Below are 46,303 nucleotides of genomic sequence, written 5' to 3'. Positions count from 1 at the left end.
TCCATCTCGACGAGCTCGAGCAGCTCGGCGTCGTCGACCATGTCGCACTTGTTCAGGAAGACGATGATGTACGGCACGCCGACCTGACGGGCCAGCAGGATGTGCTCGCGGGTCTGGGGCATCGGGCCGTCAGCGGCCGAGCACACCAGGATCGCGCCGTCCATCTGGGCGGCACCCGTGATCATGTTCTTCACGTAGTCGGCGTGACCCGGGCAATCCACGTGCGCGTAGTGACGGTTCTCCGTCTCGTACTCGACGTGCGCGGTGTTGATCGTGATGCCGCGAGCCTTCTCTTCCGGCGCCGCGTCGATCTGGTCGTAGGCCTTGGCCTCACCGCCGAACTTCTTGGCCAGGATCGTGGTGATCGCTGCCGTCAGCGTGGTCTTGCCGTGGTCGACGTGACCGATCGTGCCGACGTTGACGTGCGGCTTGGTCCGCTCGAACTTGCCCTTTGCCATGTTGCGCGCTCCTCGCGGTCGAACAGGAAGTGAGTGAAAGGATACGGGTACGGTGTGAGGGTGGTGCCCATGGCGCGGATCGAACGCGCGACCTCTCCCTTACCAAGGGAGTGCTCTACCACTGAGCCACATGGGCATCGACACAGGTCTGGACTCGCGATGAATCCAGACCAGTATCGACCACTGCCTTCAGACAGGCGACACCAAAAGAGCGATCGGCATTGCACCGACGGATGCTGGAGCGGGAAACGGGAATCGAACCCGTGTCATTAGCTTGGAAGGCTAAGGTTCTACCATTGAACTACTCCCGCCTAGCCACCCGTGAGGCCCGCATCAGGACCTCACAGGACTCCGAATTGTTGCGCAACGCTTTCAGGCCGATGCACCGGCTTTTGCTACCAAACGAATACCGCTGATCGCGGCACCCATTCGGACAAAAGCCATTCTTCGCACTGGTGGAGGAGGCTGGATTCGAACCAGCGTAGGCGTAAGCCAACAGATTTACAGTCTGCCCCCTTTAGCCACTCGGGCACCCCTCCGTGGCGAAGAACTTCGAACTATAGCCATGTCACCCTGAGTGCGCAAGCCCTTTCGCACAAAAATCTTCAAAAACCTGGGGTTGCCCCGAATCGGCGGGGCTGTTGCACGGGGCGCAGGCTCAACGCCCCCGCCATCAGCGTCGCCAGTCAGGCTCCGGCAACCCCTGAGCGGCGCACCAGGCGGCCAGGCGGCTGAAGTGGCCACAGCCGATGAACGGCTGCGGCGGACGCCGGGCCGACAAGGGCGAGGGATGGTTGGCCATCAGCACCAGATGCCGCCCACCGCCAGCGGCCTCGATGAGGGCCGCCTTGGACTGCGCATGCGCCCCCCACAGGAGATACGCCCGGACGCCAGGATCGGCCGCCGTGGCCGTGATCAAGGCGTCGGTCAGCGGCGCCCAGCCGATCCGGGCGTGGGAGCCTGCCTGGCCGGCCTCGACCGTCAACGCGGTGTTCAGCAGCAGCACGCCACGCCGTGCCCAGTCGCCCAGATGACCGTGCGACGGCACCGGTACGCCCAGGTCGCGCGCGAGCTCGACGTCGATGTTGCGCAAGCTGGGTGGGCGCGGCACCCCGTGCGGCACCGAAAAGGCCAAGCCCTCGGCCTGGCCAGGGCCGTGGTACGGGTCCTGCCCCAGGATGACGATACGCACCCGGGCCCGAGGCGTCAGGGCCAGCGCCCGCAGCGGCGAGGCCGGATGGATCACCGCCCCCGCATCCAGCCGGCGGCCGAGCGCCTCCGCCACGGCCCGGCCGGCAGGGCCGGCCCGCCAAGCCTGCAGCACATCCGACCAATCGGCAGGCGCATCGGCCAGCAGGACATCCAGGCCGACGGACAGCCGGTCGGCAGGGGCGGCGGACCGGCTCGCCGCCGGGGCCTCGACCGGTGGATCGAATCCTTCGAGGGTGGCCGTGCCCGCCGGAGGGCGCAGGCGGCGGCTCACGCGAACAGCGCGCCCAGCGCGGCACCCGGATCAGCCGCCCGCATGAAGGCCTCGCCGACGAGGAAGGCGTGGATGTCGGCCGCGCGCAGCGTCTGCACGTCCTGCGGCGCGAGCACGCCGGATTCGGTCACCAGCAGACGATCGGCCGGCACCCGGGCCCGCAGGTCCAGCGTGGTCTGCAGCGAGACCTCGAAGGTGCGCAGATTGCGGTTGTTGATGCCCACCAGCGGCGTGCGCAGGCGCAGCGCCCGCTCCAGTTCGTCGCCGTCGTGGACCTCGACCAGCACGTCCAGGCCGAGGCCGCTCGCGCAGTCCTCCAGCTCGCCCATCTGCGCATCGGACAGGCAGGCGGCGATCAGCAGGATGCAGTCGGCGCCGATGGCGCGCGCTTCCAGCACCTGGTAGGGATCGACCATGAAGTCCTTGCGCAGCACCGGCAGCGCGCAGGCCGCGCGGGCCTGCTCCAGGTAGGCATCGGCGCCCTGGAAGAACTGCACGTCGGTCAGCACGCTCAGGCAGGTGGCGCCGGCGGCCTCGTACTGGGTGGCGATCTCGGCCGGACGGAAATCGGCGCGGATCACGCCCTTGCTGGGGCTGGCCTTCTTGATCTCGGCGATCACGGCGCTGCGGCCGTCGGCCACCCGGCGCTGCATCGCGGCGGCGAAGCCGCGTGGCGCGCTCTGCCGGGCGACCAGATCGTGCAGGGCGGCCTCGCTGCGCCGGGCACGCGCGGCGGGCACCTCCTGGCGTTTGACCTCGACGATGCGTTGGAGGATGTCGGACATGGGCAATGGTTCGAAAGGGGAAAACGGAGCACGGACCCTCGGGAGGCCTCAGGCCCCCTGCAGACGCTGCGTGCAGGCGACGAACTGCGCCAGCCGCTCGGCAGCGGCGCCACTGCGCACCACCTCGCGGGCCCGGCGCACGCCGTCGGCGATGGACTCGGCGACACCGGCCGCATACAGCGCGGCACCGCTGTTGAGCAGCACGATGTCGCGGTGCGGACCGTCCTCGTCGGCCAGCACGCGGCGGATGCACTGCACCGATTCCTCGCGGTCGGCCACCCGCAGCACACGCGTGTCGTAGACCGGCAGGCCGAGGTCGGCCGGATGGATGCGGTACTCGCGCACCTCGCCGTCCTTGAGCTCGCCGACCAGGGTCTCGCCGGACAGCGAGATCTCGTCCATGCCGTTCATGCCGTGGACGACCAGCACGTGCTCGCTGCCCAGGCGCTGCAGCACCCGCACCAGGATGCCGACCAGATCGGGATGGAACACGCCCAGCAGCTGGTTGGGTGCGCCGGCCGGGTTGGTCAGCGGACCGAGGATGTTGAAGATCGTGCGCACGCCGAGCTCCTTGCGCACGGGCGCGGCATGCTTCATCGACGCGTGGTGGTTGGGCGCGAACATGAAGCCGATGCCGGTCTCCTCCATGCAGGCGGCGACCTGCTCGGGGGCGAGATCGATGCGCGCGCCGAGGGCCTCCAGCGCATCGGCCGAGCCCGAGGTCGACGACACGCTGCGCCCGCCGTGCTTGGCCACCCGCGCGCCGGCCGCCGCGGCGACGAAGACCGAGGCGGTGGAGATGTTGAAGGTGTGCGAACCATCCCCCCCGGTGCCGACGATGTCGACCAGACGACCGCGGTCACGCACCGGCACCGGCGTGGCGAACTCGCGCATGACCTGGGCCGCGGCGGCGATCTCGCCGATGGTCTCCTTCTTCACGCGCAGGCCGACGGACAGCGCGGCGATCATCACCGGCGACATCTCGCCGGCCATGATGCGGCGCATCAGCGCCAGCATCTCGTCGTGGAAGATCTCGCGGTGCTCGATGACGCGGGTCAGGGCGTCGGTGTTGCTGATCGTCATGTCGTGCTCTTGTCGAAAGAAAGTCCGGCCCGTGCAGGCCACATCGGAGGGGACGCACACGCGGTGCGCCAGTCTAGCCAGTGGACCCACGGCGGCGGCAGGCTCACGGCCTGCGGGCGCCCCGCCGACCAGGACGGATCCGGACACATCCGGAAACCTTTTGCCCCTTGGCTGCGGGGACGCTTGCGGACATCGGATGCCGTCGGCTCCGTCATGATCGCGGCGCGTTCGTGCACCGGTCCGGTGCGACGCGCTCTCCCGTGGCGGCTCGACAGCGTCCGGGCGGTCCCCCTGTCGCCTGTCGACCCGCACACCGGAACCCGAACATGTCCGTTGCCCACCTGCCGCGCGCACTCGCGCTGGCCCTCGCCACCCTCGGTCTGGCCTCCACCGTCCAGGCCACCGTCGTGATGCCGCCCCAGACCGCCGGTCTGGCAGAGCCGGGCACCTACACCTACAGCGGCTGGTGCATGGACTGCGAGAGCGATGCCACGGCCGTCGTGACGGTCACCGGCAGCGACACGTCCAGCTGGACCTTCGACTATGTCTCGGCGCTGGCCGGCCAGGTGTCGTTCCAGGTGCTGGCGTGGACGGGCAGCCTGTCGGCCGCGATGTCCGGCGACGCCGCCGTCAGCTTCCTGCTGCAGACGGCCGAGCCGCTGACCATCGACTCGCCCTGGTACGCCCCCGTGACCAGCACGCGGTGGACCTTCACCACCGGCCTGCCGATGGAGACGGAGCACGGCTTCGACCTGTCGGGCTTCACGCTGCAGGCCTGGATGGCCGAGGACGCCGCCGACGTCGGCCGCAGCGGCAGCTGGAGCGCGGCCAGCGCGCAGCCGGTGCCCGAGCCGTCCAGCTTCGCGCTGGCCGGCCTGGCCCTGGCGGGCCTGGCGCTGGCCACGCACCGCCGACAGCCGCACTGACCGGCCCCGGTCCGGGCTGCGGCCGGCGCAGGCCGGGACCGGCGGCGCCATCGACGGCCTGCGGTTGCGGCCCATGCCAGCGGCTGCGCAGGACCGGCCGCTCAGGCCCGGCCGCGGCGCAGGAAGTTGCGCAGCATCGCGTGGCCGTGCTCGGACAGGATGCTCTCGGGGTGGAACTGCACCCCTTCCAGCGGATGGTCGGTGCCGGCCAGATCGCGGTGGCGCACGCCCATGATCTCGCCGTCCGGGCTGGTGGCCGTCACCACCAGCTCGGCCGGACAGGTCTCGCGCTCGATCACCAGCGAGTGGTAGCGCACGACGTCGAACTGCTCGGGCAGGTCGCGGAACACGCCCTGGCGGTCGGTGGTGATGGTGCTGGTCTTGCCGTGCATCTGGCGCTGGGCGCGCACGATGCGGCCGCCGAGCGCCGCCCCGATGCTCTGGTGGCCCAGGCACACGCCCAGGATCGGCAGCTTGCCGACGTAGGCCTGGATGGCCGGCACGCAGACGCCGGCCTCGGCCGGCGAGCACGGCCCCGGCGAGAACACCAGGTACTCGGGATCCAGCGCGCCGATCTCCTCGACCGAGATCTCGTCGTTGCGCACCACCTTGACCTCCTGGCCCAGTTCACCGAAGTACTGGACGATGTTGAAGGTGAAGGAATCGTAGTTGTCGATCATCAGCAGCATGGTCGTTTTTCCTCTTCGATCCGTCGCCTTCAGAAGCCTTCTTCCACCAGTTCGGCGGCACGCAGCAAGGCGCGCGCCTTGTGCTCGGTCTCCTTCCATTCGAGCTCGGGCACCGAATCGGCGACCACGCCGGCCGCCGCCTGCACGTACAGCGTCTGGTTCTGGACGATGCCGGTGCGGATCGCGATGGCCAGATCCATGTCGCCGGCGAAGCTCAGGTAGCCGCAGGCACCGCCGTAGATGCCGCGCTTGACCGGCTCCAGCTCGTCGATGATCTCCATCGCGCGGATCTTGGGCGCACCGCTGAGCGTGCCGGCCGGGAAGGTGGCGCGGAAGACGTCGAGGCTGGTCGCGCCCTCCTGCAGCAGGCCCTCGACGTTGCTGACGATGTGCATCACGTGCGAGTAGCGCTCGATGGCGAAGGCCTCGGTCACCTTGACCGAACCGGTCTTGGCGATGCGGCCGATGTCGTTGCGGGCGAGGTCGATCAGCATCAGGTGCTCGGCCCGTTCCTTGGGGTCGGCCTGCAGCTCGGTGGCGAGCGCCGCGTCCTGCTCGGGCGTGGCGCCGCGCGGACGGGTGCCGGCCAGCGGGCGGATGGTGACCTTGCGGCCGTCGGCCGTGTCCTCCTGGCGCACCAGGATCTCGGGGCTGGCGCCGACGATCTGGAAGTCGCCCATGTCGTAGTAGTACATGTAGGGCGACGGGTTCAGCGAGCGCAGCGCGCGGTAGAGCGACAGCGGGCTCTCGGTGTAGCGCTTCTTCAGGCGCTGGCCGATGACGACCTGCATGCAGTCACCGGCGGCGATGTAGCCCTTGGTGCGCTCGACGGCGGCCTCGAGCTGCTCGCGGCTGGTCTCGCGCTCGATCGCGTAGCTGGGGCCGCGCTTGACCGTCGGTGCGGTGACGCTGTAGCGCAGCTTGTCGGTCAGATCGGCCAGGCGCTTCTTGCCGCGGAAGTAGGCCTCGGGCTGGGCCGGGTCGACGTAGACGATCAGATACAGGCGGCCGCTCAGGTTGTCGATGACCGCCAGCTCCTCGGTCTGCAGCAGCTGGATGTCGGGCGTGTCCAGGCCGCCGGGCTTCTGCGTCCGGGCCAGCTTGGGCTCGATGTAGCGCACCGCGTCGTAGCCGAAGTAGCCGGCCAGACCGCCGCAGAAGCGCGGCAGCCCCGGACGCAGCGCGACCTTGAAGCGCTGCTGGTAGGCCTCGATGAACTCCAGCGGGTTGCCCTCGTGGCGCTCGACCACCTGACCGTCGGTGACGACCTCGGTGACGAAGCCGGTGGCCCGCACCAGGGTGCGCGCCGGCAGGCCGATGAAGCTGTAGCGGCCGAAACGCTCGCCGCCGACGACGGACTCCAGCAGGAAGCTGTGCTTCTCGCCACCGGCGAGCTTCAGGTAGAGCGACAGCGGCGTCTCGAGGTCGGCGAAGGCCTCGGACAGCAGCGGGATGCGGTTGTAGCCCTGCGAGGCGAGGCTCTTGAATTCCAGTTCGGTGATCACGATGGGGGCCTCCTCAAGCCCTGGAGACGGCCTGTGCGGACCGCGCCCGTCAGGGCACGACCGGCACGCGCGGGCCGTTCGGTGTGTGCGGGAATCCAGGGGCTGCCACGGTGGGCACGGGCCGGAGAGGCCGGGCGGTCGCCAGGGCCGGAAGGCCTGACGCCGGAACACACCCCTGTTCGGGCTGTGCGCCGGGCCGGTTCAGGCGGGGCCGGAACGCGTCGGGGAGACGGTCGCGGGCGCTTGGAGGGCGACGGGCAGGCAGCCGATCAGACGGAAACGGGCCAGCGTCGCCAGGGCCAGGCTCCTCGGCCTGCGGCCCTCGCGGACGACTGTGCAGTCTGATCGCGCCGGGTGGTCATGCGGTCGATCATAGCAGCGCCGTCCGTCAGGGCGTCAAGCGGCGCGAGGCGCGCGACGGCGCGGGTGATCACGGCACCACGGGCGACCGGGAGGCCCTCAGGCGGACACCGTGCCACCGGTCCGGCGCACCCAGCCGGCCCAGTCCAGGCCGTCCAGGCGGTCGAGCACCGCATCCGGCGCCGAGGCCTCGACCGGCTCGCCGTGGTTGTAGCCGTAGCGCACCAGCACCACCGCGCAGCCGGCGGCGCGGCCGGCCTGGGCGTCGTTGCTGGAGTCGCCGATCATCACGGTGTCGGCCGGCTCGACGCCGAGGGCCTTGCAGGTCTCCAGCAGCGGCAGCGGGTCGGGCTTCTTGCGCGGGAAATCGTCGCCGCCGAAGACCTGCTCGAACCAGCCGTCCAGGCCCTTGGCCGCCAGCAGCGGCCGGGCGAAGGCGGCCGGCTTGTTGGTCAGGCAGGCCAGGCGCAGACCGGCGGCGCGCAGCGCGGCCAGGCCCTCGACGACGCCGGGATAGACCTCGGAGGCGCTGCCGTTGATCGCCAGGTAGTGGCGTTGGTAGGCGGCCCAGGCCGCGTCGTAGTGGCGCGCCACATCGGCGCCGACGGCCGCCAGCGTCTGCCGGATCAGGTGTTCGCTGCCCTTGCCGACGGTGCGCTCGATGAAGGCACGGTCGACCGCGCCGAGGCCGAGCTCGGCCAGCATGCGGTTGAGGGCGGCGTCGAAATCACCGACGGTGTCGACCATCGTGCCGTCGAGATCGACGATGGCGGCGCGCAGGGAAAGCTGGGACATGGCCGAGGGACGGAAAGGGCGTTGCGGGCCCGCAGCATAGCCGGCCCGCAGACGGCGCCGAGGCGCCCCGCGGGCCTCAGCGCCGCGTGACGAGGGTCACCCGGCGGTTCTCCGGTGCATCGGGGCGGCGGGTGTTGAGCAGTTCGGTCGAGCCCTTGCCGACCGGCGCCAAGCGATCGGCCGGGATGCCGTGACGGCGGGTCAGGAACTGCGCGACCGAGGCCGCACGGTCCGCCGACAGCTTCTGGTTGACGTCATCGCCGCCGCGCGGATCGGCATGGCCCTCGACGCTGAAGCTGAAACCGGCCAGGCGGTCGGACTGCAGGGCCTTGGCCACCGTCGCCAGCACGGTCTGGCTCTCGGGCGTGAGCTCGGCCGAGCCCGTGGTGAAGGTGATCAGCAGGCTGGCCTTGCCGGGGCCGGCGGGCTTGCGCTGGGCCGCCTGGGTCACGGCCGCTGCGGCGGCGGGCGCCGGACGCAGACCGCGGGCGGTCATGCCGTCGGTGGGGGCAGCGGCGGGGGCGGCCGGCTCGTCCAGCGCCAGCGCGTCCACCAGGACGCTCTCGCTGACCTGGCCCGGCTGGAGCACCGGCGCCTCGCCCGCGGACTGGGCCCGGACGCCGCCGGCCAGCAGCAGCGCACCGCAGCACACGACGGCGCACGCGGCCGTCACGCCGAGGGCACGGCCCGCGGCCGCGGACAGAAGACGGGACGGATGGGGACGGGCAGGCATGGCGCGGGCTCCGGATCCAGCACGGAAGATGGGCGACATCCTAGAGCCCCGGCCCCGTGGCGGCCAGCGGCGCGCCACCCCGCCCCTCGCGGGACGTGATCAGGCCAGGTCGGTCTGGCGCTCGATCACGCGCGAGACGATGCCGTAGGCGATCGCCTCCTGGGCGCTCATCCAGAAGTCGCGTTCCATGTCGGCGGCCACGGTCTCGTAGGGCTTGCCGGTCTGGGTGGCGACGACGCGGGCGATGCGCTCACGGGTGCGCACGATCTCGCGCGCCTGGATCGCGATGTCGGTGGCCTGGCCACCGGCGCCGCCGGCCGGCTGGTGGATCATGAAGCGGGTGTTGGGCAGGCAGACCCGGCGCTCCTTCGGCGCGGCCAGGTAGATGTGGACGCCGGCGCTGGCGACCCAGCCCGTGCCCACCGTCGTCACCGGCGCGTTGATGAAGCGGATCATGTCGTGGATGGCGTCGCCGCTCTCCACGTGGCCGCCCGGCGAGGAGATCAGCATCGTGATCGGCGCGTCGCTGTCGGCGGCCAGCGCCAGCAGGCGACGGCAGGTGGCCTGGGCCAGCTTGTCGTTGATCTCGCCGAACACCAGCACGTAGCGGCTCTTGAACGACAGCTGTTCCTCCAGGCGGTCGGTCTTGTCGGCGGCAGCGGCCTTGTCGTCCTTGTCCTTGGCGGCGAGCAGGGGATGCATGAGGTTCTCCGTGGAATCCGTGGAAGCGGGTGCAGTGTGCATGCTATGTCAGCCCGCATGACCGAGTGCGGCGCAGGCAGGCGGGGAAGCCGGTGCTGTTCGCGGCGCAGGCCGCGTACGGCGGCCGGCAGGAACGAGCGGGAGCGGATCAGGCGCGCCGAAGGGACGCGTCGGGCGCCGGCAGCGCCTCGGCCCAGGTCCAGCCCAGCAACTCGGCCAGGCGGGTCGCGATCCAGGCGGCCTCGTCGGCGCTGAAGCCGCCGCCTTCGGCACCGAGCGCGTCGCGGGTGCGCGCCAGCACCAGGTCCTCGCTGAGCCCCATCGCGTGCAGCCGCTCCGCGCTGGGATCGACCAGCATCTGCGCCATGTCCTCGCACAGCTCGTAGCGCTGGCGGAAGTCGTCACGGGGCAGGCTCAGGCGGCCGCGGGCATCGCGGTAGAGGGCGTCGAAGGACGCCGGAATGAAGGTCTGGTCTTCGTCAGGGTGCATGGCCGGGGTTGTACCGCACGCCGGCCGAGGGCTCGCGACGCGCGCCGGCCCCGTCAACCACCGCCGCGCTGCATCACGACATCGGGGCGGCGGATTCTGGGGGCGTCTGACGCAAGGCGATAGGTTCACTGCGGGACAGCGCGCTGGCTCGCAGACCCTGGCGCAGACCGGATGCGCAGGCCGGCCACAGCCGTTGGGCGGCCAGGATGCGCCCGCGACAATCCGGCCCATGCAAGCCCGCGGCGTCCACCTCCAGTACAGCTTCGAACCCACCGACCAGACCGGGGCCACCCTGCACAACCCGCTGTTCGACCTGCTGTCGGCGCTGCAGTCCCACGGCTCGATCCAGCATGCGGCCAAGGCACTGGGGGCCTCGTACCGCCATGTCTGGGGCTCGCTGCGGCGCTGGGAGGAGACGCTGGGCGAACCACTGGTGACCTGGTCGCAGGGCCAGCCGGCCCGGTTGACCCCCTTCGCCGACCGCATGCTGTGGGCCGAGCGCCGCGCCCGCACCCGGCTGGTGCCGCACATCGAGGCCCTGCGCGCCGAGTTGCAACGGGTGCTGGCCGAAGCCCTGGACGGCAGCCAGCATGTGCTGACGGTCTGGGCCAGCCACGACCTGGGCCTGCCGCTGCTGCGCGATCTGGCCAGCGACCAGGGCCTGCACATCGAGCTGCGCTTCGCCGGCAGCGTGGACGCGCTGCGCGCGCTGGCCGCCGGGCGCTGCCTGGTCGCCGGCTTCCATGTGCCGCCGCTGGGCATCGACGCCCGTGGCGACGTGCTGACGCCGCTGGCGCTCGATGCGTCCGGCGCGCGGCGCCATCCGACGGCCGGTGCGTCGCTGTTCGCGCAGGCGCTCAAGCCGCTGCTCAAGCCGGGTCTGCACAAGCTGATCGGCTGCCTGCGCCGCACCCAGGGCCTGATGCTGCGCCCGCGGCTGCGGCCGGCGGTGCGCGGGCTGGCCGATCTGGTGCCCGGCCACGCGCCGCGCGGCGACCAGCCGCCGCTGCGCTTCGTCAACCGCCAGCCCGGCTCCGGCACCCGGCTGCTGATGGATCAGCTGCTGCTGGAGCACGGGCTGCTGCCGCGCCAGATTCCCGGCTACCTGGACGCGCCCGAGGACAGCCACCTGGCGGTGGCCGCGGCGATCGCCAGCGGCCATGGCGATGCCGGGCCGGGGGTGGAGGCGGCGGCGCGGCAGTTCGGCCTCGATTTCCTGCCGCTGCTCGACGAGGACTACCTGCTGGTGTGCCTGAAGGACGCGCTGGAACATCCGGCGGTGCAGCGCCTGCGGCAGACGCTGGAAAGCCCGGCCTGGGCCCAGGCCCTGGCCACGCTGCCGGGCTACGCGCCGGCGCAGTCGGGCGAGGTGCTGTCGCTGACCCAGGCCCTGCGCTGGTGGCATTTCCGCCCGCCGAAGGCGACGCCCGAGGAGGCCGACGCCGGAACGGCGGACGACGCGCTGCGCCACGCGGCCGGCGAGCACGGCGACGCGATGGACGGTTGAGCATCACCACGGGCGCCCCGCGCCCCGCACGGCCGCCCGGTCACCGGGCCGGCTGCCACGCCTCAGCGCACGCGGATCGGCTGGCGCATCAGGGCCAGGCGCTCGGACGGCGGACCGGCCTTGGGATCGAAGGGGTGGCGCAGCACGCCGACGGCCGGCAGCACCTTGGCCACGTAGGCCAGCGTCTCGGCATAGGGCGGCACGCCCAGATAGCGCTCGACCGCGCCTTCGCCGGCGTTGTAGGCGGCCGCCGCCAGCGCGACATCGCCCTCGAAGCGGGCCAGCAGCCAGCGCAGATAGGCCATGCCGCCGCGGATGTTCTGCGCCGGATCGAGCGGATTGCGCACGCCGAAGCGCGCCGCCGTCTCGGGGATCAGCTGCATCAGACCCTGGGCGTTCTTCGGCGAGATGGCGCCGGCGCGGAAGCCCGACTCGGTGGCCATGATGGCCAGTACCAGCTGCGGCGACAAGCGGTACTCGGGCGCGACCAGCCGCACGAACTCGACGATGGCCGGCGGCGCATGGCCGGGCAGCGGGCCGTCGGGCATCGGCAGCTGGCCCGGTGCGCCCTGGGCCAGGGCCGCCGGCCGCGCCCGGTTCGTGGCGGCCGCCACGGCGGTCGGCACCTGCATCGGCTTGCCGTTGACCATCACCCAGGTGCCGGGTGCCAGGCCGCGCATCTGCGGCGGCAGCTGCGGCGCGGCCGGCCGCACCGGCGGCGGCAGTTCGGGCAGCGCCGGCTTCAGGCAGGGCGGCGTGTCGCCGCGGGGCGCGCCCATGCGATCGGCCATGCCGCGCGCCTGCTCCAGCCCCTGCTCGGCGGCGGCGGCGAACAGATGGGCGGCCTGCACCTCGTCACGCTCGACGCCGTGGCCGTTGACCAGCATCCAGCCGAGGGCGAACTGGGCCTGGGCGTCGCCATGACGGGCCGCCTGGCAGTACAGCGTCGCGGCGCGGGCCGGATCGCGCGGCAGCTCGCCATCGCCCCGCTCCAGCGCGCGCGCCTCATCGCGCCAGAGCGCGATGCGCTCGGGCAGCACCAGGCCACGGGTGGCGCCGGGCACGACCAGCGGCGCCAGGCCGGCGGCGTCGCGACCGCCGCCGAGTGCGGCGCTCAGCTGCGCGTCGGCCGCGCTGTGCGACGCCTGGGCGCGCGAGGCGCAGGGCCAGACGGCGGCCGCGGCCAGCAGCAGCGCCAGGACGGCCCGGGCGGGGGCCGCGGAGACGGGCCCGCGGGCCGGAGGACACACGGAGATCAGGAAACGGGACATGCCGGAGAAGACGGGCGGACCGGAAGCGGCGGGCGGGTACACCGCCGCCCGCGACGGACAGCGGCGGGGACATCCCGCAGGTCCGTCAGTCTAGGCCGACGGTCGCCCTGCCTCCATCCCGAGGCCCTTCAGCCGGTCGCGGGCGTGGCAGCGTGCACGCGCGCCCACCCGCTCGAACAGGGGGGCTGGCCGGACCGGCCCACCGGCGCGGCGCCCGGACGCCCAGAACACCGCCGACACGTGCGGACGGCAGGCCGGGCGGCCGTGGACGCTTGCCTGGCGGCGGTTCAGACCTCGGCGCGGCGCGGCAGATCGGCGCCGCGGCGGCTGCAGGTGATGGCCGCCGCGCGCATCGCGAAGCCGAGCGCGGCGCGCTGCGCGTCGAGGTCCAGCGCGGCCACGCCGGCGCGGTCCAGCCGGCCCTGCTCGGCCAACCAGGTCAGCAGCGCGGCCTGGAAGGTGTCGCCAGCGCCCACCGTGTCGATGACCGTGACCCGCTCGCCCGGCAGGTCGATGCGGCCGGCGGCCGTCCAGCCGCTGGCGCCCTCGCCACCGCGGGTCACCACCACCCAGGGCACGCCGGCGGCACGCGCCTCGGCGGCGAAGTCCTCGACCGGACGGCCGGGCCACAGCAGGCCCAGGTCCTCGTCGCTGACCTTCAGCAGCGTGGTGCGCGGCAGCATCCAGGCCAGGGTGTCGCGCCAGACCTGCAGGTCGGGCTCGACGTTGGCGCGGATGTTGGGGTCGTAGCTGATCAGGCTGCGCGCGTGCTCGCGCTCGACCAGCGCGCGCTGGGCCTCGGCCGTCGGCGCCACCACCATCGCGTAGCTGCCGAAGTGGAAGGCACGGGCGGCCGCCGGGATGCGGTCCAGGTGCGCGGGGCGCACCAGACGGTCGGCGCAGCCCTCGCCGTAGAAGCTGTAGGACGGCACGCCGCGGGCGTCCAGCCCGATCAGGCTCAGCGTGGTCGGGGCGTCGAGCTGCACCACGGCCTCGGTGGCGATGCGCTCGTCGACCAGCGCCTTCATCAGCCGCTCGCCGGCGAAGCCGGTGCCGATGCCGCCGAAGAAGCCCACCGGCTGGCCCAGCCGCGACAGCCCCATGGCGACGTTGAACGGCGAGCCGCCGATGCGCCCGTCGAAGGCCAGACCGGTGGCGGTCTCGGCGGTGGCAAAGACGTCGAACAGGGCTTCGCCGCAGACGATGAACATGGGGGTCTCCTGATGTCGTGAAGAGGGGCGTCGCGGCGTCGGGCGCCGGCACCGCGGGCGGCCGCCGCGCGGTGAAGGCGCGCATTCTGTCGCCGCACGCCGCCTTGCGGGGTACGAGCGGGGACCGGGTTTTCCATTAATCAATCAACTTGATTTATTAAACCACGCTCCCCACAATCCGCCCATCCGTCGGGCCCCTCACCGACCACGACCGGATGACGGCGACGGCCCGGCGCGGGCCAGCCGCCGCGGAAGACAACCCTCCACCTTGAAGCAGGAGACTCCATGCGCACCACCCTGATCGCCTCGGCCCTGACCCTCGCCCTGGGCAGCGCGTTCGCTGCGGACGCCCCCGTCATCGGCCTGATCACCAAGACCGACACCAACCCCTTCTTCGTCAAGATGAAGGAAGGCGCGACCGAGGAGGCCAAGGCCAAGGGCGCCAAGCTGATGACCGCGGCCGGCAAGAAGGACGGCGACAACGCCACGCAGGTCGCCGCCATCGAGAACATGGTCGCCAAGGGCGCCAAGACCATCCTGATCACGCCGAGCGACGCCAAGGCCATCATCCCGGCGATCAAGAAGGCGCAGGACAAGGGCGTGCAGGTCATCGCGCTGGACAGCCCGACCGATCCGGTCTCGGCGGTGGACGCGCTGTTCGCGACCAACAACTACAAGGCCGGCGAGCTGATCGGCCAGTACGCCAAGGTGGCGATGGGCGGCAAGCCGGTGAAGATCGCCACGCTGGACCTGTTCCCCGGCCACCCGGTGGGCGCCCAGCGCCACAACGGTTTCCTGAAGGGCTACGGCCTGCAGTCGCTGGACGCCGCCAGCAACGAGCTGGCCAAGCCGGCCGAGGTGGTCTGCATGGCCGACACCGACGGCAACCAGGCCAAGGGCCAGACCGCGATGGAGAACTGCCTCCAGAAGAACCCGGACATCAACGTCGTCTACACGATCAACGAGCCGGCCGCCGCGGGCGCCTACAACGCGCTGAAGAAGGCCGGCAAGGAGAAGGACGTCATCATCGTCTCCGTCGACGGGGGTTGCCAGGGCGTGAAGGACGTGGCCGCCGGCAAGATCGCCGCCACCAGCCAGCAGTACCCACTGAAGATGGCCTCGATGGGCGTGGCGGCCGGCGTCGAGTACGCCAAGGGCGGCAAGAAGGCCAGCGGCTACGTCGACACCGGCGTGACGCTGATCGCCGGCAAGTCGGTCGCGGGCGTCGACAGCAAGGACACCAAGACCGGTCTGGACCTGTGCTGGGGCAACAAGTGATGTCGCACTGAGCGCCCGGCCCGGCCGGTCGAGCCCACGCTCCTCCGGCCGCACGGACGCTCCCGGCGGGACCCGGCGCTCTCCGATCCCGCCCGCGGCCCGCCCGCACGCCCCGCGTGCACGGGCCGTCACTCCTCCCGCGGACCGCTGCCGATGGTGGTCCGCCCGGTCCGCCGCCCTCGCGCGGACCCTGCATTCCCCGACCATGCCGCGCCCTCCCCCGGCGCGCCGCAGGCCCCGACGTGCCCTGCGGATGACGCTGCCGCATGGTCCGTTCCCGCACGTCGTGTTGTGAGGTCCACCGTGGACAACTGGAAACAGAACCTCCCGCCCATCGGCCAGCTCGGGCCCTTCATCGCCCTGTTGCTGGCCTGCTCGTTCTTCGGTGCGACCGCCGACAACTTCTTCAGCGCCGAGAACTTCTCGCTGATCCTGCAGCAGGTGATGGTCGTCGGCGTGATCGCCATCGGCCAGACGCTGATCATCCTGACCGCCGGCATCGACCTGTCCTGCGGCGTGGTGATGGCGCTGGGCAACATCGTGATGACCAAGTTCGCGGTCGAGCTCGGCCTGCCCGCCCCGCTGGCGATCGCCTGCGGCATCGGCGTGACGGCGCTGTTCGGCCTGATCAACGGCCTGCTGGTCACGCGCATCAAGCTGCCGCCGTTCATCGTCACGCTCGGCACCTTCAACATCGCCTTCGCCATCACCCAGCTCTACTCGAAGAGCCAGACGGTGACCGACGTGCCGCCGCTGATGACGGCCCTCGGCGAGACCTTCCAGATCGGTGGCACCAGCATCGCCTGGGGCACCCTGCTGATGATCGCGATGTACGTGGGCATGTGGTGGTGGCTGCGCGACACCGCCGCCGGCCGCCACGTCTACGCGGTCGGCAACAGCCCCGAGGCCACGCGCCTGGTGGGCATCCCGACCGAACGCGTGCTGCTGGGCGTCTACGTGCTGGCGGGCGTGTTCTACGGCATCGCCTCGCTGCTGACCGTCGCCCGCACCGGCGTGGGCGACCCGAACGCCGGCCAGACCGAGAACCTGGACGCCATCACCGCCGTGGTGCTGGGCGGCACCAGCCTGTTCGGCGGCCGCGGCGTGATCCTCGGCACCCTGATCGGCGCCATCGTCGTCGGCGTGCTGCGCAATGGCCTGACGCTGATGGGCGTCGACTCGGTGTACCAGGTGCTGGTCACCGGCATCCTGGTGATCCTGGCGGTCACCGTCGACCAGCTGTCGCGCAAGGGCGGCCGCTGAGCCCACGCCCGGATCCGACCCGCAAGGAGTACTAGACGTGAGCACCCCCCAACTCGTGATGCAGGCCAAGGGCCTGGTCAAGCGCTACGGCCAGGTCACCGCCCTCGATGGCGCCGACTTCGAACTGCGCGCCGGCGAGATCCTGGCCGTCATCGGCGACAACGGCGCCGGCAAGTCCAGCCTGATCAAGTGCCTGTCCGGCGCCACCGTGCCCGACGAGGGCGAGATCCTGCTGGACGGCCGCCCGGTGCGCTTCCAGACGCCGATCGACGCCCGCCGCGCCGGCATCGAATGCTGCTACCAGGACCTGGCCGTGGCCCCGGCCATGACCATCGCCGAGAACCTGTTCCTCGGCCGTGAGCTCAAGCGCGAGGGCTTCGCCGGCAACGTGCTGCGCATGCTCGACAAGAAGAAGATGCTGGAGGTCGCCATGCAGCGCATGGCCGACCTGAAGGTCGGCATCCGCTCGATGACCCAGGCGGTGGAGACGCTGTCGGGCGGCCAGCGCCAGTGCGTGGCCGTGGCCCGTGCCGCCGCCTTCGCCAAGCACGTGGTGATCCTGGACGAGCCGACCGCGGCGCTCGGCGTCAAGGAGGGCAACATGGTGCTGGAGCTGATCCGCCGCGTGCGCGACAAGGGCCTGCCGGTGATCCTGATCAGCCACAACATGCCCCACGTCTTCGAGATCGCCGACCGCATCCACGTCGCGCGACTGGGCCGCCGCGCCGCCGTGCTGGACCCGAAGAAGATCAGCATGAGCGACACCGTGGCCGTGATGACCGGGGCGATGCGCCCCGAGGACATCCCGGCCGACTGCCTGGCCCACTGACCGTTCCCCCACCCCTCGACCGCGGAGACCCCCGACCATGCTCAAGGGCATCGATCCCCTGCTGACGCCGAACCTGCTGAAGGTGCTGGCCGAAATGGGCCACGGCGACGAGATCGTCATCGCCGACGCCAACTTCACCGCCGCCAGCCTGGGCCGCGGCAAGCCCGTCATCTCCCTGGCCGGCGTGGGCACGCTGCGCGCCGCCGAGGCCGTGCTGTCGCTGCTGCCGCTGGACGCGGCGGTGACGCAGCCGGTGGCCTACATGCAGGTCTGCGACACCCCCGAGGGCTACCGCAGCGTGCTGCAGCGCCAGGTGGTCGAGCGCCTGGGCGAGGCCGGCTGGGCCAGCGCGGCACAATGCGCGGCGATGGAGCGCTTCGCGTTCTACGAGCGCGTGCGTGGCGCCTACGCCATCGTGCACACCGGCGAGCTGCAGCCCTACGCGAACTTCCTGTTCAAGAAGGGCGTGCTCGGCGAGGCCCTGGCCCGCTGAGCGGCGCGGCCGGCGTGGCGCGCACGACCCCTCCGACCCGACCCGTGCGCCGCCCCGGCCCGCTGTCCGCTGCTGTCCTGCGACCGTGATCCGATGAATGCCGACGCCACATCGCGTCTGCGCCCCCGCGGCTCCAGCCAGGGGGGCCTGCGCCAGTACAACGAGCGGGTGGTGCTGCAGGCCGTGCGCCTGCACGGCGCGCTGCCGGGCGCGGCCATCGCCCGCCTGACCCACCTGACGCCGCAGACCGTCTCGCTGATCACCAAGCGCCTGGAAGCCGACGAGCTGCTGGTGCGCGGCGATCCTCAGCGCGGCAAGGTCGGCCAGCCCTCGGTGCCGCTGTCGCTGAATCCCGACGGCGCCTTCGCCATCGGCATCAAGGTCGGCCGGCGCAACATGGACGTGCTGCTGCTGGACTTCACCGGCGCGGTGCGCCGCCGCTACACGCGCGACTACCGCTACCCCGATCCCGACCTGCTGCTGCAGGAGATCACCGCCCGCGTGGCCGACCTGCGCGCCGATCTGCCCGCGGCCTGGCAGGACCGGCTGCAGGGCATCGGCATCGCCGCACCGCTGTCGCTGGGCGGCTGGCAGACCCTGCTGGACATGCCGCCCGAGGTGGCCGCCCGCTGGCCCGGCATCGATCTGGCCTCCGCCGTCGAGACCGCCTGCGGCCTGCCCACCGAGCTGATGAAGGACACCGCGGCCGCCTGCGTGGCCGAGCTGGTGGCCGGCCGCGGCCGCAGCGTGCGCAGCTTCCTCTACCTGTTCGTCGACACCTTCATCGGCGGCGGGCTGGTGCTCGACAGCCAGCTGCGCGCCGGCCTGCACGGCAACGCCGGTGCGGTGGGCTCGATGCCGCTGGGCGTGGCCCGGGCCAGCGGCCGCCGCGCCGCGCCGCGCCCGCCGGCCCAGTTGCTGAGCGTGGCCTCGCTGGTGGCGCTCGAACAGCGCTACCGCGAACACGGTCTGGACGAAGGCGCGGCCGCCGACCACCGCGCGCTGCAGGCCCCGTGGCTGCCCCACACCGAAGCCTGGGCCGACGAGGCCGCCCACGCGATGGCGCTGGCGGTCAACGGCGCGGCCTGCCTGCTGGACCTGGAGTGCGTGATCCTCGACGGCTCGTTCAGCCGCACCCTGCAGCACAGCCTGCAGCAGGCGCTGGACCGGGCGCTCGACGACTACGACTGGCAGGGCGTGACCCGGCCGCAGCTGCTGGCCGGCATGATCGGCTCGGACGCCCGGGCCATCGGCGGCGCCCTGCTGCCGCTGCACGCCAACTTCACGCCCGATCGCGAGCTGTTCCTGAAGATGGCGGCCGAGTGAGCCGCCGCCGGGGCCCCCGCCCGGGATACCCGAGTGCCGTACTGCGGTCGATGCCGGACAGCCCGGCCTCCCGAGACGCCGGTCAGCACCTGCCGTGACGCGGGCCGGCCGCCCCGGCCGCTGACCCGCTCCGTCAGGCGTGCGGCCACGGTCGGCCCCTACACTTGCGGGTTGACCCGGAGGCCCGCCATCCCCTTCGACGGGCGTGCCGTGCCGGCGCCCGCGAGCTGAGCGGCGCTGCCGGAGCTGCCGCGCGGTGCATCCGGCATCCGCGGTCCCGGATTTCCCGTCGGCACGCACACATCCAGCAGGAGCGCCCCCATGTCCAACAGCCAGGACGACAAGGACAACAACGAACGCATCGGTCTGTGGATCGCCCTCGGCGCGGCCGCCCTGGTGGTCGGCAGCGTCGTCGGTGGCGCGGTCTGGCACCGCCTGTCGGCCAAGGCCGACGGGGCTGCCGGCGCCCCGGCCGCGGTCGAGGCCAGCGCGCCGGCCGCCGCGGTGGCCACGGCGGCCGCCGTCGCGGTCGAGATGATCGACGTGCCGCTGGCCGGCGAGGTCACCGGCACCGTGTTCTACGAGGTCGGCGGTGCCACGCTGCCGGCCGAAGGCCCGGCCGAGATCGCCGCCGCGCTGCGCGCGCTGCAGGCCGCCGCCGGCAAGAAGCTGGTGATCTCCGGCTTCCACGACGCCTCGGGCGACCCGGCCAAGAATGCCGAGCTGGCCAAGCAGCGCGCCATCGGCGTGCGCGACGCGCTGCTGGCCGCCGGTGCACCGGCCGAGGCCGTCGCGCTGCGCAAGCCCGAATCGACCACCGGTGGCGCCGACCCGCGCGCCGCCCGCCGCGTCGAGATCCGCCTGGTCGACTGAGGACCGCGCCGGCCTCGGCCGGTGGTCCTGCAGCGCGCGCCCACACGGCGCGCCCCCACGACGGCCGCCCGGCCTGTGCCCGGCGGCCGTCGCGTCTTTCAGCGCCGGCCGAACATCATCTGCCGCGCCAGCGCCGCCTTCAGCGGCGGCAGCGCCTGCAGCGCGCCCAGGCCCAGGCCGCGCAGCGTGGCCAGGCCCGGCAGGCCCCAGGTGAAGCTGCGGGCCAGGAAGTCGGTGGCGGCGATCATCGACCAGCGGTCCGGCGCGCGCGCCCATTCCAGGCGCCGCAGCGCGCCGTCCAGCGTCTGCGGCGTGGCCTCGCGCAGCGCCTGCACCAGCACCGCCGCATCGCGCAGGCCCAGGTTCAGGCCCTGGCCGGCCACCGGGTGCAGCGTCTGTGCCGCGTTGCCGATGCGCACGGTGCGGCCCTGCACCAGCGTGGTCTCGGCATTCAGGCCGAGCGCGAAGCGCTTGAGCGGTCCGAGCGCCACCAGCTCGCCGGCGACCTCCGGCAGCCGCGTGGCCAGCACATGGCGGCGCTGGGCCTCGTCGAGCGCCAGCAGCGGATCGTCGGCCGCCGGCACGCACCACACCAGCGCCATCGGCCGCACATCGTCCGGTGTGCCGGCCGGCAGACGCTGGCGCGCGGCCGCCGGCAGCGGCAGCAGCGCGACCGGGCCGTCGCGCGTGAAGCGCTCGACCGCCAGCCCGCGCGTGGCGCCGCGCAGCCCCACCGTGCCGACCCAGGCCATCTGGCCGTAGTCGTGGCGCAGCGCCTTGCGCGCCTGCTCGGCGAAGACGCCGCCCTCGGCGACGATGGCCAGATCATGGGCCTCGACCACGCCGGCATCGACCTCGACCGCGCCATCCAGCCCCTTGAGCGCGCTGACCGCGACGCCGAAGCGGCTGTGCAGCCGCTGTGGCTCGGCCGCGGCGCGCGCCAGCCAGGCCTGCTGCAGCGCCTGCGTCAGCACCCCGTAGCCGAGCACCGCGCCGAGCTGCTCGACGCCCAGCTCGGCCGCGCGCAGCCAGACCTCGGCCTCGCGGCCGCCGGGCATCAGCGTCGGCGGCGCCTGGCTGACCTGCACGTCGACGATGGGCTCGGCCTGCGCCGCCGGCCAGGCGCCCAGCTGCCGCAGCCACTGCACGCTGCCTTGCGACAGCGCCAGCGTGCGGCCATCGGCCAGCAGATCACGCTCGAGCGGCCGGGCGTCGTGCACGGTGATGGTGGCCTGCGGCAGCCGGCGCGCGGCCTGCAGCGCCAGCGCCAGACCGGCCGGACCGGCCCCGATGACGGCCAGCCGCCAGGGATGGTCAGACGGACCGCGCATCGCCGGCCTCCTGCGTGGCGGTGAGGTCCGGCCGCGCGGCTGCGGCGAAAAGCGCACCGAACACCGCACCGTCAGCCAGCGCCGCCAGCTGGGCCGGCGAGCCGACGTTGAACCAGGGGCCGTCCAGCACCTGGCCGCCGATGCGCCCGGCATCGGCCGCCGCATGCAGGCGCGGGCCCAGCGGCGCCGGGCGGTCCGGCGCCAGGCCGTCGAACAGGCGGCGGTGCATCAGCGCCAGGTTGGCATAGGTCCAGGGCCGCGGCGGGGCCGCGCTGCCGGCGGCCGCATGGCGGCGCACGCGGCCGTCGGTATCCAGCGCGAAGTCACCGGCCGGGTGGAAGTCGGGGTTGGGCACCAGCCACAGATGGGCGTCGTCGTCGCGCGCGGCGAAGGCCCGGGCGGCGGCGGCCTCGAAGCGGAAGCCGGGCGCCACGATGTCGCCGGAGACGACCCAGAAGCGCTCGCCCAGCCAGGGCAGGGCCTTGGCGATGCCGCCGGCGGTCTCCAGCGCGCCGCCGTGGTCACGGCCCTCCATCGAGTAATGGATGCGCAGCCCCCAGCGGCGGCCGTCGCCGAGGGCCGCCGGAAACTGCGTTTCCAGCCAGGCGGTGTTGATGACGACCTCGCGCACGCCGGCGGCGGCCAGCGCGCGCAGGTGCCACTCGATCATCGGCCGGCCGCCGACGGGCAGCAGCGGCTTGGGACAGGTGTCGGACAGCGGACGCATGCGCTCACCCCGGCCGGCGGCCAGGATGATCGCCGCCAGGGGTGCGTCGCTCGCAGGGGGCAGGGTTTGATCGGGCTCCACGGTTGCGCAGTGTAGGCAAGCACGGGGGGAGCGTCGCGGTGCCGGCAGTCCTAGAATGCCGGACTGCTTTCGTCGGGCGCCCTGCCCCTGCCGCCGGCTGTGCTCGCGCACACCGGCCGTGGCCGGAGTGCCCCGCCGTCAGCCCCCTGCGCGCCCCGCCGGCCCCGCGGCCGACCCGGCGCATGTCCCGACGTCCCACCTCCGCAGTCGCGCCCCGCATGGCCCAGAACGACACCTCCACGCCCATGGCGGCCGATCAGCCGCACGCCTCCAACCCGGCCCCGGTCAGCACCCCGGCGCTGATGGCCAACGCGATCCGCGCACTGGCGATGGACGGCGTGCAACAGGCCAACTCCGGTCACCCGGGCGCGCCGATGGGCATGGCCGAGATCGCCGTCGCGCTGTGGGGCCGTCACCTCAAGCACAACCCCGCCCATCCGCAGTGGGCTGACCGCGACCGCTTCGTGCTGTCCAACGGCCACGGCTCGATGCTGATCTACGCGCTGCTGCACCTGACCGGCTACGACCTGCCGATGAGCGAGCTGCGCAACTTCCGCCAGCTGCACAGCAAGACCCCGGGCCACCCCGAGGTCCACGTCACCCCCGGCGTCGAGACCACCACCGGCCCGCTGGGCCAGGGCATCACCAACGCGGTCGGCTTCGCGCTGGCCGAGAAGCTGCTGGCCACCGAGTTCAACCGGCCCGGCCACACCGTCGTCGACCACCACACCTACGCCTTCCTGGGCGACGGCTGCCTGATGGAAGGCATCAGCCACGAGGCCTGCGCGCTGGCCGGCGCCTGGAAGCTGGGCAAGCTGATCGCGCTGTACGACGACAACGGCATCTCGATCGACGGCCAGGTCCAGCCCTGGTACGTGGACGACGCCCGCGGCCGCTTCGAGGCCTACGGCTGGAACGTGATCGGCCCGGTCGACGGCCATGACGTCAATGCCGTGGACGCCGCCATCACCGCCGCCAAGGCCCAGTCGGCCAAGCCGACGCTGGTGATCTGCCGCACCACCATCGGCAAGGGCTCGCCCAACCGCGCCGGCACCTCCAAGGCCCACGGCGAGCCGCTGGGTGCCGACGAGATCGCGCTGACCCGCGCCGGCATGGGCTGGACGCACGAGCCCTTCGTCATCCCCGAGGCCGCCTACGCCGCCTGGGACGCCAAGTCCTCCGGCGAGGCCGCCGAGGACGAGTGGCAGGAGCGCTTCGCCGCCTACAAGGCCGCCTTCCCCGAGCTGGCCGCCGAGTTCGTGCGCCGCATGTCGGGCCAGCTGCCGGCGCACTTCGCGCAGAGCGCGGTCGACGCCGTGGTCGCCGCCCACAAGGCCGGCCAGACCGTGGCCAGCCGCAAGGCCAGCCAGATCGCGCTGGAGGCCTTCACCGAGGCGCTGCCCGAGCTGCTGGGCGGCTCGGCCGACCTGACCGGCTCGAACCTGACCAACACCCGCCACACGCCGGCGCTGCGCTTTTCCGACACCGGCGCGGTCGTCACCGGCGAGGACGGCAAGCCCGGCCGCCACGTCAACTACGGCGTGCGCGAGTTCGGCATGGCCGCCATCATGAACGGCGTGGCGCTGCACGGCGGCTACATCCCCTACGGCGGCACCTTCCTGACCTTCAGCGACTACAGCCGCAACGCCATCCGCATGGCCGCGCTGATGAAGCTGCGCGTGGTCCACGTCTTCACCCACGACTCCATCGGTCTGGGCGAGGACGGCCCGACCCACCAGTCGGTCGAGCATGCCGCCAGCCTGCGCCTGATCCCGGGCCTGGACGTCTGGCGCCCGGCCGACACGGCCGAGACCGCCGTGGCCTGGGCCAAGGCGATCGAGACCACGAACCGCCCGAGCGCGCTGCTGCTGAGCCGCCAGAACCTGCCCTACGCGCCCAAGCCGGTGTCCGACGTGGCGCCCGATGCCTCGGGCGTGGACGCCATCGCCCGCGGCGCCTACGTGCTGGCCGAGCCCTGCGAGGTCGGCCTCGACAAGAAGGCCAAGGCCGTCATCATCGCCACCGGCTCCGAGGTGCAGATCGCGATGAACGCGCAGGCCCTGCTGGCCCAGCGCAAGATCCCGGTGCGTGTGGTCTCGATGCCCAGCACCACGGTCTTCGACCGCCAGGACGTCAAGTACAAGAAGGCCGTGCTGCCGGCCAAGCTGCCGCGCGTGGCCATCGAGGCCGGCGTCACCGACTTCTGGTGGAAGTACGGCTGCGACGCCGTCGTCGGCATCGACACCTTCGGCGAGAGCGCGCCGGCCGGCGTGCTGTTCAAGCACTTCCACCTGACGGCCGAGAACCTCGCCGCCACGGTGCAGAAAGTACTCGGCAAGTAACCCGATTCCCGCACGTCAGGTCGCACACTGGGCGCCGCGGACGAGGCGCCCGGGGTGATGACCGGGCGTCGCGTCCCCCGCTTTTCATCACCCCTCCCAGGAGATTGCTCATGACGATCAAGATCGGCATCAACGGCTTCGGCCGCATCGGCCGCATGGTGTTCCGCGCCGCCATCGCCAACTTCAACGACGTGGAAGTCGTCGGCATCAACGACCTGCTGGAGCCCGACTACCTGGCCTACATGCTGAAGTACGACAGCGTGCACGGCCGCTTCAAGGGCGAGGTCGCGGTCGACGGCAACACGCTGATCGTCAACGGCAAGAAGATCCGCCTGACCGCGGTGAAGAACCCGGCCGAGCTGAAGTGGGACGAGGTCGGCGCCGACGTCGTCGTCGAGTCCACCGGCCTGTTCCTGACCAAGGAAACCGCCGAGGCCCACCTGAAGGCCGGTGCGAAGAAGGTCATCATGTCGGCGCCGTCGAAGGACGACACCCCGATGTTCGTCTACGGCGTCAACGACAAGACGTACAAGGGCGAGGCCATCATCAGCAACGCCAGCTGCACGACCAACTGCCTGGCCCCGGTGGCCAAGGTGCTGAACGACACCTTCGGCATCAAGCGCGGCCTGATGACCACGGTGCATGCCGCCACCGCCACCCAGAAGACCGTCGACGGCCCGTCGAACAAGGACTGGCGCGGTGGCCGCGGCATCCTGGAAAACATCATCCCCAGCAGCACCGGTGCCGCCAAGGCCGTGGGCGTGGTGATCCCCGAGCTGAACAAGAAGCTGACCGGCATGGCCTTCCGCGTGCCGACCTCCGACGTGTCGGTGGTCGACCTGACGGTCGAGCTGGACAAGGAAGCCTCGTACGCCGACATCTGCGCCGCCATGAAGGCCGCCTCCGAAGGCGCGATGAAGGGCGTGCTGGGCTACACGGAAGACAAGGTCGTGGCGACCGACTTCCGTGGCGAGAGCTGCACCTCCTTCTTCGACGCCGAAGCCGGCATCGCGCTGGACAAGACCTTCGTCAAGGTCGTGTCCTGGTACGACAACGAGTGGGGCTACTCGAACAAGGTGCTGGAGATGGTGCGCGTCGTCGCCGCCTGATTCCGCTGACCTGAAAGCCCGTGCCACCGGCGCGGGGCCCGTTGCCACGGACCCCGCGACCGGCGCACCAGCCACCCACGGCCTCGTGCCCTGGGTGGCTTTTTTTTTCATGGCGCGCCCCCCGGACGCTGCCGGCCCGAAGAAACCGACCGGAAGAAGCCGGCCGCCCGCCGCCTCTTCCGACAACTCGCCTTGACAGTCCGGACCTAGCATCACCCCGAACCGGGGTGCCGCCGCGCCCGGCCTTCCCTGCCTCCCCGCCGATCGAGCCCCGACGTGAAGCCTGCCCTGCATCCCGGCCGCCTGCGCCCCGCCCTCGCCCTCCTGCTGTGCGCCCCGGCGCTGCTGAGCCCGGCCCAGGCCGGCGGCGGCACGGACGCGTCCCTGACGGGGCGGCTGAGCGTGCGCCGCGGCACGTCGGCCGACACCGCACCGGCGCGCGTGATCGTCCAGTACCGCGCCGACAGCGCGCTGATGGGCGGCGGCGGCGATGCCACCACCAAGCGGGTGCTGGCCGCCACCGGCCGCGTGCAGCCGCTGCACGCGACGACGCTGGCCGGTCGCCTGGGCGTGGGCCTGGCCGACCGCCACGTGCTGGGCGCCCGCATGCAGTCGCTGGAGGTGAGCGACGGCTCGGTCGACGCCGACACGCTGGCCCGGCGTCTGGCGGCCCAGCCCGATGTGGAATGGGCGGTACCGGTGCGCCGGCGCCAGATCGCCTCGGCCACGGCACCGAACGATCCGCGCTACGGCAGCGGCCTGAGCGGCCTCACGCCGGCCTCCGGCCAGTGGTATCTGCGCGCCCCCGCCTGGCCGGTCGTCTCGGGCATGGATGCACCGACGGCCTGGGCCCGCACCACCGGCAGCGCCAGCGTGGTCGTCGCGGTGCTCGACACCGGCGTGCTGACCGACCATCCGGACCTCGCCGGCAAGCTGGTGCCCGGCCATGATTTCGTCCGCGCCTCGGTCTCCAACGATGGCGACGGTGCCGACAGCGACCCGACCGACCCCGGCGACTGGTGCACATCCGACAGCAGCGCCAGCAGCTGGCACGGCACGCAGACGGCCAGCCTGGTCGGTGCGCGCACCGACGACGGCGTGGGCATGGCCGGCACCGCGCCGGCCGTCCTGGTGCAGCCGGTGCGCGTGCTGGGCCAGTGCGGTGGCTATGACGACGACATCATCGCCGGCATGCGCTACGCGGGCGGGCTGTCGACGACGGTGAGCAACGCCACGCCGGCCAAGGTCATCAACATGAGCCTGGGCGGCACGCCGGGCGAGGTCTGCAACAGCGCCTACCAGAGCGCGATCACGGCGCTGAATGCCGCCGGCGTCAGCGTGGTGGTGGCCGCCGGCAACGAGGCGCTGGCCGTGGGCTCACCGGCCAACTGCAGCGGCGTGATCGCCGTGGCCGCGCTGCGCCACGTCGGTACCAAGGTCGGCTTCTCCAGTCTGGGCAGCGAGGTCACGCTGTCGGCGCCGGGCGGCAACTGCGTCAACGAGACCGGCTCCTGCCTCTACCCGATCATCACCGCGACCAACAGCGGCACGCGCACGGCGGTGACCCACACCTGGACCGACGGCTACGACTACGCGATCGGCACCAGCTTCTCGGCGCCGATGGTCGCCGGCACGGCCGCGCTGATGCTGTCGGCCAACCCGGCGCTGACGCCGGCCCAGATCACGTCGCTGCTGCAGAGCACGGCGCGCGCCTTCCCCACGATCGGCGCGCAGGACAGCACGGCCGGCACCTGCCAGGCCCCGGGCAGCACCGCGCAGAGCGAGTGCTACTGCACGACCAGCACCTGCGGCGCCGGCATGCTCGACACCGGCGCGGCCGTGGCCGCCGCCGTGGGCGCGACGCCGACGGTGCGCGCGGTGATCGCCGCCAGCAGCCCGAACCCGACGGCCGGCAGCACGCTGACGCTCAGTGGCGCCAGCTCCAGCCGCGGCGTCAGCGGCTGGAGCTGGCAGCTGCTGGCCGGTGGCACGGGCAGCGCCAGCTTCACCAGCGCGACCAGCGCGGCCCAGACCACGCTGCAGATCACCCAGCCCGGCAGCTTCATCGTGGCGCTGACCACCACCGATGGCCACGGCGGCACCGACACCGCACAGGCCACGCTGGTCTCGCCGCCGACCGTCAGCATCAGCGGCGCCAGCAGCGTGACGGTGGGCAGCAGCGTGACGCTGAGCGCGACCAGCACCGCCTACGGTGGCCGCAGCATCGCCAGCCGCAGCTGGCGCATCGCCAGCGGCAGCAGCCGGGCGACGATCAGCGGCACCAGCAGCAACGCCGCGACGGTGAGCGCGACGGCCAGCGGCGCGATCAGCATCGAGCTGACCGTCACCGACAGCGAAGGCAGCAGCAGCACCCAGACCTTCGCGCTGACCGCCGGCAGCAGCTCAGGCAGCGCATCGGGGGGCGGCGCCCAGGGCGCCGCGGGCGGGCTGGCCCTCGGCCTGCTGGCGGCCTGGCTGCGGCGTCAGCGGCACCCGCGACGCCCGTCGGCAGACCGCTGAGGGCGTGGCGGCGGCGGGCGGCGGACGCCCCGCCACCGCACGAGCCGAGGGGCGACTCAGCCCGCGGCCGACGCGCGGCGACGCGCACGCGAAGCGGCCGCCGCCGGACGCGACGCCGCGAGGGCCGCCGGCGCGGCCGATGCCGGCGCGCTGGCCGCCTCCGCGGCACCGGCCTCATCCTCACCCTCCTCGACGCAGGCGACGAAGGCCGCACCGTTGGGCAGCTTGGACCCGGCCAGCAGGCGCAGCTGCGCGGCATCGGCGCGCGGCACCTGCAGCAGGGTGACGAACTGGGCCGGCCGCAGCACCTCGACACGGGCCGACCGCACGCCGCGGCCGTTCAGGCGCAGCAGGTCGGCCTCGGCCTCGGCCTGCAGCGTGTAGCGGCCCAGATCCAGCCCCGGGCCCATCGGGTCGTTGCCCGGGATGCGCTGGGCACCGACCCGTCGGCGCTGCAACTCGGCCTCCTTGCGTTCGAGCAGGCCGGGCTCGCCGTAGGGCCCCATGTAGATCATGTAGCTGCCGCTGTCTTCCTGCGTCACGCGGTGCCATTGGGCCTCGACGAAGCCGGCCGCACGCAGCGAGGCCTCGGCCAGCAGCAGCTCGGGCTCGGTGAAGGGGCCCGCCTGGGTGCAATGCAGGGCCGGATTGCGCGCGGCGGCCGAGGCCGCCTCAGCCTGCAGCGCGGCGCTGGCCTGCTGCGGCGGCACGACCTGGACCAGGTTGGGGTTGACCTGCCGCGCGACACGGGCCGGCTCGCGTTCGGCTTCGCCGGTCCCCGGCACATCGCCGAACTGGCCTTGGCGCAGCAGCAGCAGGCCGACGTTGACCAGGACCAGCAGGAGGATGAAAGCGCGCAGCATGGAAACGGATCCGGTCAGGCGGGCGGCAGCCCCGCGGAAACAGCGGCCGGACGGACGCTGACCTCGCCACTGGCCAGCGCATGGCGCGCGGCACCGCGACGCAGCCACAGGCAGCCCTGGGCATCGACCCCGTCAGCCACCCCGTCGGGCCAGGCCGGCAGCGTGGTCACCAGCGGCAGGCCGTGCAGCAGATCGCGTGCGGACCAGGCCGGGTGCAGGGCCGCGAAGCCCGGGTCGACGAAATCAAGCAGCACCTGGGCCAGACGCGGCAGCACCCGGGCGAGGACGGCCGGGGCGTCGGTGGCCAGGGCCGGGTCGAGCGCCTGAAGGGCCGCACGGGGCCACGGCGGCAGGGGCGCGGCGGGATCGGCGACGGCAGCCGCGTCGACCGCCTGCAGGTTCAGGCCGATGCCGATCACGGTCCAGCGCGGCTGGTCGCCCCAGGGCAGGGTCTCGATCAGCACGCCACCGAGCTTGCCGGCGGCCGCGGCCGGTGCGCCGGCCGGCCGCAGCATCAGGTCGTTGGGCCACTTCAGCCACAGGCGCGGCACATCGGTGGGCGTGGCCAGGGGATCCAGCGCCGTGGCCACCGCCAGACCGACGGCCAGCGACAGCCCCGACCAGTCGCGCGGCGCATACGGCAGGCCGAGACTGAAGGTCAGCGAGCGGCCGGCCGCCGCATCCCAGGAGCGGCCCAAACGGCCCCGGCCCGCGGTCTGGACCTCGGCCACGCGCAGACACGGCGCCAGCACCGAGCCGGGCGCCCCCAGGGTCCGCGGCCAGGCCAGCAGATCCGCATTGGTCGATCCGGTCTCGGCCACGGCCTGCGCCTGCAGACCGGGCAGCAGGGGCTGCAGCCGGGCCTGCAGCGCGGGCAGCATCCAGTCGAGGCGGAGGGGCAGGGTCATCGTACGGCTTGGAACGGCGCACCGGCCTGCGGTACAGCGGCGCACCCAACGCGCGATCGACGCGTCCTGCGATGCAGGGCCCGCGAGGGCCGCACCGCCCCGCTCATCGTCAACGCTTGGGCGCCAGCATGGTACCCCGGCAGTGCGTGCTGCCGCAGTGGCAGGCAAAGCGCTTCTTCAGTGCCGGTGTGTAACGTTCGTCAATGATCAGCCCGTAATCGAACGACAACTCCTCGCCCGAGGCGATGTCGCGCAGGGCCTTGATGAAGACGCGGTCGCCGTCTTCCTCGGCCTCGCAGTTCGGCTCGCAGCTGTGGTTGATCCAGCGCGAGGCGTTGCCGCCGATGTTGCCGTCGATGACGCGGGCATCGTCGATGTGGAAATAGAAGGTGTGGTCGGGCTGCGACGGGTCGTGCGGGTGGCGGCGCAGCGCCTCCTCCCAGCTGATGGTCTCGCCTTCGTACTCGATCAGCTCGGTGCCGGCGGGAATCGCCTGCACCGCGAACACGCCACGGCCGTGCACGCTGCTGCGCCGCACCTGGATGCGGCGGCCGGCCAGCGACTTGGCGCTGGGCGTCGCGGCGCGCAGGCCGGTGGAGGCCACGTCGGCCCGCGCCGGACGGGCCGCCTTCTTGCCACCGGCCGGAGCGGGTGCGGCATCGGCCCGCGGCTGGCGGAGCGGCTGGCTCCCGGCGGAGGGACCGGCGCCCCCGGACTTCCTGGCTTTGGCTTGCACGCGGCGACCCATTGGTTAAAGTGGTTTCATGGGCGCGCACACGTGTACGAGCGGGTGCGCGCGAGACCGGCGGGATTGTAGGCACGGCCATCCGCCCCCGAGAGCACCGACCCACAGACATGAGCAAGACCCTGATCATTGCCGAGAAGCCCAGCGTCGCGCAGGACATCGTGCGCGCGTTGACGCCCGTGGCCGGCAAGTTCGACAAGGACGCCGATCACTTCGAGAATGAGCGGTACGTCGTCACCAGCGCGGTCGGCCATCTGGTCGAGATCAAGGCGCCCGAGGAATACGACGTCAAGCGCGGCAAGTGGAGCTTCGCCCACCTGCCGGTGGTGCCGCCGCACTTCGATCTGGCGCCCATCGACAAGAACAAGTCGCGGCTGCAGGCCGTGGTCCGTCTGGTCAAGCGCAAGGACGTCACCGCGCTGATCAACGCCTGTGACGCGGGGCGCGAGGGAGAACTGATCTTCCGCCTGATCGTGCAGTACGCCGATGGCGGCAAGGGCAAGCTCGACAAGCCGGTCCAGCGCCTGTGGCTGCAGAGCATGACGCCGCAGGCCATCCGCGACGGCTTCGACCGCCTGCGCAGCGACGCGCAGATGGCCGGCCTGGCCGATGCGGCGCGCAGCCGCTCCGAGGCCGACTGGCTGGTCGGCATCAACGGCACGCGGGCCATGACGGCCTTCAACTCGCGCGACGGCGGCTTCTTCCTGACCACCGTCGGACGCGTGCAGACGCCCACGCTGTCGGTGGTCGTCGAACGTGAGGAGAAGATCCGCAAGCACGTCGCCCGCGCCTACTGGGAGATCAAGGCCGGCTTCGAGGCCGAGGCCGGCGGCTACGAGGGCAAGTGGTTCGACCCCGCCTACAAGAAGGACAAGGCGATCGGACCGGACGCCGCCAACCCGGTGCCCGAAGGCGACCGGCGCGGCGACCGCATCTGGACCGAGGCCCAGGCCCACGCGATCCGCGACGCGGTGCTGGGCCAGCCGGCCGTCGTCACCGAGGAGTCCAAGCCCTCGACCAGCGCCTGCCCGGGCCTCTATGACCTGACCACGCTGCAGCGCGAGGCCAACAGCCGCTTCGGCTTCTCGGCCAAGACCACGCTGTCGCTGGCCCAGGCGCTCTACGAGAAGCACAAGGTGCTGACCTACCCGCGGACGGACTCGCGCCACCTGCCCGAGGACTACCTGGCCACGGTGAAGAACACCTTCACCATGCTGGCCGACGAGGACCTACCCGGCCCCCTGAGGGTCCTCGGCCAGCATGCACGCAAGGCGCTGAATGACGGTTATGTGAAGCCGAGCAAGCGGGTCTTCGACAACGCCAAGGTGTCGGACCACTTCGCCATCATCCCGACGCTGCAGGCGCCCAAGAGCCTGAGCGAGGCCGAGGCCAAGCTCTACGACCTGGTGGTCAAGCGCTTCATCGCGATCTTCTACCCGTCGGCCGAGTTCCAGGTCACGACCCGCATCACGCGCGTCAAGGGCAAGGCCGACGGCGCCGAGCACTGCTTCCAGACCAACGGCAAGGTGCTGGTCAACGCCGGCTGGCTGGCCGTCTACGGCAAGGAAGCCCAGAACGAGGACGACGGCGACGGCACGCTGGTGCCGGTCAAGCCCGGCGAGATCGTGGCCAACGAATACGCCGACGTGGCCGCGCTCAAGACCAAGCCGCCCGCGCGCTACACCGAAGCCACGCTGCTGTCGGCGATGGAAGGCGCCGGCAAGATGATCGACGACGACGAACTGCGCGAGGCCATGGCCGAGAAGGGCCTGGGCACGCCAGCCACCCGCGCGCAGACCATCGAAGGCCTGATCACCGAGAAGTACATGCTGCGCGAAGGGCGCGAGCTGATCCCCACCGCCAAGGCCTTCCAGCTGATGACGCTGCTGCGCGGCCTCGGCGTCGAGGACCTGACCAAGCCCGAGCTGACCGGCAACTGGGAGCACCAGCTCGCCGAGATGGAGCAGGGCCGGCTGTCGCGCGATGCCTTCATGGCCGGCATCGCCGACATGGCCCAGCGCATCGTCAAGAAGGCCAAGGAATACGACCGCGACACCATCCCCGGCGACTACGCGACGCTGGCCGAGCCCTGCCCGAACTGCGGCGGCGTGGTCAAGGAGAACTACCGCCGCTTCACCTGCACCGGTGCCGACGGCGCCAGCGCGGGCTGCGGCTTCTCGATCGGCAAGATCCCCGGCGGCCGCAGCTTCGAGCTGCACGAGGCCGAGACCCTGCTGCGCGACAAGAAGATCGGCCCGCTGGAAGGCTTCCGCTCCAAGGCCGGCTGGCCGTTCACGGCCGAGCTCAAGCTGGTGCCCGATGCCGAGTCGAACAACTGGAAGCTGGAGTTCGACTTCGGTGACGACGACAAGGCCGGCGGCGAAGGCGGCGAGGCCGAGGCCGTCGACTTCAGCGGTCAGCCGAGTGCCGGCCCTTGCCCGAAGTGCAAGGGCCATGTCCACGAGCACGGCAGCAACTACGTCTGCGAGCACAGCGTCGGCCCCAAGACCACCTGTGACTTCAAGACCGGCAAGATCATCCTCACCCAGCCGGTCAGCCTGGAGCAGATGACCAAGCTGCTGGCCACCGGCAAGACCGATCTGCTCGACGGCTTCGTCTCCAACCGCACCAAGCGCAAGTTCAAGGCCTTCCTGGTCTGGGATGGCAAGGAGGGCAAGGTCGGCTTCGAGTTCGAGCCGCGCGCCGCCCGCGCGCCGGCCGCCAAGGGCGCGGCGCGCAAGACGGCCGCCCGCAAGACCGCGGCCGAAGGCTGATCACCGCAGCGGCGGCGGCGGCACGGCACCGCCGCTGCCGTCAGCGGTCGGCCCTCCCTGACGCCTGACCTCAGGGGCCGACCGATGCGCCGCGGGCCCGGCCGGCGCCCGCGCCTGCAGAGCCCGCCTGCGGGAACCCACATCGGCGCGGCCCCTCGTCCGGGCATCATCCGGCCCACGATGTCCTGGGCCGTTGTCTCGAAGCTGCTGGCGATCTTCTGTACCGTGGTGCTGGGCTGGGCCGGTGGCCGTCTGCGCTGGCTGGGCGAGCCGGTGGGCGGCACCGATCCGGCGCGCATCCTCAGCCAGGCCGCGTTCTACCTGTTCGCCCCGGCGCTGCTGTTCCGCACCACGGCGCGGCTGGATCCGTCCACCCTGCCCTGGTCCACGCTGCTGGCCTTCTTCGGCCCGGTGCTGGCGCTGACGGCCGGGCTCTACCTGTGGCAGCACCGCCGTGGGGCGCCGGCGCAGGCGCTCGACGGCACGGCGCTGTCGCCCGCCCAGCAGGCCGCCTGGCCCGCCTGCGTGGCGGTGACGGTGTTCGGCAACTCGCTGCAGGTGGGCGTGCCGATGGCCGGCGCCGTCTTCGGCGAGGCCGGACTCGGCATCCACATCGCGCTGGTCAGCGTGCACGCGCTGGTGCTGCTGACCACGCTGACCGTGATGGCCGAGGTCGACCTGGCGCGGGCCCAGGCCCGTCAGCAGGGGCGCGCCAGCATCTGGGCCGCGGCCCGCACCACCGCCCGCAACGCCATCATCCATCCGGTGGTGCTGCCGGTGGTCGCCGGCATGGTCTGGCAGGCCACCGGCTGGCCGCTGCCCGGCCCCATCGACGAAACGCTGCAACTGCTGGGCACGGCGGTGGCCCCGCTGTGCCTGGTGCTGATCGGCATGACGCTGGCCTACACACCGGGCCGGGCGGTGCGCGCCGCCCTCGGCGCCGCGCTGCGCCTGAGCGCCTTCAAGCTGCTGCTGATGCCGGCGCTGGTGCTGGCCGCGGCCTGGGGCGTGTTCGGCCTGCGCGGGCTGGCGCTGCAGGTGGTGGTGCTGATGGCGGCCCTGCCCACCGGCAGCAACACGCTGATCTTCGCCCAGCGCTACCGCTGCCACGAGGGCGAGGCCAGCGCCACCATCGTGCTGTCGACGCTGCTGTTCGCGCTCACCGCGCCCGCCTGGCTGCTGCTGCTGGACGCCCTCGGCCGGACCGGCTGAGCCCGCGCGGACCACGGCGATCCGGGACATCTGGGACAATCGACCCCCTTCCCGTCGCCGGCCGCCCACGGCCCGCGACCGCGTCACCGCTGCCCCTGATCCGCCATGAGCGCCGCCACCGACATCTCCGCCTACATGGACCGCCTGGGCCGCCAGGCCCGCGACAGCGCCGCCACGATGGCCGCCGCGTCCACCGCCGCCAAGAACCGCGCGCTGCTGGCGCTGGCCAGCCGCCTGCGCGCCCACACCGCGGCGCTGGCCGATGCCAACGGGCTGGACCTGGCGGCCGCACGCGCCAGCGGCCTGGCCGAGCCGATGGTCGACCGCCTGAAGCTCAGCGCCCAGGTCATCGAGACGGTGGCCGAGGGCTGCGAGCAGCTGGCCGCGATGCCCGACCCGGTCGGCGAGATCACGCAGGTCAAGCGCCGGCCGACCGGCATCAGCGTCGGCCAGATGCGCGTGCCCCTCGGCGTCTTCGGCATGATCTACGAGAGCCGGCCCAACGTCACGATCGAGGCGGCCAGCCTGGCCATCAAGAGCGGCAACGCCTGCATCCTGCGCGGCGGCTCCGAGGCCATCCATTCCAACCTCGCGCTGTGGCAGCAGGTGCAGGGCGCGCTGGCCGACGCCGGCCTGCCGCCGACCGCCGTGCAGCTGGTCGAGACCACCGACCGCGCCGCCGTCGGCCGCCTGATCGCGATGCCCGCCCACGTGGACGTGATCATCCCGCGTGGCGGCAAGGGCCTGATCGAGCGCATCGCCGCCGAGGCCCGGGTGCCGGTGATCAAGCACCTGGACGGCAACTGCCACACCTACGTCGACGCGCAGGTCGACCTCGATCTGGCCGTCACCGTCACCGACAACGCCAAGACGCAGAAGTACAGCCCCTGCAACGCCACCGAAGGCCTGCTGGTGCATGCCGACCAGGCCGCGGCCTTCCTGCCGCGCATCGGCGCGGTGTTCGCCGCCAAGGGCGTGGAGATGCGCTGCGACGCCCGTGCCAAGGCCCTGCTGGCCGCCGTGCCCGGCGCGACCGTGGTCGACGCGACCGACGCCGACTGGGACACCGAATACCTGGCGCCCATCATCAGCGTCAAGGTGGTCGACGCTCTGGACGAGGCCATCGCCCACATCAACCGCCACGGCTCGCACCACACCGACGCGATCCTGACGACCAACCACCCGAACGCGATGCGCTTCCTGCGCGAGGTCGACTCGGCCAGCGTGATGGTCAACGCCAGCACCCGCTTCGCCGACGGCTTCGAGTACGGGCTGGGCGCCGAGATCGGCATCTCGACCGACAAGTTCCACGCCCGCGGGCCGGTGGGCATGGACGGCCTGACGTCGATGAAGTGGGTCGTGCTGGGCCAGGGCGAGACCCGGTCATGAGCGTCGCGTCGCCGGCGGCCGCCGCGGCCCGTGGTGCGCTGGTGCTGTTCTCGGGCGGCCAGGACTCGACCGCCTGCCTGGCCTGGGCGCTCGACCGCTACGCCCGCGTCGAGACCATCGGCTTCGACTACGGCCAGCGCCACCGCATCGAGCTGGACTGCCGGCGCACGGTGCGCAGCCATCTGGCCGCACGCTTCCCGCACTGGGGCGCGAAGCTGGGCGAGGACCATCTGCTGGACCTGGCCCTGCTGGGCCAGCTCAGCGACACGGCGCTGACCAGCGAGCGCGCGATCGAGGTCGCCGCCAACGGCCTGCCCAACACCTTCGTGCCCGGGCGCAACCTGCTGTTCCTGGCCTTCGGTGCCGTCGTCGCCTGGCGGCGCGGGCTGGACGTGCTGGTGGGCGGCATGTGCGAGACCGACTTCTCCGGTTATCCCGACTGCCGCGACAACACGATGAAGGCGATGCAGCTGGCGCTGTCGCTGGGCCTGGACGCGCCGATGACGGTCGAGACGCCGCTGATGTGGCTGACCAAGGCCCGGACCTGGGCGCTGACGCAGTCGCTGGGCGGCGACGCCCTCAACGACCTGATCGTCGAGGACACCCACACCTGCTACCTCGGCGAGCGCGGCCAGCGCCAGGCCTGGGGCCACGGCTGCGGCCAGTGCCCGGCGTGTGCGCTGCGTGCCGCCGGCCATGCGCAATGGCAGGCCGGGCGAGAGGCACCGGCCTCGGCCTGAGACCACCCGTCCCTCCTGCACCGACACCTTCGGTCATCCCCATGAGCGCACCCGTCACCTCCACGCTCGGCCTGCTGGTCATCCTGGTGCTGTGGATGCTGGGCGCGCACAACCGCGTGACCGGGCTCAAGCGCCAGGTGCTGACGGCCTGGCAGGGCGTGGAACAGGCCTTCGGCCAGCGCGCCGAGGCCCTGCAGTCGCTGCTGCGCACGGTCAGCCCGGTGCTGTCGGGCGGTGAGCAGGCCGCCATCGAGGCGGTCGAGAGCGCATTGGCCCAGGTCGTCGAGCAGTCCGCCCAGGTCAAGCGCAAGCCGCTGGACCGCGACGCGGTGGCCGAGCTGAGCAAGGCCGACGCGGTGCTGGGCGCCACGCTGCCCCGCCTGCTGGCCCTGGTCGAGTACCACCCCGAGCTGGCGCACGAGGCCACCGTGCGCGAGGCACTGGCCCGGCTGGGCGAGCTCAAGCCGCAGCTGGCCTATGCCCGGCGGGCATTCAACGAGGCAGGCACGGCCTACAACGCCGCCATCCACCAGCTGCCGACCCGGCTGCTGGCGCCGGTGCTGCGCTTCGGCGAGGCCGGCCAGCTCTGAGCCCTGCGGCTCAGCCCCGGTCGCCCATGATCGAGGCCGTCGCCACCAGCTCCTCCAGCAGGGCCAGCGAGACCCGGCCGGACACCGCGTAGGGGTCCAGCGTCGTCGTCGGCAGGTACTTCAGCAGCAGCGCCGGATTCAGCCGCGTGGTGTCGACCTGGCCCATCGACCAGGCGCCGAAGCGGCGTTCGACGATCTCCTCGTAGCTCAACAGGCACAGGTCGCGGTGGCGCGGATCGGCGGCGACCTTCAGGTAGAGCCGGTTGACGGCGTCTCGCCCCCCTTCGAGCACCTGCAGGAACATCGTGCCCGAGCAGCACAGCAGCCCGGTGATGCCGGCGGCGGGGTTGTGGGCCTTGCTCGCGCGCAGGATGGCCTGCAGCGCCTCCGCGTCACCGGGCGTGGTGGCGCGGCTGGCGTACATCAGACGGACCAGCATGGGATATGTCCTCGACAGTTGACGGATGCGGTCGACCGTTCAGGTCGCGTGTTTCTTGGGCATCAGGGCGAGGAACTCGCGGCGCAGGTTGGCGTCCTTCAGGAACGCGCCGCGCATCACGCTGTTGACCATCGCCGACTCGTCGTCCTTGACGCCGCGCCAGTGCATGCAGAAGTGGTCGGCCTCCATCACGATGGCCAGGCCGTCGGGCTTGACCCGGTCCTGCAGCGCGTCGGCCAGCATGATCACGGCTTCTTCCTGGATCTGCGGGCGGCTCATCACCCAGTCGCAGACGCGGGCGTACTTGCTCAGGCCGATCAGGTTGGAGTGCTCGTTGGGCAGGATGCCGATCCACACCCGGCCGATGATCGGGCACAGGTGGTGGCTGCAGGCCGAGCGCACGGTGATCGGGCCGACGATCATCAGCTCGTTCAGGCGCGAGGCGTTCGGGAACTCGGTGACGGAGGGCATCGGCACGTAGCGGCCGCGGAACACCTCCTCCAGATACATCTTGGCCACGCGCTCGGCCGTCTCGTGGGTGTTGTGGTCGCTGTCGGTGTCGATGACGAGCGCGTGCAGCACCTCGCGCATCTTGCTCGCCACCTCGGCCTTGAGCTCGGCCAGCTCACCCTCGCGGATGTGCTCGGCGATGTTGTCGTTGGCATGGTGGCGCTGGCCGCAGCGCAGCAGACGATAGCGGATGCGCTCCGACGCCGGCAGCGCGGCCAGCTCGTCCTCGCTGCGGAACAGGGGTTCAGGATGCGTCATGGTCTGGTCAGGAGGCCGCGCGGACGGCGTTCTCCACCGTCGCCCGCGCGACGGCGTGGCGGAAGCCGGCGGCACGGGCCGGCGTGCTCCGAGAACGGACCCGCGGCGCCGCGACCGCCGCAGGCCGCCGGATTGTGCGGGCAGCGCCAGGAACCGCACCAGCCGGGGGGGATAGACTGGTCGAGATGAGTTCTTCCGTCTCCCCGCCCACCGGTCCCGCCCTGCACCAGTTGTTGACCGGCTGCGCCGAAGCGGTGGCGGCCGTGCGCGATGGCCGCTCGCTGACCGATGCCCTGGCCCGCGTGGCGCCCGACCGCCGCGCCGGCGTGCAGGCCCTGGCCTTCACGGTCCTGCGGCGCTGGGGCGCCGCCCGTGCGGTGCGGTCCTGCATGGCCCCGAAGCCCCCCGCCCCGCCGGTCGACGCCTTGCTGTGCTGCGCGCTGGCCCTGCTGTGGCCGCCCGAGGACGGCGAGCGCGCCCCCTATCCCGACCACACCCTGGTCGATCAGGCCGTGCAGGCGGTACGCCGCCACCATGCGGCGGCGGGTGGCTTCGTCAATGCCGTGCTGCGCCGCTTCATCCGCGAGCGGGCGCACTGGGTCGAACAGGCCCGCGCCACGCCCGAGGGCGCCTGGAACCACCCGGTCTGGTGGATCGACCAGCTGCGGCGCGACTGGCCGCAGGACTGGCAGGCGCTGCTGCAGGCGGCCGACCGCCATCCGCCGATGACGCTGCGCGTCAACACCCGGCGCGTCAGCCTGGCCGACTATCGCCAGCATCTGGCCACGGCCGGTCTGGCCCATGCGCCGCTGCCCGAAGGCGACCAGGGTCTCGCGCTGGAGCGCCCCTGCCCCGTGCAGCAGCTGCCGGGCTGGGACGCCGGCTGGGTGTCGGTGCAGGACCGCTCCGCCCAGCGCGCGGCCGCGCTGCTGATCGACGCCGAGGGCCAGTTGCCGCCGCTGCCGCCCGGCGCGCGGGTGCTGGACGCCTGCTCGGCGCCCGGCGGCAAGACGGCCCACCTGCTCGAACGCGCCGACCTCGAGGTGCTGGCGCTCGATGCCGATGCCCAGCGCCTGCAGCGCGTCGGGCAGACGCTGGAGCGTCTCGGCCTGCAGGCCGGCCTGCAGGCCACCGACGCCGCCCGGACCGACGCCTGGTGGGACGGCCGCCCCTTCGACGCCATCCTGCTGGACGCGCCGTGCAGCGCATCGGGCATCGTGCGACGCCATCCGGACGTGCGCTGGCTGCGGCGCGCCAGCGACATCCCCGCGCTGGCACGCCTCCAGGCCGGGCTGCTGGACGCGCTGTGGCCGCTGCTCAAGCCGGGCGGCCGGCTGCTGTACGCCACCTGCTCGCTGTTCCGCGACGAAGGCGCGCACCAGATCGACGCTTTTTTGCAACGCCAGACGGCCATCCCCCCCTTGCTGCATGCGGCCAGCCCGGGCCATCTGCTGCCACTGCCGGACAATGCCGGTCAGACCGTGGCCACCGGCGACGGCTTCTACTACGCCCTGCTCGTCCGGCGCTGATCGCGCGCCGGCGCCGACGCCCGTCCGCAGCCGACCGCCACCTGCCCGCCCATGCCCTGTCCGCCGTCGCTCCCGCCCGCGCCCGCAGTGGCGGCCCCGGCGCGCCGGCACTGGCTGCGACGGGCGGTCGGGCTCTGGCTGGGCGGACCGGGCCTGGCCGCCCTGCGGCCGGTGCAGGCCGAACGCATCGATCTGCTCGAACTGGCCGTGCGCCGGACCGACAGCGCGCTGGTGCTGGACTACCAGGCCCGGCTGCAGCTCAGCGGCGCCGTCGAGGAGGCGCTGCGCCGCGGCGTGCCGGTGTACTTCGCGGCCGAGGCCCGGCTGCTGCGCCGGCGCTGGTACTGGCGTGACGAGCGGGTGGCCCGCATCAGCCGCCAGTGGCGCATGAGCTACCAGCCGCTGACGGCCAACTGGCGGCTGACGCTGGGCGGCCTGTCCCAGGTCCACGCCTCGATGGCGGAGGCGCTGGCCGTGATCTCGCGCGTGGCCGGCTGGCGGCTGGCCGAGCTGTCCCAGCTCGACGCGGATGTCGACCACTACCTCGAGTTCAGCCTGCAGCTCGACACCACCCAGTTGCCGCGCCCGATGCAGATCGACCTGGGCGGCGACTGGAAGCTCGGCGTCGAGCGCACGATGGAGCTGCGCTGAGGCCGTGACCGCGGCCCCGACGCCCGTCACCGCACGCGAGCCGACGATCCGCCGATGACCCGCGCCTCCGTCCGCTGGACACTGCTGGTCACCGCCGTGGCGATGCTGGGCATCGCGCTGGTCGGGGCCTTCGCGCTGTCGCTCGTCAGCACCGGGCTGCTGGAGGAGCGCCACTTCGTCTGGCTGTTCTGGGTCAACGTGGCGGTGGCCGCGCTGCTGCTGCTGGTGCTGGGCCTGGCCGCCACCCGGCTGACCCAGCGCCTGCGCCGCGGCAAGTTCGGCAGCAAGCTGCTGGCCAAGCTGGCCGGCATCTTCGTGCTGGTGGGGGTGCTGCCGGGGCTGCTGATCTACGGCGTGTCCTACCAGTTCGTCACCCGCAGCGTGGACGACAGCCGCGACCAGAGCCTGGGCCAGGCCCTGGACGCCGGCCTGGCCCTCGGCCGCAGCACGCTGGAAGGCTCGGCCGAGATCCTCGAGACCCGCGCCCGCCAGGCGGCCCAGCGCCTGGGCGGCGCCCAGGCCCTGCCCGACATCCGCCAGCTGGAGCAGATCCGGCTGCAGCTGGGCGCCCACGACCTGGTGCTGCTCGACGGCCTGGGCCAGGTGCTGGCCAGCACCGGCGGCAGCAACAGCGCCCTGCAGCCCGAGCGTCCGGCGGCCTCGCTCATCCGTCAGGCGCGCCAGGACGGCCATGCCCACGTGCTCGAAGGCCTGGACGACGAAACCCTGCGGGGCGGCTCGATCGGCAGCACCGCCCCGCCCACGACACCCGCCGCCCCCAACGCCCGCGTGCGTGTGCTGGCCCGCCTGCCCGACACCCTGACACCGGATCCGCGCACGGCGGCGACCCAACAGGCCGCCGCCGAGGTTGCCGCCGCGGCACCGGCCACACCGGCCGACAGCGCACCGCTGCCGGCCGGCGCCAACCCGGGCGGCATGCCGGCGTCCACCAGCGCGGCCGCCCTGCTCGCCAGCGACGATCCGCGCGGCGGCGAGTTCTACCTGATGGCGGTGCAGCCCTTGCCCGCCGCCCAGGTCGCCCAGGCCCTGCACGTGCAGACCGCCTACCGTGACTTCCAGCAGCGGCTGCTGGCGCGCGACGGCCTGCGCCGCATGTACCTGGGCACGCTGACGCTGGCGCTGGTGCTGTCGGTGTTCGCCGCCGTGCTGCTGGCGGTGATGCTGGGCAACCAGATCGTGCGCCCGCTGCTGCTGCTGGCCGACGGCATGCGCCAGGTGGCCGACGGCGACCTGACCGCCAAGCCCGTCTTCGGCTCGCGCGACGAGCTCGGCGGCCTGACCCGCAGCTTCGCCCAGATGACCGAGCAGCTGGCCGAGGCCCGCGCCCAGGTGCAGCGCGGCGTGGCCCAGCTGGAGGCCGCCCGCGGCCGCCTGCAGACCATCCTCGACAGCCTGAGCGCCGGCGTCATCGTGTTCGACCGCGACGGCCACATCGACACCGTCAACCCCGGCGCCACCCGCATCCTGCGCCAGCCGCTGCGCGCCTACCGCGGCCGGCCGCTGGGCGAGGTGCCGGGTCTGGCCGACTTCGCCGCCACCGTGCAGGCCCGCGCCGAGCTGCACCGCGACAACCCCGAGGCCGGCGAGCGCGACCACTGGCAGGACGCCTACGAACTGCCGCTGAACCCGCAGACCACGCTGAACCTGCTGCTGCGCGGTGCCGTGCTGGCCGGCGGCGCCCGCCTGCTGGTGTTCGACGACATCAGCGACGTGGTCTCGGCCCAGCGCAGCGTGGCCTGGGCCGAGGTCGCCCGGCGCGTCGCCCACGAGATCAAGAACCCGCTGACCCCGATCCAGCTCTCGGCCGAGCGCCTGACCCACCGCCTGGGCGCCAAGCTGGAGGACAACGACCGCGCGATGCTCGAGCGCTCGGTGGGCACCATCGTCACCCAGGTGCAGGCGATGAAGAAGCTGGTCGACGAGTTCCGCGACTACGCCCGCCTGCCCGCGGCCCGGCTGGCCCCGCTGGAGCTCAACGCCCTGGTGCAGGAGGTGCTGGGCCTGTACGGCGCGGCCATCGAGCAGGGCCGGCTCCAGGTGCGCCTGGGCGGCGGCCTGCCCTGGATCGAGGGGGACGCCAGCCAGCTGCGCCAGGTCGTGCACAACCTGGTCCAGAACGGCCTGGACGCGGTCACCGAGCGCGCCGACGGCCGCGTCGATCTGCTGACCGAGACCCTGCCCGGCGACGACGGCCAGGTGCGCGCCGTGCGGCTGAAGGTGATGGACAACGGCCCGGGCTTCAGCCAGGCGGTGCTGCAGCGCGCGTTCGAGCCCTACGTGACGACCAAGACCAAGGGCACCGGCCTGGGCCTGGCGGTGGTCAAGAAGATCGCCGACGAACACGGTGCGCGGCTGCGCATCGCCAACCGCCAGACCGAGGCCGGCGAGGACAGCGGGCTGCCCCAGGTGCTGGGGGCGCAAGTTTCGCTATCATTTTCGCGCTTGACCGTCCGCCCGGCGGTCATGACCCCCCCAGGCGCGCCACCGGCCGCCTGAGGCCGGACCTGCCACACCCGGCGCGGCGCCTGACCAGTGCAAGCCCGCCCGGCGGCCAACGCCGCAGACCTGCATGGCATCCATACTTGTAGTTGACGACGAACTCGGCATCCGTGGCCTGCTCTCGGACATCCTGTCCGACGAAGGGCACACCGTGGAGCTGGCCGAGAACGCGGCCCAAGCCCGCCAAGCCCGCCTGAACCGACGGCCCGATCTGGTGCTGCTGGACATCTGGATGCCGGATGTCGATGGCATCACCCTGCTCAAGGAATGGGGCAGCACCGGCCAGCTGACGATGCCGGTCATCATGATGAGCGGCCACGGCACCATCGACACCGCCGTCGAGGCCACCCGCTACGGCGCCTGCGCCTTCCTCGAAAAGCCGATCACGCTGCAGAAGCTGCTGAAGGCCGTCGAACAGTCGCTGGTGCGACCCGGCGCCACCGCGCCGGCCACCGCGGCCCCCCACACGGCGCCGGCAGCGCACGGCGGCCTGACCGCAACCCCGCTGCGCCGGGACGACACCCGCCCCGCCCTGGCCAGTGCACCGACCGGTCTGGGGGCGCGCAGCCTGGCCCCGGGCACCGCCACCCCGCTGGCCGGGCTCAGCGGACTGACGGCCCCGATCACGCCGATGCCACCGGTCGACGCCGAACCGGCCGACACCGGCGGCGCACACCAGCGCTTCGACCTTGACCGCCCGCTGCGCGAGGCACGCGACGCCTTCGAGAAGAGTTATTTCGAGTTCCACCTGGCCAAGGAGCACGGCTCGATGACCCGCGTGGCCGAGAAGACCGGGCTGGAGCGCACCCACCTCTACCGCAAGCTCAAGCAACTGGGCGTGGACCTGAGCCGCGGCAAGCTGCGTGGCAGCGTCTGAAGGGCTGTCCAAGATTTTTTCCGACAGGGCTTGCGCAGGCCGACAACATCGGCTTATACTAGCGAGCTCGCGGCCTGGTAGCTCAGTTGGTAGAGCAGCGGATTGAAAATCCGCGTGTCGGTGGTTCGATTCCGCCCCAGGCCACCAAACATGTGTCCGACGAGGTTCGTCGGAATCCGAAAAGCCCTTTGTCATCAACGACTTAGGGCTTTTTTCATTCCGGTTTGGTCCGAGTTGGTCCGATCCGATCCACGCGCCGTTGCAGAAGATTTTGCGGAAGGTCGAAAAACCTTCGCAGGATCTTCGCAGCGCTCTCAACCGAGTGCAGCGCAGGAGGCCACAAGATGGCTGTGGAGCAGATCAAGGGTGACCGGACGATCCGGGCCCTCCAGCCCGGAGCAGGGCGACTCAACGACGGGGGCGGGCTGTACCTGGTGCCGTTCGCCTGGGGCGACACCCACGCGTGGCGCCTGGATTACACGCTGGAAGGCAAGCGCAGGACGCTGAGCCTGGGCACCTACCCCAAGGTTGGGCTCGAGGAGGCTCGAAAGAAGGCCCGTGAGGCCTGGTCGAGCCTGGCCCAAGGGGTCGACCCCATGCTGCAGCGGCAAGCTCTCAAACGTGACCGCAAGGTGCAGCAGGAGGGTGCCCGTCGCGCCCGGGCTGGTGAGCCTGCTCTCGGCAGCTTCGAGGAGATCGCCCGCCGCTGGTTCGAAGTCAAGAAGCAGCAGTGGATGGAGTCCTACAGCTCCAAGATCATTCGCCGCCTCGAGCTGCACGCGTTCCCGCGCTTCGGCCATCTGCCCATCGGCGAGCTCACGCCGAAGATCGTGCTGGAGGCCTGCCGTGCCGTGGAGCGCAACGACACCCTGGAAACCGCTCATCGGCTCCGCGAGCACTGCGGTCGGGTGTTTCGATTCGCGATCGCCGAAGGCATGGACCTGCGGGACCCTTGCCAGGACATCCGAGATGCCTTGCGGCAGCCGGTTGTGAAGCACCACGCCGCCATCGTGAAGCCCGAGCCGCTGGCCACCCTGCTGCGGGCCATCGACGGTTACAGCGGCACTTTCGTCGTGAAGTCGGCCTTGCGCTTGGCCCCCATGCTGATGCTGCGGCCCGGTGAACTGCGGCAGGCACTGTGGGATGAGTTCGACTTGGACAACGGGTTGTTCTACGTTCCGTCCGCGCGCCTGAAGCGCACCAAGCGGGAAAAAGCTGATGGGCAGTCGCACTTCGTGCCACTGCCCAAGCAGGCAGTGACGATCCTGGAGGCTCTGTACAAGCACACGGGGCACACCGGCGTGGTGTTTCCGGCCGAGGGGCGTCCAGGGCGCTTCCTGTCCGAGAACACGTTGAACGCCGCGCTGCGTGCCCTTGGCTTCGATGCAGATACCGCGACAGCCCACGGCTTCCGGGCCACGGCTCGGACTCTGATCGTGGAGGTGCTGGAGATCCCAGAGTCGGTGGTCGAGATGCAGCTCGACCATGCGGTCAAGGACGCCAACGGTCGAGCCTACAACCGCACAGAGCTCATCCTGAGCCGCGTGCAAATGATGCAAGCCTGGGCTGACTACCTCGACGATCTGAAGTCGGGGAGTTCACGGCACCGTCATCCGACCTTGCCGGAGTTCCGTCCTGTCACGCAGAGGGCTGTGACGGCCGAGGGCTGACAGCCAGTCCACGGCATGCCCGCGCTGTGGGTTGGGACACCGTGCGGGCGTGCAGCCCACAAGCATCACCGGCCGCACCGTGGCTCTTGATGCTGGCAGTCCCGCCCGAGGCTTACTGGTCGTCCATGGCAACTGGCAGGCGTCTGTCGGGACGGTCGTGTTGATTCGCCATGCCCCTTGTGCGGTACGGCAGAGATGCCGACCGACTGGCGGTATCTACTGAGTTGGTCCGATTTGTCTTTTGGGGGCTTCTAGGAATTCCGGGGCCAAACTGTTCATCGGTTTCGGCTGCACAAGCAAGCGATCAAGACCGTGGTCACTGCTCCACTTGGTACATGTCCCAGGGCGATTGCATTAGCCCGCAGCCGGATCCTGTGGTTGAAGCGCTGAGCACGGCGTCAGGCCGAACAAGCCCTGCAGGTAGTCGTCGCTCCAGCCCATCCGCTTGCGCTTGGTCT

Annotated in this window: 39 protein-coding genes, 4 tRNA genes and 1 pseudogene; 22 read left to right on the top strand and 22 right to left on the bottom strand. The window is 72.0% G+C overall.

The features are described 5' to 3' along the window. The 7 genes from AACH11_RS23405 to trpD all read right to left on the bottom strand — a co-directional run. On the bottom strand, positions 1 to 458 hold a 458-nt coding region (locus AACH11_RS23405), incomplete at its 3' end, for a GTP-binding protein (protein ID WP_341376700.1). 61 nt (positions 459 to 519) lie between these two features. Then, positions 520 to 594, bottom strand: a tRNA-Thr gene (locus AACH11_RS23400). A gap of 101 nt (positions 595 to 695) precedes the next feature. Next, positions 696 to 769 (bottom strand) — tRNA-Gly (locus tag AACH11_RS23395). Positions 770 to 911: 142 nt separating this feature from the next. Continuing rightward, positions 912 to 997 (bottom strand) — tRNA-Tyr (locus tag AACH11_RS23390). 134 nt (positions 998 to 1,131) lie between these two features. Then, a complete protein-coding gene (locus tag AACH11_RS23385; RefSeq protein ID WP_423228808.1) occupies positions 1,132 to 1,836 on the bottom strand; it encodes a uracil-DNA glycosylase in 705 nt (234 codons plus the stop codon). Positions 1,837 to 1,937: 101 nt separating this feature from the next. Then, positions 1,938 to 2,726, bottom strand: coding sequence for an indole-3-glycerol phosphate synthase TrpC (gene trpC / locus AACH11_RS23380; protein WP_341376699.1), 789 nt, complete (start codon positions 2,724 to 2,726; stop codon positions 1,938 to 1,940). 48 nt (positions 2,727 to 2,774) lie between these two features. Continuing rightward, positions 2,775 to 3,809: an anthranilate phosphoribosyltransferase gene (trpD, locus tag AACH11_RS23375; protein WP_341376698.1), complete on the bottom strand. Its 1,035-nt coding sequence runs from the start codon at positions 3,807 to 3,809 to the stop codon at positions 2,775 to 2,777. A gap of 326 nt (positions 3,810 to 4,135) precedes the next feature. Here trpD and AACH11_RS23370 point away from each other — a divergent pair, with 326 nt between their 5' ends. Next, the gene (locus tag AACH11_RS23370) at positions 4,136 to 4,735 is read left to right on the top strand and encodes a PEP-CTERM sorting domain-containing protein (RefSeq protein WP_341376697.1); all 600 of its coding nucleotides are present in this window, start codon (positions 4,136 to 4,138) and stop codon (positions 4,733 to 4,735) included. Between the two features lie 101 nt (positions 4,736 to 4,836). On the opposite strand, the gene AACH11_RS23365 is transcribed toward AACH11_RS23370, so the two are convergent. The 6 genes from AACH11_RS23365 to AACH11_RS23340 form a co-directional block, all read right to left on the bottom strand. Next, the gene (locus AACH11_RS23365; RefSeq protein WP_341376696.1) at positions 4,837 to 5,424 is read right to left on the bottom strand and encodes an anthranilate synthase component II; all 588 of its coding nucleotides are present in this window, start codon (positions 5,422 to 5,424) and stop codon (positions 4,837 to 4,839) included. A gap of 29 nt (positions 5,425 to 5,453) precedes the next feature. Then, complete coding sequence (trpE, locus tag AACH11_RS23360) at positions 5,454 to 6,929, bottom strand: anthranilate synthase component I (protein ID WP_341376695.1); 1,476 nt, start codon at positions 6,927 to 6,929, stop codon at positions 5,454 to 5,456. A gap of 459 nt (positions 6,930 to 7,388) precedes the next feature. Further along, positions 7,389 to 8,084, bottom strand: coding sequence for a phosphoglycolate phosphatase (locus AACH11_RS23355; RefSeq protein ID WP_341376694.1), 696 nt, complete (start codon positions 8,082 to 8,084; stop codon positions 7,389 to 7,391). A 76-nt stretch (positions 8,085 to 8,160) separates the two neighbouring features. Then, positions 8,161 to 8,817, bottom strand: a complete 657-nt coding sequence (locus AACH11_RS23350; protein ID WP_341376693.1) for an OmpA family protein — start codon at positions 8,815 to 8,817, stop codon at positions 8,161 to 8,163. Positions 8,818 to 8,916: 99 nt separating this feature from the next. Then, a complete protein-coding gene (locus tag AACH11_RS23345) occupies positions 8,917 to 9,519 on the bottom strand; it encodes an ATP-dependent Clp protease proteolytic subunit (RefSeq protein WP_341376692.1) in 603 nt (200 codons plus the stop codon). 148 nt (positions 9,520 to 9,667) lie between these two features. Further along, on the bottom strand, positions 9,668 to 10,009 hold the full coding sequence (locus AACH11_RS23340; RefSeq protein ID WP_341376691.1) for a hypothetical protein: 342 nt from the start codon (positions 10,007 to 10,009) through the stop codon (positions 9,668 to 9,670). A gap of 229 nt (positions 10,010 to 10,238) precedes the next feature. Between AACH11_RS23340 and AACH11_RS23335 the strand changes: the two genes are divergently transcribed. Beyond that, the gene (locus AACH11_RS23335) at positions 10,239 to 11,516 is read left to right on the top strand and encodes a substrate-binding domain-containing protein (RefSeq protein ID WP_341376690.1); all 1,278 of its coding nucleotides are present in this window, start codon (positions 10,239 to 10,241) and stop codon (positions 11,514 to 11,516) included. A 62-nt stretch (positions 11,517 to 11,578) separates the two neighbouring features. On the opposite strand, the gene AACH11_RS23330 is transcribed toward AACH11_RS23335, so the two are convergent. Together AACH11_RS23330 and AACH11_RS23325 are read right to left on the bottom strand one after the other, a co-directional pair. Then, on the bottom strand, positions 11,579 to 12,559 hold the full coding sequence (locus tag AACH11_RS23330) for a transglycosylase SLT domain-containing protein (protein WP_423228807.1): 981 nt from the start codon (positions 12,557 to 12,559) through the stop codon (positions 11,579 to 11,581). Positions 12,560 to 13,074: 515 nt separating this feature from the next. Further along, a complete protein-coding gene (locus AACH11_RS23325; protein ID WP_341376688.1) occupies positions 13,075 to 13,998 on the bottom strand; it encodes a carbohydrate kinase family protein in 924 nt (307 codons plus the stop codon). 285 nt (positions 13,999 to 14,283) lie between these two features. Here AACH11_RS23325 and AACH11_RS23320 point away from each other — a divergent pair, with 285 nt between their 5' ends. The 6 genes from AACH11_RS23320 to AACH11_RS23295 all read left to right on the top strand — a co-directional run bounded on the left by AACH11_RS23320 (position 14,284) and on the right by AACH11_RS23295 (position 20,060). Then, positions 14,284 to 15,276, top strand: coding sequence for a sugar ABC transporter substrate-binding protein (locus AACH11_RS23320; protein WP_341376687.1), 993 nt, complete (start codon positions 14,284 to 14,286; stop codon positions 15,274 to 15,276). A 303-nt stretch (positions 15,277 to 15,579) separates the two neighbouring features. Then, a complete protein-coding gene (locus AACH11_RS23315; protein WP_341376686.1) occupies positions 15,580 to 16,539 on the top strand; it encodes an ABC transporter permease in 960 nt (319 codons plus the stop codon). A gap of 58 nt (positions 16,540 to 16,597) precedes the next feature. Next, positions 16,598 to 17,368, top strand: a complete 771-nt coding sequence (locus AACH11_RS23310; RefSeq protein ID WP_423228806.1) for an ATP-binding cassette domain-containing protein — start codon at positions 16,598 to 16,600, stop codon at positions 17,366 to 17,368. Between the two features lie 37 nt (positions 17,369 to 17,405). Next, positions 17,406 to 17,861 carry an RbsD/FucU family protein gene (locus tag AACH11_RS23305; protein WP_341376684.1) on the top strand — a complete coding sequence of 152 codons (456 nt, stop codon included), beginning with the start codon at positions 17,406 to 17,408 and terminating at the stop codon, positions 17,859 to 17,861. A 93-nt stretch (positions 17,862 to 17,954) separates the two neighbouring features. Further along, the gene (locus AACH11_RS23300) at positions 17,955 to 19,187 is read left to right on the top strand and encodes an ROK family transcriptional regulator (RefSeq protein ID WP_341376683.1); all 1,233 of its coding nucleotides are present in this window, start codon (positions 17,955 to 17,957) and stop codon (positions 19,185 to 19,187) included. A 321-nt stretch (positions 19,188 to 19,508) separates the two neighbouring features. Beyond that, positions 19,509 to 20,060 (top strand): OmpA family protein, encoded by a 552-nt coding sequence (locus tag AACH11_RS23295; RefSeq protein WP_341376682.1) that lies wholly within the window; start codon positions 19,509 to 19,511, stop codon positions 20,058 to 20,060. A 98-nt stretch (positions 20,061 to 20,158) separates the two neighbouring features. On the opposite strand, the gene AACH11_RS23290 is transcribed toward AACH11_RS23295, so the two are convergent. Together AACH11_RS23290 and murU are read right to left on the bottom strand one after the other, a co-directional pair. Continuing rightward, the gene (locus AACH11_RS23290; RefSeq protein WP_341376681.1) at positions 20,159 to 21,391 is read right to left on the bottom strand and encodes an FAD-dependent monooxygenase; all 1,233 of its coding nucleotides are present in this window, start codon (positions 21,389 to 21,391) and stop codon (positions 20,159 to 20,161) included. Further along, entirely contained in the window at positions 21,375 to 22,199 is an 825-nt protein-coding gene (gene murU, locus AACH11_RS23285) for an N-acetylmuramate alpha-1-phosphate uridylyltransferase MurU (RefSeq protein WP_341376680.1), read from the bottom strand. Before murU ends, AACH11_RS23290 begins: the two co-directional genes overlap by 17 nt. A 302-nt stretch (positions 22,200 to 22,501) precedes the next feature. Between murU and tkt the strand changes: the two genes are divergently transcribed. From tkt to AACH11_RS23270, 3 genes are all read left to right on the top strand, one after another. Next, positions 22,502 to 24,541, top strand: a complete 2,040-nt coding sequence (gene tkt, locus AACH11_RS23280; RefSeq protein WP_341376701.1) for a transketolase — start codon at positions 22,502 to 22,504, stop codon at positions 24,539 to 24,541. A gap of 110 nt (positions 24,542 to 24,651) precedes the next feature. After that, entirely contained in the window at positions 24,652 to 25,650 is a 999-nt protein-coding gene (gap, locus tag AACH11_RS23275; RefSeq protein WP_341376679.1) for a type I glyceraldehyde-3-phosphate dehydrogenase, read from the top strand. Between the two features lie 276 nt (positions 25,651 to 25,926). After that, positions 25,927 to 28,170, top strand: coding sequence for a S8 family serine peptidase (locus AACH11_RS23270; RefSeq protein WP_341376678.1), 2,244 nt, complete (start codon positions 25,927 to 25,929; stop codon positions 28,168 to 28,170). Between the two features lie 56 nt (positions 28,171 to 28,226). Here AACH11_RS23270 and AACH11_RS23265 read toward each other — a convergent pair whose 3' ends face one another. The 3 genes and pseudogenes from AACH11_RS23265 to AACH11_RS23255 form a co-directional block, all read right to left on the bottom strand. Then, positions 28,227 to 29,033 (bottom strand): hypothetical protein, encoded by an 807-nt coding sequence (locus tag AACH11_RS23265; protein WP_341376677.1) that lies wholly within the window; start codon positions 29,031 to 29,033, stop codon positions 28,227 to 28,229. Between the two features lie 14 nt (positions 29,034 to 29,047). Next, complete coding sequence (locus AACH11_RS23260; protein WP_341376676.1) at positions 29,048 to 29,941, bottom strand: biotin--[acetyl-CoA-carboxylase] ligase; 894 nt, start codon at positions 29,939 to 29,941, stop codon at positions 29,048 to 29,050. A 112-nt stretch (positions 29,942 to 30,053) separates the two neighbouring features. Next, positions 30,054 to 30,530: pseudogene (locus tag AACH11_RS23255) on the bottom strand (SET domain-containing protein); the annotation flags it as partial. A 266-nt stretch (positions 30,531 to 30,796) separates the two neighbouring features. Here AACH11_RS23255 and AACH11_RS23250 point away from each other — a divergent pair. From AACH11_RS23250 to AACH11_RS23230, 5 genes are all read left to right on the top strand, one after another. Further along, entirely contained in the window at positions 30,797 to 33,460 is a 2,664-nt protein-coding gene (locus tag AACH11_RS23250; protein WP_341376674.1) for a DNA topoisomerase III, read from the top strand. Positions 33,461 to 33,640: 180 nt separating this feature from the next. Beyond that, positions 33,641 to 34,672 (top strand): AEC family transporter, encoded by a 1,032-nt coding sequence (locus tag AACH11_RS23245; protein ID WP_341376673.1) that lies wholly within the window; start codon positions 33,641 to 33,643, stop codon positions 34,670 to 34,672. A gap of 105 nt (positions 34,673 to 34,777) precedes the next feature. Then, positions 34,778 to 36,061, top strand: a complete 1,284-nt coding sequence (locus tag AACH11_RS23240) for a glutamate-5-semialdehyde dehydrogenase (RefSeq protein WP_341376672.1) — start codon at positions 34,778 to 34,780, stop codon at positions 36,059 to 36,061. Next, entirely contained in the window at positions 36,058 to 36,801 is a 744-nt protein-coding gene (queC, locus tag AACH11_RS23235; protein WP_341376671.1) for a 7-cyano-7-deazaguanine synthase QueC, read from the top strand. Before AACH11_RS23240 ends, queC begins: the two co-directional genes overlap by 4 nt. Positions 36,802 to 36,842: 41 nt before the next feature. Further along, positions 36,843 to 37,391 (top strand): LemA family protein, encoded by a 549-nt coding sequence (locus AACH11_RS23230; RefSeq protein ID WP_341376670.1) that lies wholly within the window; start codon positions 36,843 to 36,845, stop codon positions 37,389 to 37,391. A 10-nt stretch (positions 37,392 to 37,401) separates the two neighbouring features. Here the strand turns inward: AACH11_RS23230 and AACH11_RS23225 are convergent, their stop codons facing one another. Together AACH11_RS23225 and folE are read right to left on the bottom strand one after the other, a co-directional pair. Continuing rightward, positions 37,402 to 37,830, bottom strand: a complete 429-nt coding sequence (locus AACH11_RS23225) for a BLUF domain-containing protein (protein ID WP_341376669.1) — start codon at positions 37,828 to 37,830, stop codon at positions 37,402 to 37,404. A 39-nt stretch (positions 37,831 to 37,869) separates the two neighbouring features. Continuing rightward, positions 37,870 to 38,598 carry a GTP cyclohydrolase I gene (gene folE / locus AACH11_RS23220; RefSeq protein WP_341376668.1) on the bottom strand — a complete coding sequence of 243 codons (729 nt, stop codon included), beginning with the start codon at positions 38,596 to 38,598 and terminating at the stop codon, positions 37,870 to 37,872. A gap of 185 nt (positions 38,599 to 38,783) precedes the next feature. Here folE and rsmB point away from each other — a divergent pair, with 185 nt between their 5' ends. The 6 genes from rsmB to AACH11_RS23190 all read left to right on the top strand — a co-directional run bounded on the left by rsmB (position 38,784) and on the right by AACH11_RS23190 (position 45,845). Continuing rightward, the gene (gene rsmB / locus AACH11_RS23215; protein ID WP_341376667.1) at positions 38,784 to 40,127 is read left to right on the top strand and encodes a 16S rRNA (cytosine(967)-C(5))-methyltransferase RsmB; all 1,344 of its coding nucleotides are present in this window, start codon (positions 38,784 to 38,786) and stop codon (positions 40,125 to 40,127) included. Between the two features lie 51 nt (positions 40,128 to 40,178). Continuing rightward, on the top strand, positions 40,179 to 40,778 hold the full coding sequence (locus AACH11_RS23210) for a DUF4390 domain-containing protein (RefSeq protein WP_341376666.1): 600 nt from the start codon (positions 40,179 to 40,181) through the stop codon (positions 40,776 to 40,778). 54 nt (positions 40,779 to 40,832) lie between these two features. Beyond that, a complete protein-coding gene (locus AACH11_RS23205) occupies positions 40,833 to 43,295 on the top strand; it encodes a sensor histidine kinase (RefSeq protein WP_341376665.1) in 2,463 nt (820 codons plus the stop codon). Positions 43,296 to 43,368: 73 nt separating this feature from the next. Next, a complete protein-coding gene (locus AACH11_RS23200) occupies positions 43,369 to 44,175 on the top strand; it encodes a response regulator (protein WP_341376664.1) in 807 nt (268 codons plus the stop codon). Between the two features lie 71 nt (positions 44,176 to 44,246). After that, positions 44,247 to 44,322: transfer RNA gene (locus AACH11_RS23195), tRNA-Phe, on the top strand. Between the two features lie 197 nt (positions 44,323 to 44,519). Continuing rightward, entirely contained in the window at positions 44,520 to 45,845 is a 1,326-nt protein-coding gene (locus tag AACH11_RS23190) for a tyrosine-type recombinase/integrase (protein ID WP_341376663.1), read from the top strand. The last annotated feature ends 458 nt before the right edge of the window (positions 45,846 to 46,303 follow it).

Origin of the sequence: Pseudaquabacterium rugosum (genome assembly GCF_038066575.1) — a bacterium.
In the GTDB taxonomy this organism is placed as follows: Bacteria; Pseudomonadota; Gammaproteobacteria; order Burkholderiales; family Burkholderiaceae_C; genus Pseudaquabacterium; species Pseudaquabacterium rugosum.
Note: the sequence above shows the minus strand (reverse complement) of the source record. Positions and strands in the feature narration are given on the sequence as shown.

Bases quoted from the DNA above. Each gene is read 5' to 3' on its own strand.
- trpC (WP_341376699.1), bottom strand. From the start codon at position 2,726: ATGTCCGACATCCTCCAACGCATCGTCGAGGTCAAACGCCAGGAGGTG.
- trpD (WP_341376698.1), bottom strand. From the start codon at position 3,809: ATGACGATCAGCAACACCGACGCCCTGACCCGCGTCATCGAGCACCGC.
- AACH11_RS23370 (WP_341376697.1), top strand. From the start codon at position 4,136: ATGTCCGTTGCCCACCTGCCGCGCGCACTCGCGCTGGCCCTCGCCACC.
- AACH11_RS23365 (WP_341376696.1), bottom strand. From the start codon at position 5,424: ATGCTGCTGATGATCGACAACTACGATTCCTTCACCTTCAACATCGTC.
- AACH11_RS23355 (WP_341376694.1), bottom strand. From the start codon at position 8,084: ATGTCCCAGCTTTCCCTGCGCGCCGCCATCGTCGATCTCGACGGCACG.
- AACH11_RS23350 (WP_341376693.1), bottom strand. From the start codon at position 8,817: ATGCCTGCCCGTCCCCATCCGTCCCGTCTTCTGTCCGCGGCCGCGGGC.
- AACH11_RS23345 (WP_341376692.1), bottom strand. From the start codon at position 9,519: ATGCATCCCCTGCTCGCCGCCAAGGACAAGGACGACAAGGCCGCTGCC.
- AACH11_RS23340 (WP_341376691.1), bottom strand. From the start codon at position 10,009: ATGCACCCTGACGAAGACCAGACCTTCATTCCGGCGTCCTTCGACGCC.
- AACH11_RS23335 (WP_341376690.1), top strand. From the start codon at position 10,239: ATGCAAGCCCGCGGCGTCCACCTCCAGTACAGCTTCGAACCCACCGAC.
- AACH11_RS23325 (WP_341376688.1), bottom strand. From the start codon at position 13,998: ATGTTCATCGTCTGCGGCGAAGCCCTGTTCGACGTCTTTGCCACCGCC.
- AACH11_RS23320 (WP_341376687.1), top strand. From the start codon at position 14,284: ATGCGCACCACCCTGATCGCCTCGGCCCTGACCCTCGCCCTGGGCAGC.
- AACH11_RS23310 (WP_423228806.1), top strand. From the start codon at position 16,598: ATGCAGGCCAAGGGCCTGGTCAAGCGCTACGGCCAGGTCACCGCCCTC.
- AACH11_RS23305 (WP_341376684.1), top strand. From the start codon at position 17,406: ATGCTCAAGGGCATCGATCCCCTGCTGACGCCGAACCTGCTGAAGGTG.
- AACH11_RS23300 (WP_341376683.1), top strand. From the start codon at position 17,955: ATGAATGCCGACGCCACATCGCGTCTGCGCCCCCGCGGCTCCAGCCAG.
- AACH11_RS23295 (WP_341376682.1), top strand. From the start codon at position 19,509: ATGTCCAACAGCCAGGACGACAAGGACAACAACGAACGCATCGGTCTG.
- AACH11_RS23290 (WP_341376681.1), bottom strand. From the start codon at position 21,391: ATGCGCGGTCCGTCTGACCATCCCTGGCGGCTGGCCGTCATCGGGGCC.
- tkt (WP_341376701.1), top strand. From the start codon at position 22,502: ATGGCCAACGCGATCCGCGCACTGGCGATGGACGGCGTGCAACAGGCC.
- gap (WP_341376679.1), top strand. From the start codon at position 24,652: ATGACGATCAAGATCGGCATCAACGGCTTCGGCCGCATCGGCCGCATG.
- AACH11_RS23265 (WP_341376677.1), bottom strand. From the start codon at position 29,033: ATGCTGCGCGCTTTCATCCTCCTGCTGGTCCTGGTCAACGTCGGCCTG.
- AACH11_RS23260 (WP_341376676.1), bottom strand. From the start codon at position 29,941: ATGACCCTGCCCCTCCGCCTCGACTGGATGCTGCCCGCGCTGCAGGCC.
- AACH11_RS23250 (WP_341376674.1), top strand. From the start codon at position 30,797: ATGAGCAAGACCCTGATCATTGCCGAGAAGCCCAGCGTCGCGCAGGAC.
- AACH11_RS23245 (WP_341376673.1), top strand. From the start codon at position 33,641: ATGTCCTGGGCCGTTGTCTCGAAGCTGCTGGCGATCTTCTGTACCGTG.
- AACH11_RS23240 (WP_341376672.1), top strand. From the start codon at position 34,778: ATGAGCGCCGCCACCGACATCTCCGCCTACATGGACCGCCTGGGCCGC.
- queC (WP_341376671.1), top strand. From the start codon at position 36,058: ATGAGCGTCGCGTCGCCGGCGGCCGCCGCGGCCCGTGGTGCGCTGGTG.
- AACH11_RS23230 (WP_341376670.1), top strand. From the start codon at position 36,843: ATGAGCGCACCCGTCACCTCCACGCTCGGCCTGCTGGTCATCCTGGTG.
- AACH11_RS23225 (WP_341376669.1), bottom strand. From the start codon at position 37,830: ATGCTGGTCCGTCTGATGTACGCCAGCCGCGCCACCACGCCCGGTGAC.
- folE (WP_341376668.1), bottom strand. From the start codon at position 38,598: ATGACGCATCCTGAACCCCTGTTCCGCAGCGAGGACGAGCTGGCCGCG.
- rsmB (WP_341376667.1), top strand. From the start codon at position 38,784: ATGAGTTCTTCCGTCTCCCCGCCCACCGGTCCCGCCCTGCACCAGTTG.
- AACH11_RS23210 (WP_341376666.1), top strand. From the start codon at position 40,179: ATGCCCTGTCCGCCGTCGCTCCCGCCCGCGCCCGCAGTGGCGGCCCCG.
- AACH11_RS23205 (WP_341376665.1), top strand. From the start codon at position 40,833: ATGACCCGCGCCTCCGTCCGCTGGACACTGCTGGTCACCGCCGTGGCG.
- AACH11_RS23200 (WP_341376664.1), top strand. From the start codon at position 43,369: ATGGCATCCATACTTGTAGTTGACGACGAACTCGGCATCCGTGGCCTG.
- AACH11_RS23190 (WP_341376663.1), top strand. From the start codon at position 44,520: ATGGCTGTGGAGCAGATCAAGGGTGACCGGACGATCCGGGCCCTCCAG.